Source organism: Coleofasciculus sp. H7-1, assembly GCF_057473865.1.
This window is the reverse complement of record NZ_JBYCCT010000003.1, coordinates 1-43,632: the sequence shown is the minus strand read 5'-3', so window position 1 is coordinate 43,632 and position 43,632 is coordinate 1. Positions and strand designations below refer to the sequence as shown.

General features: G+C 45.8%; 34 protein-coding genes and 3 pseudogenes. 13 read left to right on the top strand and 24 right to left on the bottom strand.

All coding sequences use genetic code 11. The features are described from left to right. Positions 1 to 4: 4 nt before the first annotated feature. Positions 5 to 373: pseudogene (locus AC2VDX_RS00545) on the top strand (element excision factor XisI family protein). Between the two features lie 337 nt (positions 374 to 710). On the opposite strand, the gene AC2VDX_RS00540 reads toward AC2VDX_RS00545, so the two are convergent. Next, positions 711 to 4,997 (bottom strand): S8 family serine peptidase, encoded by a 4,287-nt coding sequence (locus AC2VDX_RS00540; protein WP_378172975.1) that lies wholly within the window; start codon positions 4,995 to 4,997, stop codon positions 711 to 713. Between the two features lie 384 nt (positions 4,998 to 5,381). Between AC2VDX_RS00540 and AC2VDX_RS00535 the strand changes: the two genes are divergently transcribed. Then, complete coding sequence (locus tag AC2VDX_RS00535; protein WP_378172978.1) at positions 5,382 to 8,312, top strand: efflux RND transporter periplasmic adaptor subunit; 2,931 nt, start codon at positions 5,382 to 5,384, stop codon at positions 8,310 to 8,312. A gap of 120 nt (positions 8,313 to 8,432) precedes the next feature. On the opposite strand, the gene AC2VDX_RS00530 is transcribed toward AC2VDX_RS00535, so the two are convergent. From AC2VDX_RS00530 to AC2VDX_RS00520, 3 genes are all read right to left on the bottom strand, one after another. Next, positions 8,433 to 8,732: a 2Fe-2S iron-sulfur cluster-binding protein gene (locus AC2VDX_RS00530; RefSeq protein ID WP_190414681.1), complete on the bottom strand. Its 300-nt coding sequence runs from the start codon at positions 8,730 to 8,732 to the stop codon at positions 8,433 to 8,435. 128 nt (positions 8,733 to 8,860) lie between these two features. Next, positions 8,861 to 10,543: a TolC family protein gene (locus AC2VDX_RS00525; protein ID WP_378172982.1), complete on the bottom strand. Its 1,683-nt coding sequence runs from the start codon at positions 10,541 to 10,543 to the stop codon at positions 8,861 to 8,863. Between the two features lie 256 nt (positions 10,544 to 10,799). Continuing rightward, positions 10,800 to 11,366 (bottom strand): PadR family transcriptional regulator, encoded by a 567-nt coding sequence (locus AC2VDX_RS00520; RefSeq protein WP_378172985.1) that lies wholly within the window; start codon positions 11,364 to 11,366, stop codon positions 10,800 to 10,802. Between the two features lie 227 nt (positions 11,367 to 11,593). Between AC2VDX_RS00520 and AC2VDX_RS00515 the strand changes: the two genes are divergently transcribed. Together AC2VDX_RS00515 and AC2VDX_RS00510 are read left to right on the top strand one after the other, a co-directional pair. Beyond that, the gene (locus AC2VDX_RS00515) at positions 11,594 to 12,988 is read left to right on the top strand and encodes an efflux RND transporter periplasmic adaptor subunit (protein WP_378172988.1); all 1,395 of its coding nucleotides are present in this window, start codon (positions 11,594 to 11,596) and stop codon (positions 12,986 to 12,988) included. A 109-nt stretch (positions 12,989 to 13,097) separates the two neighbouring features. Then, the gene (locus AC2VDX_RS00510) at positions 13,098 to 16,289 is read left to right on the top strand and encodes an efflux RND transporter permease subunit (RefSeq protein WP_378172990.1); all 3,192 of its coding nucleotides are present in this window, start codon (positions 13,098 to 13,100) and stop codon (positions 16,287 to 16,289) included. Positions 16,290 to 16,448: 159 nt separating this feature from the next. On the opposite strand, the gene AC2VDX_RS00505 is transcribed toward AC2VDX_RS00510, so the two are convergent. After that, complete coding sequence (locus tag AC2VDX_RS00505; RefSeq protein WP_378172993.1) at positions 16,449 to 18,104, bottom strand: alpha/beta hydrolase; 1,656 nt, start codon at positions 18,102 to 18,104, stop codon at positions 16,449 to 16,451. Positions 18,105 to 18,265: 161 nt separating this feature from the next. Continuing rightward, positions 18,266 to 18,690 (bottom strand): annotated as a pseudogene (locus tag AC2VDX_RS00500) (phytochelatin synthase family protein); the annotation flags it as partial. Positions 18,691 to 18,903: 213 nt separating this feature from the next. Here AC2VDX_RS00500 and AC2VDX_RS00495 point away from each other — a divergent pair. The 3 genes from AC2VDX_RS00495 (at position 18,904) to AC2VDX_RS00485 (ending at position 19,832) form a co-directional block, all read left to right on the top strand. Further along, positions 18,904 to 19,116, top strand: a complete 213-nt coding sequence (locus AC2VDX_RS00495; RefSeq protein ID WP_486928073.1) for a hypothetical protein — start codon at positions 18,904 to 18,906, stop codon at positions 19,114 to 19,116. Beyond that, positions 19,088 to 19,348: an Rpn family recombination-promoting nuclease/putative transposase gene (locus tag AC2VDX_RS00490; RefSeq protein ID WP_486928072.1), complete on the top strand. Its 261-nt coding sequence runs from the start codon at positions 19,088 to 19,090 to the stop codon at positions 19,346 to 19,348. Before AC2VDX_RS00495 ends, AC2VDX_RS00490 begins: the two co-directional genes overlap by 29 nt. A gap of 181 nt (positions 19,349 to 19,529) precedes the next feature. Beyond that, the gene (locus AC2VDX_RS00485; protein WP_378172999.1) at positions 19,530 to 19,832 is read left to right on the top strand and encodes a Dabb family protein; all 303 of its coding nucleotides are present in this window, start codon (positions 19,530 to 19,532) and stop codon (positions 19,830 to 19,832) included. Positions 19,833 to 20,002: 170 nt separating this feature from the next. Here the strand turns inward: AC2VDX_RS00485 and aspS are convergent, their stop codons facing one another. Beyond that, a complete protein-coding gene (gene aspS, locus AC2VDX_RS00480; protein ID WP_378173001.1) occupies positions 20,003 to 21,808 on the bottom strand; it encodes an aspartate--tRNA ligase in 1,806 nt (601 codons plus the stop codon). A 264-nt stretch (positions 21,809 to 22,072) separates the two neighbouring features. After that, positions 22,073 to 22,378 carry a hypothetical protein gene (locus AC2VDX_RS00475; protein WP_378173004.1) on the bottom strand — a complete coding sequence of 102 codons (306 nt, stop codon included), beginning with the start codon at positions 22,376 to 22,378 and terminating at the stop codon, positions 22,073 to 22,075. A 207-nt stretch (positions 22,379 to 22,585) separates the two neighbouring features. On the opposite strand from AC2VDX_RS00475, the gene AC2VDX_RS00470 reads away from it, so the two are divergent. Beyond that, on the top strand, positions 22,586 to 23,107 hold the full coding sequence (locus AC2VDX_RS00470; protein ID WP_378173007.1) for an orange carotenoid protein N-terminal domain-containing protein: 522 nt from the start codon (positions 22,586 to 22,588) through the stop codon (positions 23,105 to 23,107). Between the two features lie 111 nt (positions 23,108 to 23,218). Here AC2VDX_RS00470 and AC2VDX_RS00465 read toward each other — a convergent pair whose 3' ends face one another. From AC2VDX_RS00465 to AC2VDX_RS00455, 3 genes are all read right to left on the bottom strand, one after another. Continuing rightward, on the bottom strand, positions 23,219 to 23,983 hold the full coding sequence (locus AC2VDX_RS00465) for an ABC transporter ATP-binding protein (protein ID WP_378173010.1): 765 nt from the start codon (positions 23,981 to 23,983) through the stop codon (positions 23,219 to 23,221). An 84-nt stretch (positions 23,984 to 24,067) separates the two neighbouring features. After that, on the bottom strand, positions 24,068 to 25,285 hold the full coding sequence (locus tag AC2VDX_RS00460; RefSeq protein ID WP_378173061.1) for an ABC transporter permease: 1,218 nt from the start codon (positions 25,283 to 25,285) through the stop codon (positions 24,068 to 24,070). Positions 25,286 to 25,378: 93 nt separating this feature from the next. Next, on the bottom strand, positions 25,379 to 26,962 hold the full coding sequence (locus tag AC2VDX_RS00455) for an efflux RND transporter periplasmic adaptor subunit (protein WP_378173013.1): 1,584 nt from the start codon (positions 26,960 to 26,962) through the stop codon (positions 25,379 to 25,381). 318 nt (positions 26,963 to 27,280) lie between these two features. Between AC2VDX_RS00455 and AC2VDX_RS00450 the strand changes: the two genes are divergently transcribed. Then, positions 27,281 to 28,165, top strand: coding sequence for a tetratricopeptide repeat protein (locus AC2VDX_RS00450; RefSeq protein WP_378173016.1), 885 nt, complete (start codon positions 27,281 to 27,283; stop codon positions 28,163 to 28,165). 244 nt (positions 28,166 to 28,409) lie between these two features. Here the strand turns inward: AC2VDX_RS00450 and AC2VDX_RS00445 are convergent, their stop codons facing one another. Next, a complete protein-coding gene (locus tag AC2VDX_RS00445) occupies positions 28,410 to 28,643 on the bottom strand; it encodes a Nif11-like leader peptide family natural product precursor (protein ID WP_378173019.1) in 234 nt (77 codons plus the stop codon). 90 nt (positions 28,644 to 28,733) lie between these two features. On the opposite strand from AC2VDX_RS00445, the gene AC2VDX_RS00440 reads away from it, so the two are divergent. Further along, complete coding sequence (locus tag AC2VDX_RS00440) at positions 28,734 to 29,267, top strand: DUF7733 domain-containing protein (RefSeq protein WP_378173021.1); 534 nt, start codon at positions 28,734 to 28,736, stop codon at positions 29,265 to 29,267. Between the two features lie 341 nt (positions 29,268 to 29,608). Here AC2VDX_RS00440 and AC2VDX_RS00435 read toward each other — a convergent pair whose 3' ends face one another. Further along, positions 29,609 to 29,827 carry a hypothetical protein gene (locus tag AC2VDX_RS00435; protein ID WP_378173024.1) on the bottom strand — a complete coding sequence of 73 codons (219 nt, stop codon included), beginning with the start codon at positions 29,825 to 29,827 and terminating at the stop codon, positions 29,609 to 29,611. A 162-nt stretch (positions 29,828 to 29,989) separates the two neighbouring features. Then, positions 29,990 to 30,421 carry a nuclear transport factor 2 family protein gene (locus AC2VDX_RS00430; RefSeq protein ID WP_378173027.1) on the bottom strand — a complete coding sequence of 144 codons (432 nt, stop codon included), beginning with the start codon at positions 30,419 to 30,421 and terminating at the stop codon, positions 29,990 to 29,992. Positions 30,422 to 30,699: 278 nt separating this feature from the next. On the opposite strand from AC2VDX_RS00430, the gene AC2VDX_RS00425 reads away from it, so the two are divergent. Then, entirely contained in the window at positions 30,700 to 31,029 is a 330-nt protein-coding gene (locus AC2VDX_RS00425) for a phosphomannose isomerase type II C-terminal cupin domain (RefSeq protein WP_378173064.1), read from the top strand. A gap of 475 nt (positions 31,030 to 31,504) precedes the next feature. Here the strand turns inward: AC2VDX_RS00425 and AC2VDX_RS00420 are convergent, their stop codons facing one another. Both AC2VDX_RS00420 and AC2VDX_RS00415 read right to left on the bottom strand, forming a co-directional pair. After that, a complete protein-coding gene (locus AC2VDX_RS00420; protein WP_378173029.1) occupies positions 31,505 to 31,993 on the bottom strand; it encodes a hypothetical protein in 489 nt (162 codons plus the stop codon). Between the two features lie 59 nt (positions 31,994 to 32,052). Beyond that, the gene (locus AC2VDX_RS00415) at positions 32,053 to 32,745 is read right to left on the bottom strand and encodes a hypothetical protein (protein ID WP_378173032.1); all 693 of its coding nucleotides are present in this window, start codon (positions 32,743 to 32,745) and stop codon (positions 32,053 to 32,055) included. A gap of 218 nt (positions 32,746 to 32,963) precedes the next feature. Between AC2VDX_RS00415 and AC2VDX_RS00410 the strand changes: the two genes are divergently transcribed. Continuing rightward, on the top strand, positions 32,964 to 34,322 hold the full coding sequence (locus AC2VDX_RS00410) for a helix-turn-helix domain-containing protein (RefSeq protein WP_378173035.1): 1,359 nt from the start codon (positions 32,964 to 32,966) through the stop codon (positions 34,320 to 34,322). A gap of 15 nt (positions 34,323 to 34,337) precedes the next feature. On the opposite strand, the gene AC2VDX_RS00405 is transcribed toward AC2VDX_RS00410, so the two are convergent. The 4 genes from AC2VDX_RS00405 to pirA form a co-directional block, all read right to left on the bottom strand. Next, positions 34,338 to 34,985: a Uma2 family endonuclease gene (locus AC2VDX_RS00405; RefSeq protein WP_378173037.1), complete on the bottom strand. Its 648-nt coding sequence runs from the start codon at positions 34,983 to 34,985 to the stop codon at positions 34,338 to 34,340. Between the two features lie 86 nt (positions 34,986 to 35,071). Then, positions 35,072 to 35,524: a DUF29 domain-containing protein gene (locus AC2VDX_RS00400; protein WP_378173040.1), complete on the bottom strand. Its 453-nt coding sequence runs from the start codon at positions 35,522 to 35,524 to the stop codon at positions 35,072 to 35,074. Positions 35,525 to 35,585: 61 nt separating this feature from the next. Continuing rightward, positions 35,586 to 38,225, bottom strand: a complete 2,640-nt coding sequence (gene acnB / locus AC2VDX_RS00395) for a bifunctional aconitate hydratase 2/2-methylisocitrate dehydratase (RefSeq protein WP_378173043.1) — start codon at positions 38,223 to 38,225, stop codon at positions 35,586 to 35,588. 436 nt (positions 38,226 to 38,661) lie between these two features. Then, complete coding sequence (pirA, locus tag AC2VDX_RS00390; protein ID WP_378173045.1) at positions 38,662 to 39,090, bottom strand: arginine synthesis PII-interacting regulator PirA; 429 nt, start codon at positions 39,088 to 39,090, stop codon at positions 38,662 to 38,664. 433 nt (positions 39,091 to 39,523) lie between these two features. On the opposite strand from pirA, the gene AC2VDX_RS00385 reads away from it, so the two are divergent. After that, a complete protein-coding gene (locus AC2VDX_RS00385; protein WP_378173048.1) occupies positions 39,524 to 40,168 on the top strand; it encodes a hypothetical protein in 645 nt (214 codons plus the stop codon). A 6-nt stretch (positions 40,169 to 40,174) separates the two neighbouring features. Here the strand turns inward: AC2VDX_RS00385 and AC2VDX_RS00380 are convergent, their stop codons facing one another. The 4 genes and pseudogenes from AC2VDX_RS00380 to AC2VDX_RS00365 form a co-directional block, all read right to left on the bottom strand. Beyond that, positions 40,175 to 41,635 carry a DUF1802 family protein gene (locus AC2VDX_RS00380; RefSeq protein WP_378173051.1) on the bottom strand — a complete coding sequence of 487 codons (1,461 nt, stop codon included), beginning with the start codon at positions 41,633 to 41,635 and terminating at the stop codon, positions 40,175 to 40,177. 8 nt (positions 41,636 to 41,643) lie between these two features. Beyond that, positions 41,644 to 42,288 carry a Uma2 family endonuclease gene (locus AC2VDX_RS00375; protein ID WP_378173053.1) on the bottom strand — a complete coding sequence of 215 codons (645 nt, stop codon included), beginning with the start codon at positions 42,286 to 42,288 and terminating at the stop codon, positions 41,644 to 41,646. Between the two features lie 29 nt (positions 42,289 to 42,317). Continuing rightward, positions 42,318 to 43,460: a hypothetical protein gene (locus AC2VDX_RS00370; protein WP_486928071.1), complete on the bottom strand. Its 1,143-nt coding sequence runs from the start codon at positions 43,458 to 43,460 to the stop codon at positions 42,318 to 42,320. Between the two features lie 79 nt (positions 43,461 to 43,539). Beyond that, positions 43,540 to 43,632: pseudogene (locus AC2VDX_RS00365) on the bottom strand (IS5/IS1182 family transposase); the annotation flags it as partial.

The following is a 43,632-nucleotide window of genomic DNA, read 5'->3' as shown; positions in this document are numbered from 1 at the left end:
TCCAATGGCAACCGCAAATCAACCTATAGACCAATGGCGTGAGACTTTGGAGAAAATTCTCCAATATTATGCGGATCTGCCTTACCGTTATGGGGATGTGATCGCTTATGTGGTGGTTAGCCGCGATTCCTTCGGAAAGCTTCGCTAACGCAATCATTTTATGCTGATGCACGAAGGTTGGGAGAATGACCGCCGAGTGCATGGCTGTATGGTTCATGCCCAAATCCGCAATGACAAAATCTGGATTCACTATGATGGCATTGAGGATGGCATCACGGGTGAACTGGTGGCGGCTGGAGTGCCTAAAGGTCATATTGTGCTGGCGTTCCATCCGCCCCAAGTGCGAGAGCATACAGGATACGCGATCGCGTAGCATCTGCAAAGCAAACTGCGAACTGACTTTTTCCGCGCAACGCTTTCGCATAGCCCAGTTGGGCGATCGCCTATTTCTATAACAGGAAAAAAGGCGATTGCGCGTTCTTTCGGAAGGGGAAAAGGAGGAGCGATCACATTTGGGGAAATAGAGAGTGCAATCGCTTCTGTGACATCTACATCAATTTATTAAAGGTTGAACCTGTGTTTTTGCCAGCGATAAACCCCATTCAATTTCCTCAATACTGTTCAGGCATGGAGAAGGATAAAAGACATTCTCTGGGGGAGGAAAAGGGATTGCTGGAAATACAAGAAATCGCCTTCTGATATAAGCACAATTAACCCCAGTTGATACTAGAACTACGATTAACGCTGTAGCCCAACCATTCTAGCCGTTTATACATACCTTCAGTGATGTTTGGATCTAGACCTTTTAAATCCATGACACTGTTCATTCCCAAAGTTGCGTCAAATTGAGCTTCATCTAAACCTAGTGCATGACCAATTTCGTGCATAGTCAGACGAACTAATGAATTGCTGGACAATGTATTTATTATCTGGCTATTGAAATGAATACGCCCCTCTCCTAAGTAGTCACGAGTTAAGTCTAACCGAGATTTTTGCTGATTTTCCATAAAAGTGGTTTCAGCCCAGTGACCCCAAGTACCACCATTCATAGTTTTTGAACCTTGAGTTATTGCAATTCTGAGAACTCCACTAGATACCTTATCTCTCGTGATGATGTTTTCCCAATTTATGACGGCTTGTTGAATTAAGTTTCTTTGCAATAAAGTAAAATTTCCATAGAAATCAACTTGGATATCAATATCGGGATTACCAACTGGACGTCTCCAAGAAGGTTGTTCACCCCAATGAATCGCTTCAGTACGTCCATCATTGCGGTTGTAAGCAATGCGACCTCCTTGGAAGTCAGCGAAAATCGTGTCACCGTCAATGTACTCTCGACGAGTTGGCATTCCCAACCAGTGATAGGTTCCGCCCAAATTGGTGTAGAGAGAACCAATGCTTCCCCAAGTAGCGACTGAGCCAATCCCATCTAGGTAATGAATACGAGCTTTACCGTCGTTACCAGAAAAAGCTTGCCAGACCGCCCATTTGCCATCAGAACGAGAAATTTGATTTTCGTTAGAGCGAGGGTAGCCCAATTGTACCCACCGACCCTCTAAGTTCCGACCAACTGGACCACCCACAAATTCATATTCAGCTAGATTGCCGCCCTGCATCCAGTAAGCTGTATTGGCACCATCCTCCAACATCAGCTTTGTGCGGTTACCACTGCCGTCCCTGAACTCTTGTGTCCAGCCATTGCCCCAACGCTGTAAGGAACCAACAATCTGCGTACCTACATTGCGACGATCCCAGTAAGCATTTTTGAGCGCAATGATTTGATTTCTGGTAAGCCCTGCATGCACTGCATTCCAGAACAAGTCCCAACTCTTCGTGTTATTGTACTCTTCCCAAGAAAAGGCAAAGGCTCCTAGTCCAGGTGTGCGTATTATATAGCCGTTTGTAGTATTAATGATTTCCCAGTTACGGCCTTGTCCATCCCTCCAGAAGAACCGGGGCTGCAAGCTTGTAATACTCCCTATCCAGTTCTGGGTGCGGTCATACTCTGTCCTCCAGTCTGAGCCCATAGCGCTGGCTTTGCTTTGAGATGCTGCATCGGTTTCGCGTTCCACATTTACTGGTAGACGGTTGGGGTCAACTTGACCCTCCGGCAGAACTGTAGGTAATTCACCCGTTACAATCCCGGCACTGCTAGGATTATCAGCTGCACCCCAAATCTGACCTTGGCTGGAAACCGTACCCTGAAGAGTTGCCACACCCGTGCGTGGATTAATCGCTAGTTTCTGACCCTCGGCGGTCAAGGCTGTCAGCGCTCCATTCAGAAGTGCTAAACCATAAATATTAGAGAAGCCTAAATCACCAATCATCTTGGCATTGCCAGTGGTCACGTCTACAGCAACCAGGCGATCGCTCGTAGAACCCTTGACCGTTGCCAAAATCTGATTACGACCATTGAAAATGATATCTCCGCTACTTGGCCCACCTAAAGAACCCATTTCAACAGCTTGGGCAGTTTGAGGAGAAATTAGGAATAGCTTACCTGTCTCGCTGTCTGCTCCATAAAGCTTGCCATCAGGAGAGAATGTCAGGGCATTGATGCTTAGCCTTGAAGCAAATTGCCCAATGAAAGTCTCTTCTCCAGTAGCTGAGTTAATTTCAAACAAACCATTGAAAGTGGAGCCATAAAGCTTGCCGCTTGGAGCAACCGCAAGATCCGTAAATGCTCGACCTTGGAATACCTGACTTTGCTCACCCGTTTCTGTGTTGATCCGCAGAATTTGACCAAAACTGGTAGACACGTAGACAACGCCATTCTCTGCTTGAGTTGACCCCAGAACGGGTGTTTTGAGATCGGGCAGATTTATGGTTGAAGACTGTGTTAGTTTGGGTTTTGGTGTTGTGGATGCTGCCAGTTGAACCGCCAGATTCATATTTAGCAATCCAGCTCCTGTTCCTGCATCCCATCCAATTTGAGCAAGATCCGTTGCTGTTGCCTTGAGGATGTCTTTGATCTGGTGATAGCTGAGATCCGGGTTGGCAGCCCAGACTTGAGACGCAGCCCCAGTCACTCTTGCAGTAGCCACAGAAGTACCAAATCCCGTTCCAATGCCATCAGCCTTTGTTGAGACAATAGGATTGTCAGCATCACCGCCAAGAGCCATAACGTCTAGCCCAGCCCCAAAGCTGGAATAATCAGCATGGGCAGAAGAGTCTGAACCTACAGCACCAACTGCGATCACATTGTCGAATTCCAAAGAAGCTGTCCCTAAAGCCGACATCTCGCCGCCCTGGTTCCCAGCTGAGACAACGACTAAAACATTGTTATGACGAGCATATTCCAAGGCCCCACGTTCTGCTGCTGTCAGTTCTGTCCGAGTGGTGATACTGCCATCAGGATTAATTTGAGTCAGGTCAAAGCTGAGATTAACAACTGCATTTGGTTGCTGTGACTCCTTGGCAGCATCTACAAATTCAATTAGAGATTGTGACCATTGCCCAGAACCAGTTGCACGGCCTACCCAAATTGGTGCCTCATCATTGACGCCATTAATGCCAATACCATTGTCTTGAGTTGCCCCAATAATACCTAAAACGTGGGTTCCATGTTCGTTGCCTTCACCTGCTGACAGCAACGGGTTAGCATCCCCAGCCACTCTGTCTTGCCCCAAAATAATCCGGCTATAGTCAATATCGGGATTATTGGCACTGAAACCTGTATCAATCACGCCCACCAAAGGCTGATTCGCTTTGGCAAACTCAAACCGCTGCGGCTGAACCATGTTGGTTACGGGTACTTCTCCGACATGGGTATGTTCTTCTACAACTTCTGTATCATTAGCTGGATTTTCAGCAATGTCTTCAAAATCAGGAATTGTGTCAACAGCGATCGCTCCCCCATCATCCCCTGTGTCTTCTAAGTCGAGAATAGGATCGACAGCGATCGCTCCCCCATCATCCCCTGAGTCTTCTAAATCGGGAATTGTGTCAACAGCGATCGCTCCCCCATCATCAGCATCGGGTGTAACGTAGGGTTCGGCATAAGCGATTAATGCCTGACCCATATCTGTACTGCGCCAATCTTTACCGGAGTCAATTACATCATCCAGATGCACTGCTTCGGCTGTTGCACCCCGCACTTGGAAAACAACGTCGTTATAGTCTTTGTCTGTCCAGCCATCAACCCGCATATCTTCCATCACGAAAGTATTGCCATCGCCGGTGACATCGGCAATCTGTCCCATGTGGAAGGCATCATTCGGGTTGCTTGTCGTCATTGAGAACAGCGGACGCGCATAACCCTCAGCCGCGGGGTTGTCAAATAGCTGCTGTACAGTACCATGAGGCACTAGCATGACGCCAAAGGTGTCGCCGGGACGCATTGAGAAGGTTTTGACGCCTTGGTATTCGCCAGTGTTAAAGTTGCTTTCGTGGGGCAGTGCGCCATTAAATTTGGCTCCTTCAGCGGTGTCAGAAAGCGCTACATGACCTAACTCAGAATTACTCAAAGCGCGAGAAGCCGCTTCTTGGATAAACTCTTGCGAACCAGGCTCAAATTCATCCATTCCATCCAGGCTAAAAACGGCTAGTTCTCCCTGATACTGACCGCCGTCAAATAGGAAATCAATGCTAACTTCGCCGGTTTCGCCTACAGTGAAGACGCCAGATTCAAAGATGGGGCTGGGGTCTGAAATAGCCCCCAGTGGGTCATCTGCATCGCCGTAGAAGAAGTCAACGGGTTCGATGTCGTCATCTGGAATGTCAATGTCAGCGATCGCATCCATCCCATCCGTGTCCGGGATATCTGCATCAGCGATCGCATCCATCCCATCTGTGTCCGGGATATCTGCATCAGCGATCGCATCCGTACCCCAATCCATCACCATTGGATCGGGCGCACTATCTCCGCCGTCTAACAAACCACTCGGCGTCAGAATCGGTTCTAAAATGAACGTCTGCAACGGTGGCAACTGAGGGGATTCCTGAGGCTGGAATCTTTGAGCCGCAGCCTTTTTCGAGAAAAACTTGAACCGATTCATTCCCTGTACCCTGGTAGTTTAAAATACTTGGCGCAGCACCAGCTATCTTCAGTGATATTTCTCTGGCTTGAGTAAAATTTACACGACTTTTTTTCCAGATAAGGGGAGAGATATTACTGAACTTTTTAGTTTAGTTTGTGAATTTATGGTGAATTTTATCTAGATTTTTCGCGTCTTTTTATAGAGTTGTGATGAAGAAGTGGCGTAAACCTTTACAGAAAAACAATATTTAATATCCGTAGATATACATATATTTTTATAGTTTTAATTCATAATCAAATGGTTTTTAGATATTCGTCTAAATTTCTTTGTTTTTGTTCCTAAAACTGAAAATTTAAGATTATGCTGTTAGGGATGAATCTACTGTAAGTAGGACTTTCGCTAATGAATCTTGAGGGTGGATTCGCTGAGAACGAAAGTAGTAACTGGATCTGTCCCGACCTAACTGCTTATTGGAAACTGGGCAAGGTGCGGAATTCATCTGAATTCCTCTTGCAAGCGCTACAAGACAATCGACGCATCCGGTTTTCTGCCATAGAAGGCTATGCTCTAACATTTTTTACCGGGCGTTTTACCATCAGACAAGTCCAAAAGCGCTGTCAGCAAAAGTTGGGTGAAGCGATTTATTCCGATTTTGTATCTCAGCTACTACAGAAATTAATTGAATTAGAAATTCTGGCACTACCGGAAGACAGCAATATAGGGGAAGTATCGAGTGATAAAGCCCCGGAAAAATCGACAAATTTAGAACCAAATACTTCGTCTCTTCTGAAGTCTTGCGTACAGTGGATTCAGCACCCAGATGGATACTGGATATTACGAAATCCAGAGGATGTAACGTTTCTTCAGGTGGATGAGCGCAGTAAAGCAGCGATCGCGGATTTAGGACGGATGACACTAGGGGCGATCGCTCAAAAACACCACCTCACCCCCGACGAACTGCGGCAACTTCTGCAACTACTGGCGGCGACTGCCATGCTGGAAGGCACTAAACCGTCAAAACCACCTAAAGGCAAATTCACCCCCCTACAACTACTGTTTTTCAAAATTTCCCTGTTCAATCCCGATAAGTGGTTGACGCGGAATATTAACCCGTTGCGCTGGATTTGGACGCAGCAATTCGGTTTTTTTGTGTGTTTCCTTCTCGCTTGGTCTGGCGCTTTTGCTCTTTCCCAACAAGCTAAAATTTTCTTCACCGGACACCAACTGGTAGCCACTCAGGGAGCCGCCTTAGTGCTACCATTTGCCCTGCTATCCATGCTGGTTGTCACCCTCCACGAACTCGGTCATGCCTTCACGCTGAAATACTACGGCGGCATTGTCCCGGACGTGGGGCTAATGTTCATGTTTTTTATCCCCGCTGCCTATACCAACACCACTGATGCTTATTGCTTAGTGAAGCGTCGGCAAAGAGTCTTAGTTGTGGCAGCGGGAGTGGTTTGTCAACTGATAATTGCCGCAGGTGCTTTCTGGTTATGGCAGTCATCCGCCTCGTGGCTGCACACCACCAGCTACTTACTAATGGCAGCAGCTTTATTTACTGTCGCCTTGAATCTTAATCCCTTAAGCAAGTTTGATGGCTATTACCTGGCAGTCGCCCTGAGTGGCATCAACAACCTGCGTAGCCGCTCCTTCGGATTTTATGCCAACTTGCTGCAAGGACGCGCCAGCCGAGAAGAACCAAGCGACCAGAGGATTTTAGCTGCCTATGCCCCCTGTAGTCTTGCCTACACTCTACTTGTCTTTGGCAGCCTCTTGGGTTTTGTCACCAGTTGGACGCTCACCCATATCCCCATTACTGCCCTCACCCTGCTAGCACTTTGGGCGATTTATTTCTACTTTCCCGCCGATACCAGTAGTTCTACCCCCAAACCGCAACGTCCCCACCCCACTCCTGCATCTGCCACCATGCTTACCCCTAATTCTGCAAATCCTGCCAATAATTCCAGCCCCTCTCCCCAGCTAAAAGTGGTGCCACCCCCTACAACAGGGAAAAATGTGACACCGCAACCAACAGCGCCACACGCCGACGTACCCAATAAGACCCCCACTTCAGCCAAATCAACCAGCAAATGGCTAATACTCAGTGGTATTACCGTTGGTTTAGTCGGTATTGGATTCATCCCGATTGCAAACTCCGTCACGGGTAAAGCCACCATCGAACCAACCCCAGGCTCCAGAAAAGTTGTTACTATGACCGAGCCAGCCGTAGTGGAAAAAATCTACGTGCGTCCCAATAGTAAGATAGTTGCCGGACAACGCATTGCCCAACTTTCGAGTAATGAACTCGATGACAAGCTTGCCGACATCGATCAAAAATTCCAGGAAGCTTCATCAGCCCAGAAGTCAGCATCAGAACAGCAATCAACCGCCTCATCCAGACTGCAACACGTCCGTTTTTTAGCACAAACAGCGGCTCAAAGAGCTAACGAACTCCAGCAAGAGTTTGACCAAATGCTTAAAGGAAATCCGCCACCTCACGTCCTTGTTTTAGAAAGAACTAAGGAAGAACGTCACAAAGAACTGGATGGTTTGCAAAAGAGTTTAAGTTTGCTTCAGACTGAAATTCTCAGGGATGAGAAATTAGTTCAACAGGGCGTCTTGCCTAGCGTCAAGCTGGATGAACCCAAAAGAGCAAGAGCCGTTTTAGAGGGAGAAATCGCCGCCAAAACCCAGCAAATTACTACCACAGAAGCTCAAATTGATGCCGCTAAGAAGGAAATACGTCTAGAGTTGAACCGGCGCAAAGATGAAGCTGGGGAAAAGAATATGGCAGTGCAGTCTGCCGAACAAGAAGTGAAAGTTGCCGCCGCCGAAGTGCAAAAGTGGGAGAAACAAATTCTCCTGTTGCAAGCAGAACAAGAAAAATTGCAGGACAGAAGCAACCAGCTAACTGTATTAGCAACGATGTCAGGAACGGTAATTACTCAGGATATAGACCAATGGGAAGGTCAAAAACTCCCAGAAGGCAAAGAACTTTTACAAATCGTTGACTTGAGTCAGCTCACGGCTGTTGTGGAGATTCAGCAAGAAGATGCTGAGTTAATTAAACAGGGAATGTCTGTGAGATTTCGCCCACCGGGAATCGATTTCCGCGCTTACGACGCGAAGGTAGAAGAAATTTTACCAGTAGCGCCATCCGAGCCATCTCAACAAAAGCCAATAGTAAAGGTGCGGATCTCGTTTGAAAATCCAGATGTTCCCTTATTTTTAGGCACAACTGGGTATGCTCACATCCAACCGGGAAAGATTCCAATTTATCAAAAGATCAAGCAAGAATTTCTCAAGCTAGTGCCGCTGGGAGGATGGTTCTAGGCAGTAGAGCCATGAAAATTTAAACGCAAAGGAAGCGCAGAGTAACGCAGAGAATTTATCATCCCTTGGCGTAACTTGGCGAAATCCTTTGCGAGCTTTGCGTTAAAAACCTTTAATTTTCTATCGCGGCTTTGTTTTCACACTTGTCGGGCCATTTACAAGAGTTTGACAAGCTAAGCGATAGGTTTCTGGCTTTTTCTTCAGTTTGCGATTTTCCACCTCAGTGCGAGGCGAAAGATTTTCCATACCTTCGACAATTTCCACAATGCAGGTGCCGCATTGACCATATCCCCCGCAGTTCATCATCTTTCCCCTAAAGGTATAGATATCAATGCCATTCTGTAGGGCTTTTTCTCTTAAGTTAGCCCCATCTGCTGCGATCGCTTCTTGATTTTCGTTGACAAATGTAATATTAGCCATCCGCCTTTTTAACTCACCTCGCTTCTATTAAGAAATCTTAAAAAATTATCCAAATTTAGCAAAGCCGATCTTTACTGAAACGCCAGTGGTGTTTTGAGACACCGTAGGATCGATTCGCTTCCATCGCCCTATTGGGGTTGATCGGAAAGTTGACTATCCGGGAGATTGCTAATCGCCCGTTCGAGAGCTGCCAGGGAGCGATTGTAGTCGAGAACAGCTGTAAGACGGTTGACTCTAGCACGAGTTAGCTCGGTTTGAGCGCTAATTACATCTGTCTGAGTGCCGACGCCGGATCTAAATCGTAACTCTGCCAGACGCAAGCTTTCTTCTGCCTGGGTGACGGCAAAAAAGGCAGTTTGAATGTTCTCGGCATTCGACCTTAAGTTGTAATAAGCTTGTTCCACCTCCAAGCGGATTTGGTTGCGCTGATCGGCAAATTGAGTTTCAGCGATCGCTATATTGGTTTTCTCCTGATTTGCTCTGGCTCTGGCGGCTCCCCCATCGTAAAAATCCCATCGGAATTGCGCCCCCAAGGTTAAACCATCGGCTGGCCCCACATCATCATTTAATACCCCTAAAACGCTGTAGTTGGCAACTAGGTTGATTTGCGGTCTGGTTGCCGCCAGGGCAATACGCCTTTGCTGTTCGCTGATGTTCCGTCGAGCCAAAAGCTGTTCTAGCTCGGCTCGGTTCTTCACGGCGAGAATAATACTCTGTTCTAGTGTTAGATTCCAGTCACCGGCAACCTCAATTTCGTCTGCTGCCGCCACTTCAACGGTTTGCCCTAGACTTAACAGCCGCGTTAATTGCCTGCGGGCAATGCTCTGCTGACTTCGGCTGCGAGTTAGATCCTGAACGGCATTTGCCAGCTGTACCTGCGCCCGGAGTACGTCAAATCGCGTCCCAAGTCCAGCCTGTTCTAGCAACTGAGCATCCCGGAGACTCCTCGCGGCATCTGTCACTGCTGCTTGGGAAATCTCAGTTTGGGAATCGGCTTCTTGCAGATCGTAGTAGGCATTGCTGACATCCAGGCGGAGTTGCTCGGACTGGCGTTCTACCTCTAACTGATCGAATCGCAACTGTTCTTCTGCCGCCCGGATACGTGCCCCGCGCCGCCCGGAGGTGTAGAGTTCGTAACTCACTTGCAGGCTGGTGTCAAAGGATGTCGAGACGGTATTATCGTCGTCATTCCCGAATAATGAGTTTAAGGAGGATGACTGTTGCTGATTTAGCTCAGCATTCGGAGAATCTGACCTGGAAAAATTTGATTCTACGCCGATTGATGGAAACTCAGCCGCCTGAAATTCTCGCACGGATGCCCGCGATCGCTCCAGGGTGAGAATTGCCACTTGTAAATCCCGATTGTTGCGCCGTGCCAGCTCCAGAGCTTGTTGTAGGGTAATCCGTTGGAAGGTTTGAATCTGCACTTCCTCAGATTTGGTGGGAAATTGGAGGGGATTGGCGCTGGGGTTGAGGTATTCAAGGGGTAGGCTTTCCAGAGAGGCGGGTGCCTGTGGCGGTTGTGGTGGAGCCGACTGGGAAACACCTGTCTTTCCTCCCGTTGAGTCGGGAGGGCTAGCTCCATCTCGGCTGACGGCTTCCTTTAGCGTCTGGGAAGATATTGCGGGAAGCGCTGGCGTAGGGGCAACCGACTGGGTTCCCTGACTTTCAAAAGCACTATTTGGCTGAGTAAGAGGAGGCGTTTCTTGTGCAACACTCAGTTTTGCACAGCTCATGGCGATCGCTGCACTCGCACCCACAGCCATGAGACCAGTTCTTACCCAGTGAAACGGATGACTAGAATTTGGCATAAGTTTTTGAATTTGGTCTGCGCTGTTAGAAAAACTTCTTTTCTTTAGCTCAAGCACCTTAAGAAGGATACTGGGTTGCTAATGTGCTTGGCAAACGAATTTTTGTGAATTGCGCCAAGAACCTGAAAATGCAGACCCCTAAGCTTGATATTGGTGCATTCTGCTAGAAATAATTGACTACTTTAGCCCTACAGATAGTCCTTGTATTTCTCTTGACATGGCGTTGCCATTGTTCGGTTGCAGGATTCGATGTCTCTCAAGTGGCGACGATTCTCGTCTCTACCTCGCTTTGCCCCGAACTTCCCAAAGAGGGTTCTGTTCGCTCAGATGCCAGTTGTTCGGTCAACCATTCGATTTCGCTTCGAATCACTACCATACATCTGCGCCAAACTTCTGCCTGGTAGGGATCTGCTGGCAGCGGTTCCCTTTCTTGGAGATCCTGGCGCAGCCGACAAACCATCAGGCGATGCTCCAGTAACTTAATCCGTTTTGCGGGTTCTAAGTTACCAAAAAAGAAAAACTTGATCGTGAAGCGAGAGCGAGCATTCACCCAGCTTTCATGGGGATATTCCATCATCTTGTGCATCCATCGCTCGCGCCCTCGATCCGTAATGCTGTAACTCTTGCGGAGCGAACCCGCTTCGCCTTCCTCCTCTACCAACACTGATATTGCACCCCGTTCTTCCAGGCGCTTCAAGAGCGGATAAATAGCTCCATAGTTGACGCTGATACAACCACTCATGAACAGCTCTAGTTGCTGTTTTAAGCGGTAGCCATGTAGCGGTTCGCGTTGTAGTAGACCTAAAGTAGCTAATTCCAGCATTTATATCAATCTGATACAATTAATTGTTGCATTTGATTTTAATATATGTAGATGTTATCTGCTGTCTCTCTGGCTCAATCATCGGACTGAGGTGGGGTGGCAATGACCGCAAGCCCATTAAGAAAACTATATAAGCCAATAGCGACGCTGTTGAAAGTCGTTTAATAAGTACCGCTGTTTAAGACTAAAGCGTGCTATCAAGCTAAGTAAAAGGAGAGGAAACGACAATGCCCGATCCTGAGTCCCCATCCCCAGTTTCAGTTGACAAAGAACAGATGGCGATCGCAGACGATCGTCAGGCTCTAGAATACGATGAGTATGAGGCAAATGAGCGGTATCAACCCCGGAAAAGACAGCGTTGGTCTGTGGCGCTGGGAATTATCCTTTTAATCGTCGGTGCAGGTTTTGGTTGGCGGTGGTGGCATAGCCGTGCCAGTGAAGCACCGAATGCGACTGCGGCGGCGGTGGGTAAACCTCAAGGAATTCCCGTCAAGCTAGCAACGATAGAGATAGGGACGATTCTGGAAAGTTCCGAGTTTGTCGGCGCTTTAGAAGCGCAACGTTCGGTGGTACTCAAGCCTGAAATTGACGGGCGAGTCAGTCAGATTTTTGTTGCTGAAGGCGATCGCGTTCCCGCTGGTAAGCCCTTAGCCCAGCTCAGCCGCGAAAAGAGACAAGCCGAATTAGCCAGCGTCCTCCAGGCTGTTAACGCCGCCCGCGCCACCCGTGCCAATGCCGTCTCGCAAATTAAAGCCTTACAAGCAGAACGGGTTTCTCGTGTCGCTGAAGTAGAACTACAAAAGGAAAACTTCCGCCGTACTTCCACCCTCGTACAGCAAGGCGCGTTGCCAAGAGCAGAACTAGACCAAGTTACCCGCGATATCCGCGCCGCCCAAGCCGCCTTAAATGCTAGCAGCGAAGGCATTCAGGCAGCTCAAGCCAGCCTTTCCGAAGCGCAAGCCGGGGTAAGGCAAGCTGAAGCCAACGCCAATCTTTCCAACGAACAACTGAAAGATGCCACAATTGTCGCCCCCATCGCTGGCGTTGTCGGACTTATTCCAGTCAAGTTAGGGGACTACGTTAAGAGTGGCGATACAATTGCCACGGTTACTCAAAACCAAGCGCTAGACCTGCGGTTATCTATCCCGCTAGAACGGGGGCCAGATTTACGCTTGGGGCAGAGAGTTGAAGGGAAGGATTCTCAAGGAAAATTGCTAGGTACAGGTCAAATTAGTTTCATTTCTCCTAGAGTAACTAGCAATTCTCAAAGCATTCAAGCAAAAGCTAGCTTTGACAATTCCCAAGGACAACTGCGGGATGGACAATTTATCAAAGCCAATCTGATTTGGCAAGAACGTCCGGGAGTTTTAATCCCAACTAGCGCTATTTCTCGCTTGGGTGGATCAACTTTTGTTTTTGTGGCGCAATCTCAACAATCTCAACCAGGACAAGCGCAACCAGGACAAGCCAAGCTTGTAGCTAAGCAAAAGCCAGTGAAGTTGGGCGATATCCAGAAAAATAATTATCAAGTGCTAGAAGGATTACAACCAGGCGAAAAAGTTATCGTCTCAGGTATTCAGAATTTATCTGATGGCGCTCCCATCATTCCTGAGTCTAAGTAATCAGTAATGGGTAATAGGTAATGAGTAAGGTAATGGAGAATTTTCTTCACCAATCCCTAATATCTAATACTTAATACCCACCAATTACCAATTACCAATTACCAAAACTATGTTTGTTGATTTCTTCATTAAGCGACCTGTATTCGCTACAGTCTGCTCTTTGGTAATCCTGCTAGTGGGAGCAATTAGCATTCCCACGCTACCAATTGCCCAGTACCCGGAAATCAGCCCAACCCAAATCACTGTTACTGCTAACTACAGCGGGGCTAGTGCTGAAGTTGTGGAAAGCGCGGTCACGACTATTTTAGAAAGGCAAATTAACGGGGTTGAGGGGCTAAGATACCTGACTTCGAGTAGCAGTAACGATGGCACCAGTCAGATTACAGCTACCTTTGACTCGTCGCGGAACAAAGATATTGCCGCTGTAGACGTACAAAATCGAGTTTCTGTCGCCCAACCACAGTTGCCTCAAGCGGTGCAGCGGACTGGCATCAGGGTGAATAAGCAGTCTACAAGCTTGCTTTTGGCAGTCGGTTTGTACGCCCAAAACAAAGAGTACGACAACATATTTTTAAGTAACTACGCTGACCTCTATTTGACCGATGCTCTGAAAAGATTAAAGGGCGTTGGTGATGTGCAAATTTTTGGCGAACGCCGATATTCTATGCGCGTATGGCTAGACCCTAATCGGCTTGCCAGTCGCGGTTTAGTCGATCGAGATGTTGTTAATGCGCTCAACGAACAGAACTTACAAGTTGGTGCTGGGCGAATTGGTCAGGAACCATCGCCGGAAGGGCAAATGTATCAAATTGACCTGCGGGCTGTTAGCAGACTGACAGAAACCTCTGAATTTGAAGACATTGTCTTGAAAACAGATACGGATGGGACGCTGGTTAAGCTGAAAGATGTGGGTCGGGTTGAACTTGGAGCAGAAAATTACACTTCGTTTCTGCGATTTCGAGGCAACGAAGCTGTCGGTTTAGGGATTTATCAACTTCCTGGCAGTAATGCATTGGATGTTGCCAAGGAAGTCAAAGCAGAAATGCAAAAGCTGCAAAAGATTTTTCCCCCTGGACTGAAATATCAGGTGGCGTTTGATACGACCCTGTTTGTGGAACAGTCGCTTTCGGAAGTACTCAAGACTCTCTTTGAAGCGATCGCGTTGGTTGTTTTGGTCATCTTTGTTTTCTTGCAGGACTGGCGAACCACGATCATTCCCACGATTACGATTCCGATCTCCTTAATTGGTACTTTTGCCTTTATCAAGATTTTTGGGTTTTCGATCAATAGTCTGACCTTGTTTGGTCTGACTTTGGCGACTGGATTGGTGGTTGATGACGCGATTATCGTGGTTGAGGATATCAGCCGCTTTATTCAGGAAAAGGGAATGAATCCCCGTCAGGCGGCTTCTGAGGCAATGGCAGAACTGTTCGGGGCAGTGATTGCAACTTCACTGGTGCTGATGGCTGTGTTTATCCCCGTGGCGTTCTTTCCCGGAACGACTGGGATACTTTACAAGCAATTTGCACTGACGATCGCGTTCTCAATTGCACTCTCTACTTTTAGCGCGCTGACCTTAACACCTGCTCTCTCAGCGTTGTTGCTGCGTCAGGGACAAAGACCTCCCAGATGGCTTGGTTGGTTTTTCGATCGGTTTAATGCCGGATTTGACTGGACGCGCCGGAAATACCAGCGATCGCTCACCGTCCTTTCCCGCTTCAAAGGAGTTGTCATCGGGCTATTTATCGTCTCTTTGGGACTGACTGCTTGGCTTTACCTGAAGGTGCCTACAGCATTTCTTCCTGAAGAAGATCAAGGCTATTTCATCACCGTCATCCAAGGACCAGAAGGGGTGTCGCTGAACTATACCAGCGAAGTGATGGCAAAGGTAGAAAAAGAAATTCTCAAAAATCCCTTAGTTGTGGGAACTTTTGCGGTAGGGGGCTTTGGTTTTAGCGGCAATACTGCCAACAACGGTCTCATTTTTACCACCCTCAAACCTTGGGAGGAACGCCACGGTGAGGGTGAGTCAGTGCAGGCAATTCTTGGCAAACTGCGCGGAACGCTTTCACAAATTACAGAAGCGAGAATTTTACCAGTGAATCCTCCGGCAATTCAGGGATTGGGCAGTTTTGGTGGCTTCCAGTTTGAGCTGCAAGACCAACGCGGTAATAATAACTTGGATTCTCTGGTTCAGACGATGGGACAGATGCTCGGTCGTGCCAATCAAACACCAGGATTACAAGCTGTTTTTAGCACATTTGCTGCGAACTCGCCTCAGCTACTGGTCGAAGTCAACCGCAATCGAGCGAAAGCGCTGCAAGTCTCGATAGACGATATTTTCAATACCCTGCAAACTTCCTTAGGGTCGCAATATGTAAACGACTTCAATCTACAGCAGCGAAATTATCGGGTGTACGTCCAAGCAGACAAACAATTTCGCTCTAACCCACAAGATATCGGTCAACTGTACGTGCGTTCCCAACAAAATCAAATGATTCCTCTGAGTAATCTAGTCACGATTACTCCCACAACAGGAGCGCCAACAATTAACCATTACAATCTGTTCCGTTCAGTGGAAATTACTGGATCTCCGGCTCCTGGTTCTAGTTCTGGAGATGCTATTAAAGCAATGGAAAAAATTGCTCAGCAGGTTTTGCCCACTGGTTTTAGTTATGAATGGTCGGGGACTTCACGAGAAGAAATCGAATCTGGAGGTTTAGCACCAATTATCTTTGGTTTAGGGCTGGTTTTCGTATTTTTGGTACTAGCTGCCCAGTACGAAAATTACATTGACCCTCTGATTATTTTGCTCTCTGTTCCTCTAGCTATTTTGGGGGCACTTTCGGCTCAGTCACTGCGCGGTTTATCCAATGATGTTTATTGCCAGATTGGTTTAGTGATGTTGATTGGTTTGGCAAGTAAAAATGCGATTCTAATTGTGGAATTTGCCAACCAACTGCGGGATAAAGGTCTTTCGATTACTAGAGCGGTAATTGAAGCGTCGCAGGAGCGTTTGCGACCGATTCTAATGACTGCTTTCTCGTTTATTTTAGGTATTGTACCGCTAGTAACAGCGGAAGGAGCAGGTGCAGGTAGCCGTCAATCTCTAGGAACGGCGGTGTTTGGCGGAATGCTCGTGGCTACTTTGTTGAGTTTGTTTGTGGTGCCAATTCTGTATATCGTGATTGGGACGCTGCGCGATCGCTTTAAATCTGGTGGGAAAAAATCCCGTAGCAAGTCTAAACAGACTAAAAAACTAGAACCGAGTCGAGAAGCTGATATCTTGCACCATCACTGAGCGCACAAATTTATAAGTCACTTGTGTGTACACGGTAGCCTTTTTAAGGGGGGAAAATCTTCTTGCGTCCCCCAATTTATCGGGGGATGCAAGGGGGATCTCTAACCCATAGCGTTTGAAAAAGCACTTTTCAAACATCCTCTAATGACCAAGGACTAATTACCTTTTTGATTGATTCTGAAGAAAATCGTCAACTACTGCTTGTGCTTTCGGCGGAATCTCAGTGACGAGGCGAATCGGGAAAGCATCTGTTGATGCCAACTGGGCATATTCTGGGGTGAGGAAAATCGCGGACTTGGCAGCATCATCTGTGAGTTGTGCTGCCATTGCCAGCGCGATCGCTTTCATGTAGCTGCGGATGGCAACCGCTTGTTCGCCGACGACTTCACCGCCCGTGTAAAGTGTATTCGGTTGTCTAGCTTGATCTTGGGTAGTGCTGGGATCTTTGACACTCAAATGGGTGCCTCCCACCACACCCACCAACCATTTTGGGGCGGGTATTTGAGAAAAGCCGATAATTTGTTCGGTTAAAGCCGGAGTTGTCTTATCGGCGGAAGCGGCTTCAATTAAAGTGGGGACTTGCACGGCGCTCAAACCCGTTTCGCCAAAGAGTAAAGAGGTGGTGGGATTGAAAGCGATCGCTGCTTTGACTCTGGGATCTCGCAGTTGATAGCGGTCTTCCGGAAGTCCGCTGGCAAAACACTGGGAAGCTTCCCCAAGATTAAAGGAAATCACGTTACCTTTACAGCGCTCTTTTAAAGACGCTAATTGCAACTCGGCACCAGCAATAGATAAAGCTGTACTACCGCCCAAAGAATACCCGATTACCATGACGCGATCGGGTGCCAGTTTACCCTGAAGTTCCCCTGCCTTTTGGTTCAGCTTTTCTAGTTCGTCGATAACAAAACTGATATCCTTAGGACGATCCAAAAACTCCTGAGCATCCAACAGAGGAGCCTTGCCTCTGACTACCTGCTTCACATGACTTTCGTTACTCCCAGGATGTTCTAAGGCTGCCACCACATAGCCATAGGATGCCAAATGCTCTGCCAAGTAGCGCATATCGGTGCGAACCGAACCTAACCCATGCGATAGAACAATAATAGGTTTAGCCGGAGAAGCTGCTTCCGACCAGTAAACATCAACGGGAATTTCACGGCGGCGCTGGGTATCATTTAGTTTCAAGTTCAGCACCTGCACGGATGCAGTTCCTGGTAGCGTCGGATCAAAGGGTAAATTAAGTTGGGGGCGCTTGACAGTCAGTTGGGGGGCAATCTCCGCCATAAACCACTGAGTTTGCCAAAAAGCGCTGTTAAAATTTTCGACGACTTTAAACGCCCGATTTAAGTCTATATAAAGCGTTTGACGGGGATAAGCTTCGATAAAGCTGAGCAAAGAGAGTCCTTCTGGTGCCCTAGCCCCCAATACCAGTCCCGATCGCACATCTAGCACCCCGACGTTATCCTGACGCGATGTTGTGCTAGCCAAAGCAGATGCGATCGCGCTGCCAATCTCAGTATCAAGTAAGCGACTCACTTGCAGAACATCAATATCAAATTTTGCCCTCAGTGCTGATAAAATTTGGCTTCGTTGTTGAGAAGACAGGTTTCTTGCGAAACTTCTCAGAGACGATGGGGCAGTTCCCGTTTCCGCAAGCTGGCGGAGATCCGCGATCTCAATGGATTCAGTAGAGAAGCCTTTCCGAACCACGATGGTTTGAGCGGCTTGTACAGAAGGGGTCGCGCCGCTGATGCTGTAGGCGCAACCACCGATGAAGCTGATAACTGACAACAGCCATCTCAAACGCGATCGCATGAATATATCTCCTTTTTTATGCTTTTTCGCTATCTGCTTGCAATTATTGTAGGGGCGCACGGCTCTACGCCCCTACAGATATATACCGTGCAATTTATTCTCCACAGGCACAAAGCGTATGACGTTAGGCTATAGCCTTTGTCTGTGTAGCGGCGACTTTTTCACTTCCGCATCTCTGACGAAGAATCGGCGCGGGATTGACGCGATACCAACACAAACCCCCGCGTCTTACCGGAATCAGGATCTAGTGTCGCCATTGCCTTCCAGAGGTCTTCTGCTTTCACCCAGACTGGGGGATACAGCACTTTTGAAGCTAGTGAGGTACGAGGATCGCCTAAAACCTTTGATTTTGGAAGCTTGACTGTACCTCATCCAGAAAGAAAACGCTGTATTTGTAGCGGGAGACATCTAAAATCAAAAAGCGATCTGTCTTTTCGTTGTAAGCAGCAACTGGGGAGATATGTCCTCCCTTTTCCTGACCGATTGCTTTAAGCAAGTAGTTGACTAAGACAAAATTTCCGGGTTCTTGCAAATTCTTAACTACCAGGCTGCGAAAAGCGTCTGCGCCAGCAGTCCCCCACTTGTAAGGCAAAGCCATAAAATAAAACCTCTTAAAGGTACACCGATAACTTTGAGTAAACTATTTCGATACGTGCTGGAGTTCATGGCTTTTTCTGCAAGCTTTCCTGAGGTAGCCGCCTAGGTTTTTCTAACCTTAGACAGATGTTTGTCAATTATATAAGAAGCTCATCCCGATGAATTAGGAATAGCCGCCGCCGAATCTATTGGCATCGGCATTGTGCAATTAGTCGTGGAGAGAAGAGCGAGAACTCTTAACAAAGCTAGGCGGTTACTTGAGCAAGCGAGACAAGGAATTGAAGATGAAGAAACTAGGCAAAAGTTTAGAATAAAAGCGAAGCATCCTCTGGCCCCCCTTCTTCCGAAGGGGGGTTGGGGGGTTGGCATTGATAGAGACGATCCTGTTGTACAAGTTTACCCAATTGAGTCGTGAGGAATTAGCACAAATGTTGGGAATCGACGATGAATTTAGACAGACAAGGATGTATCAATCTATTAAGCAGGAAGGCAAGTTAGAGGGCAAGTTAGAGGGCAAGTTAGAGGGCAAGTTAGAATCAGTGCCTCAATTGTTGGCAATGGGATTGAGTATAGAACAGGTAGCACAGGGATTGGGATTAACCATAGAGCAAGTGCAGCAAGCAGCTCAAAAGCAGCAGGACAATTGAGAACAATTTGGTCTTGCCAGTGTAATTTGTTTAAGACAGCAAGCACCAACAGAAGCAGGGTTGAGGAGCGATCGCTTGTGACTGAAAAGAAAAGTTTTATTGAGAGCGATCGCGTCTGGCTTTGTGTTCTTTCTGTTCCCAGCTAAGCTTTTAGATACTCTGCCATCAATAACCCAAGCAAATGCCTCAGATTCAACACATGGTTCTGCTCAAATTTAAACCAGAAATAACGCCGGAAAAGATTGCAGATTTGTTAAGCCAACTGGGTGAACTTCAGCAATTAATTCCAGGCATTACCTACTATGCTGGGGGAGCCTATTCTAGCCACGAGGGGTTGAACCAGGGCTACAACCACGGATTTTTGATGACATTTGAGAGCGCAGACGCCCGCGATGCCTATTTGCCGCATCCCGAACACGAACGAGTTAAGTCGGCGATATTGGAATGCTTAGACGATGCGATCATCTTTGATTTTGAAGCTTAATGGTCTTTTGTAAGATTGGGAAGATAGGAGAGCGATCGCGCGATTATTTCCTCCCGCCTCTGTTTCACTTTCCGACGCCCGTAACTGAGCCGCAATTCTTGTAATACCCAAAAATTTTGAAGGCGCACAATTCCTTGTGCGCCTCTAGCGCTAGAGAGCGATCGCGCGAGTTACTGCTTGTCTTTATCGCTGGATTTCGGCTTGTATGTCGAAGCGACGTGCAATTCCTTCAACTGCTTGGCATCGACACCAGAGGGGGCATCGGTCAATAAACAACGAGCCTGCTGCGTCTTCGGGAAGGCAATCACATCCCGAATCGATTCTTCACCCGCTAAGAGCATCACCAAGCGGTCTAAGCCGTAGGCAATCCCCCCGTGCGGCGGCGTGCCATATTCAAACGCCTCTAGCAAAAATCCAAACTTGCTATAAGCTTCCTCTTTAGACAAGCCAATGGCTTCAAACACCTGCTCTTGAACCTCGCGCTGGTAAATCCGCCGACTTCCACCGCCAACTTCCACGCCATTGAGAATGAGGTCATAAGCTTGCGCCCGTGCCGTCTTCAGGTCGTGCAAATCATCGGGATGGGGGGCAGTAAACGGATGATGCAGCGCCTCTAAGCGCTTCTCATCAGCATTCCACTCAAACATGGGAAAGTCTGTCACCCAAAGCAAGTTGTTTTTGTCAGGATCGATGAGTCCCAGTTCGCCACCAATCACCTGGCGCAATCTGTCTAGGGTTTTATTAACCGTATTCGTATCGCCAGCACCAAATAGCAAAAGATGACCGGCTTTTGCACCTGTGCGACTCAGCAATTCTTGCTTTTGCGCTTCGGTGAGGTTGTCTTTGATCGCGCCAATGGTATCGAGTTCGCCGTCATCTCGCACGCGAATATAGGCAAGACCCTTAGCACCGGCAACGCTAGCTTCTTTAAACAGGTCGCCGCCTTGTTTGATCCGCACGTTGGATAAGGCGTCGTTTCCGCCGGGAATGGGCAATACTTTGACGATGCCGCCAGAGGCTACAGCGCCGGAAAATACCTTAAACCCAGAATCTTTGAGCAAATCGGAAACGTTGACAAGTTCTAAGCCAAAGCGGGTGTCTGGTTTATCGCACCCGTAGCGATCCATCGCTTCTGCATAAGTCAGGCGCGGGAAGGGACGGGGTAGGTCGATGTCTTTTACGGTTTTGAAGATATGGCAAACTAAACTTTCGTTGAGCTGGAGAATCTCTTCAACAGACATGAAGCTCATCTCCATGTCTAACTGAGTAAATTCTGGCTGTCTGTCGGCGCGTAAATCTTCATCCCGGAAGCAACGAGCAATCTGGTAATAGCGGTCATAGCCGGATACCATCAGCAGTTGCTTAAATAACTGCGGCGACTGAGGTAGAGCATACCACTCGCTGGGATTGACGCGGCTGGGTACGAGGTAATCCCGTGCGCCTTCGGGAGTGGATTTGGTGAGAATCGGCGTTTCTATTTCGATGAAGTTTTCGATATCTTCTAGGTAGCGACGGATGGCTTTGACGACTTGGTGACGCAACTGGAGGTTGCGAGTCATGCGATCGCGTCTTAAGTCTAAATAGCGATACTTCAGCCGCAAGTCTTCGCGCAGGGATTCTGTGTCTCCCGCCCCTACTTGGAAGGGCAGCTGCTTGTATACCTGATTGAGCAGTTCAATTTTATCTGCGTAAATTTCAATCTCGCCCGTCGGTAGGCGGGGATTGAGTGAGTCTTCGGGACGTTTGCTGACTCGACCTGTAATTCTGAGGACGTATTCGTGGCGCTGGGAAGCCGCCTCTTCGTAAGATTCAGGCGTGCGTACAGGGTCGCTGACAATTTGAACGATGCCGGTGCGATCGCGCAAATCTAAGAATATGACACCCCCGTGGTCGCGGCGACGGTCTACCCATCCACACAAGGTGACAGTTTGTTCAATATGTTCGCTTCTAACTTCGCCGCAGTAATGGGTTCGCATGGTTGCCGATCGAATGCTTGCTGAAAGATTGGGATTTAAAGGTAACAAAATGTGAAAGCTTTGCCCATTATCCTGCATTCTTTGTAATTCTGTTCAAACTGCCAGAAGCTGAACCTACCAAACCCCTAACGATTCCTGACATTGGCACCAAAATAACTAAAGCTCAACCAACAGTCGGTTGAGCCATATTTTTGCATTTTTAGCTTGGTTTTTGCGGAAGCCCCGCGCTATATCCTTTTATCGCTATTATCGGCTGCTTTTTCCTTATGCTCTAGGATTGACATCCTTTGCCATTTCCCGAAAGTCGTCTGGATTGCTATGGGCTTCTGGTGAGGATTTCATCTCTGTTGGCTGGGGCATTTTCTTGGCAGCACCTGTTGCGGCTTCAGCAGCTTGGGCACCAGCACCACTCCGGTCAACTTCACTCACGCTAAGCTCTTTTGATGCTGCGTAGTCAGCGTCGAAATCGACACTTTGCGTTGCTTCTTCACCCGCAACCATGCGTTCGGCTGCTAGTTGGGCATCTTGGGTTGTCGCTTGTTGCGGATCGGGTTTCACTTCTTCAGTCATAAGTAACTCCTATTTATTTAGACTTTTTTATCGGCAATTTAGATTTTAAGGGAGCGATCCCCGTTCCTTTGACCCTCTTGAGATAGATCCTCACCCAACTCTCAGTCTGCGAAACCGAGTTAGTCAAACTCTCTCTCTTGGAGGGCGATTTTAACCCGCAAAGTTTGTAACTTTTGGAAATATGAACCTCACTGTTGGATAAAATTTATGACTGCAAACCAAAAATCTCAAGCTCTTTCCAATGAAACTCAAAAAGTGGTTGAGGCTTTTGAAGCGTTGAACACGGATGACAAACTGGCATGGTTTTATTATGTTTATGAAAAGATGGGAGACTCGATTACTCCCGCTGCCCCAACTGCAACCGATCCAGAACTGGCTCCGAAGCTGTTAGGAGAATTCTTTGATTTGGATGACGATCGCCAGTTGGCAATTATGCGAGAAATTGTCAACCGCGAAAATACAGAATATTCCCATGCCTATGGGTCGCTGAAAGAGAATAATCAGTTAATGGTTTGGTACGCCTGGGCGCAGGGTATGGGTGATACGGTAGTAGACGTGCCCTCAGACTACCAAGCAAATAACCCAGTTAACGACCTGATGAGCCAAATTGAAGGTCTTGACTTTGAGGGACAAATTTCTATGTTCCGGACAATCGTTAGCAACATGGGCTATACGGACGTAAAGCCAATTCCCTCTCAAGCTGAAACTGGTAAGACTGCCAGTCTCTAAATCATTCCATTTTGCTATCGCAGGGGCGCATAGAATAAAGCGCCCCGCGATTTGAGCCGAAATGCCATTAAAAAAAGAGCGTTCTTGGGATTGAACGCTCTTTTTTTGAAATTAAGAAACGGCAACTTTACCAATATCTCCTGGGGTGAGATGGGAATGCAGCACTTGTCCATCGCGGAACCAGACGATGCGTTGGGTGAGACGAGCGACTTCGGGTTCGTGAGTTACCATGACAACGGTGATGCCACTGGTGTTCAGTTCTGTGAAGATATCCATCACTTCTTGGGTCGTTTTGGAATCCAGTGCGCCGGTGGGTTCGTCGGCAAGCAGTAAGACGGGTTTGTTGACAATGGCACGAGCGATCGCTACCCGCTGCTGTTGTCCCCCAGACAGTTGATTTGGTCGGTTATTCAGTCGATGCTCTAAACCGACGCGAGTCAGAGCAACTGTTGCTCGCTGGCGTCTTTCAGCACTAGGAATACCCGCATAAACCATCGGTAGCATGACATTTTCTAGCGCTGTTAGTTGTGGCAAGAGATGGAATTGTTGAAACACAAAACCAATCTTACGATTGCGAATTCCCGCTAAGTCAGCGTCTTCTAGAGAGGACACATCCACGTTATCTAGGTAATATCTTCCGTCGGTGGGTCGGTCGAGACAACCGATAATATTCATCGCAGTAGATTTGCCCGATCCAGACGCCCCCATAATCGCGCAATATTCGCCTTCCTCTACAATTAAGCTCACACCAGCAAGGGCGCGAACTTCTGTATCGCCAATCCCATAAACCTTGGTGACATCCTCCATGCGAATGACGACAGGTTTTTGAACAGGACTGAAGATTGAGGACTGAGGACTGAGTTGTTGATTGCTCATTGGTAATTGAAGGATTGAAGGATTGTTCAAAAGCTCTTAGCTATGAACGATGAACCATGAACCATGAACATTGCGAAGTGCATTTTAAGCGCTCCGCAAAGCTACAATTGGGTCGAGTTTAGCGGCTCGTCGCGCCGGGACGACGCCAAAGAATAGCCCAATACCGCCGGAAACACTGACGGCTAGGATAATTGCCGCTGGAGAAATGCCAGCTTTCAGAGGGGTGACGGCGCTGATGAGCGAGATTCCGCCGACGCCAATCAGAGTCCCTAGTAAGCCACCCGCCGCTGAGAGAAACACCGCTTCGATGATGAATTGAATCAGGATATCTTGCTCTCGTGCGCCAATCGCCTTGCGGAGTCCGATTTCTTGGGTGCGTTCGGTGACGGAGACGAGCATAATGTTCATCACGCCAATGCCGCCGACAAATAGGGAAATCGCCGCGATCGCCGCTAACATGAATGTCAAGCCGCTGGTGATCGTGTTAACAATGGTCAAAAGGTCTTTTTGACTGCGAACCGTAAAGTCATCCTCACCGTTGATTTTGTGCCGCAACCGCAGCAGATTTGCCACTTGAAACTGAGCGGCTCCAATGCTAGCTTCATCTTTGGCGGAGATAGAAATGGCTGTCACCTCAAGACCATAGGGAGACGTATTTCCCACAATCCGATTAGCTAGGGTGGTGATGGGTACATAAGCAGCTTCATCCGGATTGTCTCCCAGGGCCGAACCTTTGGGTTTCATCACGCCAACCACTTGAAAGCTGATATTTTTAATTCGTAGTTGTTGTCCGATGGGATCTTGATTGTCAAACAATTTATCTGCCAACTCTGATCCCAGGATGACAATTTGGTTACTCCGCTTAATATCGAGATCGGTAATAAATCGTCCTCGCTCCACATCAAAACTTCTAGCTGAGAGATACTCTGGCGTTGTACCGAGAATTGAGGTAGTAGTATTTTTACTGCGATAGGTGACTAATTGTCTGGAGTTGATTTGGGGAGCGACATCTTGGACGGAAGGCACCTGAGTTGCGATCGCTCTCGCATCTTCCAGAACCAGCGTTTTCGGCACCTCAAATGTCGTATTGCGAGTTTTCTGAGAACCGGGAACCACAAATAGCACATTTGGTCCCAGCGACTCAAACTGCTCCGCTGCTAGCCTTTGCGCTCCCTGTCCGATGCCCACCATCGCAATCACCGAGGCATTGCCAATCATAATGCCCAGCATGGTGAGACTGCTACGCAGTTTGTTTGCCACCAGGGTAGTGGCAGCCATTTTGACGCTTTCTACAATATCCATATTCGGTAATGGGTAATCGGGAATGGGTAATGGGTAATCGGGAATGGGTAATGAGAAGCGTGACCAATGACAATTACCCATTACCAACTGTCTTTACTCCTCTTGCTTGGGTTTGCGATCTTTGGGTAAATCAATGAATACGCGATCGCCTTCTTTGATGCCATCTAAAATCTGTGTTTGGTTTTCAATCGATGGGCCAATGGTCACAGGTTTAAACTGGGGTTTATTCTCCTCATCAGGCACTAACACACCCGTCTTTCCTTTCTCCGTGACAATTGCCACCGTGGGAACGACCAAGGCATTATTCGCAGGTTTACCCAAAAAAATCAGGTCAACATTCATTCCCGATCGCAGTTGCTCCTTGCCAGTTTCTAGGACTACCCGCACCTGAAAAGACGTGACATTTTGCTCAATGACCGCTTCCGGCGCAATCAGCTTCACCTTGCCTTTAAACACCTGGTCAGGATAGGCATCTGCCACAATCTCAACCGGCTGTCCCTGGGTAATCTGTCCAATATCAACCTCTGGGACTTTCGCCAGAATTTCTAAATCTCTGGCAATCGCAACAATCGATGTTGAGGTGGCGGAAGCCGTACTGGAAGCAGAAGTCGTGGGAGTGACGAAAGCGCCTTCTGTGGCGTATTTCTGCGTCACAATCCCAGAAAACGGAGCGACGATTACCGTGTCAGAGAGCTGGACTTGCACCGCCTGCATAGAAGCTCTGGCGGCGTCAGCTGCTGCTTTTAGCTGGGCAATCTCCTCTTGGCGCGTCCCATTTTCTAACTGTCGCAGAGCAGCCTGCGCTTCTGCAACATCCGCTTCGCGCTGGGAAATTTCCTCGCTTCGACCGCCCTTTTGGCTTTGCTGCAAGGCAGATCGCGCTTCTGCTACCGCCGCTTGACGCTGCTGAATTTCTTGGCGGGTGCTGTTTTTGAGTTGCTCTAGCCGTCGTTGGGCTTCTCTAAGGTTGGCGCTGGCATTGCGGTACTCTGTCAGCACCTCATCCAACTGGTCTTTAGAAATGGCTCCTTGAGAAGCCAGCTGTTGATTGCGATTGGCTCGTTTTTGCGCTAAATCCACCCGCGCTTCGGCGGCAGAGATTTGAGCTTCGGTCTGGGCAATTTCTTCGGGACGACCAATTTGCACCGATGCTAAATTCGCTTCGGCTTGATCCAGACGGGCTTTGAATTGGGCGATTTCTTCGGGACGACCCACCCGCGCCGCTGCTAAACGGGCTTTAGCTTGCTCTAGACGGGCTTTTGACTGATTGATTTCTTCGGGACGGCTCCCGGCTTGAGCTTGTTGCAGTTTGGCTTGAGCTTGCGCCAGATTGGCTTTGGCTTGAAAGAATTGAGCCTGAAGTTGGGAATTCTCCATTTGGGCGATTTTTTGCCCTTGCTGCACTCGGTCTCCCTGCTCGACGTATAATTTTGCCAAACGCCCAGATGTTGGAGGGCTGAGATTGACGCTTTGAACTGGCACGACAGTACCGCTAGCGGTAATCCGTACTTTCAAGGTTTGCGATTTAACGGGTACGGTCAGATTCTCGATGTCTAGTTTGGGTGTTGCCCGACCGATGATGAAATAAGTCGTACCAACTACCAAGATGCTAGATGCTATCAGCCCAATGACCCAGCGAGAAGGGTTCTTGACTTTGCTTATTAGTGGAAGTTGCATTCGTGTAGTCTTCAAGTCCGGTAGTACGAATCAACAGGCTGCTTGCGGGAGGGTGATTTTAATGACGATGGGATTCAGCTTTAGCACCAAGGAGTCACACTCAACTGTATCTATCTACAGCAAGTTGCTTATTCTTTCCCTATGTTAACGAGTTTGAACTTGCTGACGGATTGAACCATACAGAAAGTGTTTCCCGCCAATCCGTTACAGCGATCCCCAAATTGACGTGTGGCTTTGCTCTCGATTTCTGCTAGGGTCAGTTAAATTATTGGTAAGGTTGCTGAACATTCCTTCGCATTATTTCTTTGAGGCTGCACCGTGCCTAAGCGTCTTTCTATATTCCCGCTTCTCGTTTTCCTTGGTTTAGGGAGCGTTGCTCTCCCCGCCTCTGGGCAGGCACTTGTGCCCTATACGCTACAAATGGATTCAAAAGAGCTAGAGCAGCAGGGCTTGAACCTGGCACAAGATGCGGCTCAGCTAGCGCGATTCCAACAATACGATCTGGCACTGCCTAGAGCGCGACTGGCGACTCAGCTGGCTCCTAACAGTTATCAAACCTGGTTTTTACTGGGGAGTTTGTTTTTGCAAGCGCAGGAGGTAAATAAGGCGATTGATGCCTTGCAACGAGCTAGAACCCTTCAACCTAATGAGCCGGGGATTCTATTTGCTCTGGGAAGTGGGCATTTTCAGCAGGAAAAGTATCAGGAAGCTGTTAGTGCTTTGCAAGCTGGGTTAAAGATCAAACCCGATGTCCCGGAAGCTTTGTTTGATTTAGGCAATGCTTACTACAAACTGAAACGGTTTCCAGATGCGATCGCTCAGTACCAAAAGGCGGTCGCTAAGGAAAAGAAATTCTGGCCTGCGATTAATAATATTGGGCTAGTTAAGTACGAAATGGGCGATGTGGATGGAGCGCTCGGTCAGTGGCGTTCCGCTAGCTCTTTCGATAAGGAGGCGGCAGAACCCCGGTTGGCGATGGCGGTGGCGCTGTATGCGAAGGGCGATCGCGAACAGGGTTTGTCTTTGGGAGAGGCAGCGATTCGGTTAGACAGTCGCTACGCCGATGTAAAATTTCTCCAAGAAAATCTTTGGGGCGATCGCTTGCTCGCAGAAACGAAAAAGTTCCTGCAAATTCCCAGAATTCAGGAAACAATTGCCCAAAATGAAAACGAACCTCCACAACAGCAAAACGCCCCTGAGTGAAGCATGAATAATAAAGGATGAAGGATAAAATTTTATCCTTTATTCTTTATTTTTTTGCGGGTAGTTTTAAAAGTAAGGGCATACAAGCTCAGGACAAACCCACAGACACTAGATAGGGTGTAGGGTCTACGCCAGATGCGATGCTCAACGGCTGAGTTTTAATGTTCGATCGCTGTTTTACTTCCACAGTGCGATCGCTCCAGCAGCGCGATCGCTCCCAGGCGCGATCGCTTTAGCCTATGCACTAAATCCAGTTAACCTTCCGCAGCCAGGGCCAAACGCCCGTCTGCCTTCTCAAAATGACACCTTCACTATGTTCTTTAACAACATCCTTCAATTCTTCAGTGGTCAAGGCGTAGCCTAATTCACGAGCAACTTTTACAAATTCCTCTGGACTGGCTACTTCTTGGAACTTTTCGCGTAAAGCTGGATCGTAGGTAGCAGCTTCCAAAAATTGACACGCACTTTCTTTAGACATCTTGACAATTCCCCTACTGTAATATGTCTTTTTTAGCTCATGCACTACAGCAATTTCAAGCGTTATACTGCTGAAATTCTTTTTTATCCTATGTTACACATGACCGCATCTACCAACCTGAATATTTTTTTAGAAAACCTCCTATTCCTGGTAATTGTTACGTCTTTTCTTGTGTTTGCGGGTTGGCTTTGGAGACATTCACCTCCTTTCTCGATTCCTCAACCACTTCCGCCTTGGTTTAAAGCGTGGTTATTTGTTGTACTGCTAGTGGGAGTGGCGCTTCCCCTGGTAGCAATGGTTCTGTGGGGCGTATGGTGGAATCATCCCAGCGTGTTGCAGTCACTGGTGCCGTACTTTGTCATTTTGGGGTTACAAATCTTATCCGAAATCGTGACAGGGAGAAGGTTTCAATCCTGCACGTTCGTGATGGTTCCTTGCTTATACCTTCCTTATCGCGTTTGGCAATTGTATGGTGGATTGACGCTTCTGAATTTTGAGAGTGGGACAATATGGGTACAGAGATTATTACTGCTAGAAATTGTTCTTTGGATTTTTAATTACGGCGTACACTTGTCGCAAATTCCACGGCTTCTTAGTTGGGAAGTAAAACCTCAAAGCGATTGAATTTTAGCGGCGGTTGTTGGAAGATAAAAGGATGCGAATAGCTGAATCATCCCAGTATATAACAATCCTATTTGAGTTGTGAGCCAGCGTCTCAGCTCCACGACTTCGTAAGAGTTGCCCTAGGATCTCGCCTTCACGAATCATTTAGGACTGCTATAGACAATCTCAAAATATCAACTTATCATTTTTATACTAGAGATTTTTAAGTAAGAAAAATATATTCTAAAATTTTATAAAATTCTCCGAATATTTCAGAATTGTATATTTTTAGAATAAAAGCGCAGGGAAATAATAAAAGAAGCAATAATCAAGTAATAGAAATTCTCAATCAGCGGCGCTGTTTACATTAGGGCAGAAATTTCATCTACAACCTTCAGCCGGTTCTTGCGGACAGCGTAAAGTAGTCGGTCGATTGCTCGCTGGTCTTCTTCGTTGATTGAATCTTGCAACAGTGCAGCCATCAGTCCATATCGGTCAGCGAGAGTAATGCTACCAGAGTGAGTAGCTTGAGCAAAGAGTTCAGCGATCGCAGATTCGAGAGGGCAGATTTGAACAGGCATCGTTACGGGTATTAACTCGATACTTCTAATATCCAGCTTTTGTCCGTCTTACTGAGTGATTAAACACTTAGAAAAATGTGACAATACCCTGAACAATCGTGCGATCGCAGGTTTAGGTAAAGGTGATGAGCGCCCGATCGCTGAGTGATATAAATCACACGACTAGCCAATCGGCTGAGACGGCTCTGGATGCGATTCTACCTTGGGCTGAACCACAACCGAAAGATACTCGCGGTAACGACAAATCTTGTCGCCGCGAACATCGAAAGAGATTGCCCCTCGGTTCTGATAAGGCTTCCCCCGCAGATGCCCCTGAGAGCGAATCTCAAATACAACTGTCGTCTCGTTACTGGTGACGCCATCTAGCGTCACCGCCAGCTCATTGTTGAAAGCTTCAGACGCATACTCAAAGAAAGCAGCTGCCCGTGCTTTACCGACATTCTCCCCCTGGTATTGCCCCACTGGAAACCAGAAGCTAAAGTCTTCCGCAAGCATCTCCAGGAACGGTTCCCACTCGCCGGTTCCCATACCATGAATAAAGTGCCCAAATGCACGCTGGGCAGTTTCCATCGTGCTTTGTTGTGTTTGTGCCATGTTTGTAAGCTGCTGCAACTAAATCAATTGTGGCAAACACAAGGGCAGATAAGCAGTAGAAATCTCATAGGAACCGCCGGATGCGCTGCTTGCACGCTTCGGATGCTGCTACCAGCTACTAGCACCCTCGGCGTATTGTCCAACCGATAATTAGTGCTGAGGAACTTTCAAAAATGCGGCAAAATTAAGATGCGAATCTTCGGAGACAAGCAGCGATGAATGGCAACCAAAATGAGGGGCAGGCTTCGATTCTGCCTTTGCCTGAAGATAGTGACACGATGCGGATACGACCTTGGGGCACAGTCACCGTCTTAGAAGAAGGGCAACGCTACCGGATTAATCGCATTGAACTCAACCCAGGTCATCACATTAGTACCCAAATGCACTATCACCGCAGCGAACACTGGATCGTTGTATCTGGCACCGCCAAAGTGATTTGTGATGGTATAGAGACAACCTTAATTCAAAAACAGTCAACCTACGTGCCGATGTCTACACCTCACCGAGTTGAAAATCCAGGGTGTATTCCTCTAGTGATGATTGAAGTCCAAAATGGAGAATACCTTGGAGAGGATGACATTATCCGTTTCGACGACGCGGAAACCTAACATCTCAAAATCAAAGGATATAGTGGTTCTCAGTTGACTCAAATACAAGATCGAACCCCTAGCCCATTCCTTTGTAGAGAATGGGATAGGGGTTTTATACAAAAGCGGAAAAATGAAAATAATTCTTGAAGATCATCAAAATTGACGAAGAATTCGGATAAATATCAGCCTTGCAATTGTAGTTTCTCCCAAACTATCGCCACTTTGTATGAAGACACCCTGCTTTCCTGCAAGGGAAGGCGGTTGGGGGTTAGGTTTTTTGGCGATAGGCGGAGGATGCGATCGCACCCGAAAAACGCAGATTATACGAAAAGGCGATCGCTCCCATCGCACCTCATCCAACCTCTACCAAAAATTGCTATACTCAACCATAGTCTGTAGAGTGCGTCAGATAGTCAAATTAATTATCTCATCGATAACTTTTTGGGGTTGATGAAAACTATGAGATAAGCGATCGCACTATTTATTTTTTTCTTTATGGTATTTGTCTTGGTCTTTTTTCCCCTTCGTTTAAGGATATTTGAGTCCAGCTACCATCATTTTTATTTAAAACATAAGCAGCTAAATTCTGATTGTTATTGTCACGAACCACCATCTTTACTTTCCCATTTTCTTCGATCACATGATGATGTACATTTTTAATATTTCCAGATAATGGTGTTACGATAACTCCCTCTTTGTGGTCTTCTATCTTCACAGAAATTTGCTCGCCAGTAGGCATTGTATATCCAACTATGGTTTCCTTAATTTTCTGACCAGTGTTACTATTCATCCACTGTATAGCATCACTTACTGAAGTCATGGGGATTGGTGGCAGTTCCCGACCAGAAGCTGTCTCTCTGATAAGCAGTAGTCCCCTATGTGTGTCCCACATAAAATCATACGTTCCCGGCTTACATCCAGGTATTTTCTGAAGAATTGGACTATTTGCGGTAATATTACGAGTAATCCAACGATCTTTCATGGTTTTTGTGATAAATAAAGTAGATATTTTACACTTGAGATCAAATCTAAAAGTCAAGATTAGCCCTCAAGAAGCAATTCAAGAAGCATAATAGCTAACTCTTCCATTTCTTCTTCTGTTAGTATATTTTCTAGCAATGTTCCTGGATTTTCTCTTAATTTCAGAAGAATCCGATCGCGGATGGATAAAGATTCAAGACGTTCTCTTTTTTCTTGTTCTGCAAGTTGCTCTCGTTGAATGCTATTTAATTCTTCTCGCTGTTGCTGAATAAGTCGTTTTTCGTACTCATCTAGGAATTTTTTGGACTGCTGCCGCTTAACCTCTCGCCGAATTTTATCTTTAGCTTCTTTTGGATTTATTTTTCTATGTCTGTATTGATGAGAGTTTTTTATTTCTGGTAGTCTAACTCCTCCAATTCCTAGAACAAAGCCGACGACCAAAAAAGCAAACCCGAAACCTATAACTAAATAAGTTAAAATTGGAAATAACAACCAGTACCAACCCGGATATTCAGTATTACGTCCCCGAATAGAATCTAGTCCTAGACCGAACAGACCAGATAAACAAACCACAATGGGCATTGCTATTAATGCTCCAACTTCTATGGTTTGTCCTAAACTTAAAGCTATGATAGTTCCGACTAATGCTAAAATTAACCCCAAGCTAATCCAACTGTAAAATACTCTTGCTCCAAAACTGAACCTTTCAGTCATGGGACCTGGAGTCACAAAAGTAAGAATTTTGTCAAACATAAATAATCATGCTGTCTTTTAATTGACTGTCGAAAATGAAATACTTTTACTTTATTCTTATAAGAGTTTAAATCGTCTTGTCTGATTACTGCCACCTGAAAATACTTGATTTTCTTCCCTTTTTTGTTTCAAAATATAACATAAACCCTTTATAACCCTTGATAATCTTGTCTGAGACTAAGCTATAATGGCTAAAAGTCATACTAAGTCTAGTTCCTATGACTGTAACAGAAGTTTTACAATTGGTGGATCAGCTGGTCTTCAAGCACACAGGAAACCACCTCAATAACTTACAAAAGAATGTAGTTGAAGGAATTTGGCAAGGTAAAACTTACGGCGAAATTGCAAAAGAGTTTGGTTATAATAATGAAAATCATATCGGCAATGTTAGCCGTGAGTTATATAAAATTTTATCTGAACAGTCAGGAGAAGATGTTAATAAGTCTAATTTTTGTTGGACACTAGAAAGATTAGCTAATTCTTTTAATCCATCTAATTCATCACAACAGCAAGTAGGTTTAATTAATAGCCATATTAATCTTTGTTCCAATAGTCATAAACATGATTCTAAAAATACTGAATCAAGTTATTCCAAAAAATCTTATCAAGATTTAACCCTAGCCCCAAAAATCACTTATTTTTGCGATCGCATAACCGAACTTCAAACCTTGTCTCATTGGTTAACTCATCAAAACACTCGATTAATCTCAGTTTTAGGATTAAGTGGAATTGGTAAAACAACCCTAGTTAAACAGTTTATTGATCTAAATTTACAACAATTTGATGTAATCATCTGGAAAAGCATCAAATTATCTCCTTTAGATGGCATTATTACTGAAATTTTAACAGTTGTTAATACCGATACTATTGAGTCAAACAATAAATTAACTCAAGTTTTCCATCTTTTACGTCAGAAAAGATGTTTAATTATCTTTGATGATCTGCAAGAATTATTTACCAGTGGACAATTTGCAGGACAGTACAAAACTGAATACAAAGACTATAAGAATTTTTTCACAATGATGACAGAAATTGAGCATCAAAGTAGTTTGATTTTAATTAGCCAAGAACAATGCCAAGAAATGATCTGCTTAGATGAAGAATTGTATCCTGTTAAATGCTTAGAGGTACAGGGTTTAGATAATACCGAAATCCTTAAAAAGCTGGGATTAAAAGATGAGGAAAGCTGGTTAACACTGATTAATTTATATGAAGGAAATCCAGTTTATTTAAAAGATATCGCTAGTTTAATAAAAAATATTTTTTTGGGTAAAGTGTCTGAGTTTTTAAGTGAAAATACCTTGCTTTTGACGGAAGATATTAAATTTCGGTTCAATGAATTATTCGACCAATTATCAGCAATAGAGCAACAAATTGTTTTAAACTTAAGTAAATCTAATCAACCTATGTCCAGAGAAGATTTAAGACAAGGTTTATCATTATCGTCAATGGATTTGATTAATGGATTACAATCTTTGAAAAAACGCTATTTACTCAGAACAACAGAGGAAGAGAAAATTTTGTTTAATTTATCTCCCATTTTTCGAGAATATATTAATACTTTAAGTATTGGATAAGAATCGGCTGAAATTTTACGATTCTGTAATTTGTTCTCGTACCCAAGTTCTAAAAGCTCTCATTGTCTTATTCCTACCAACAGTCTTTACCTGACTTAAATATTGAGGAATCACCTCAATAAGTGGTAAATTAGGAAAATTTAGACTAAAGGCTGACTTGATATACTTTCTATCTTGTAATACATTAATTTGTAACTTCCCTTTTTCAAATCGCCAAAGCTCAGGCACTCCTAAAGCTTCATAAATCATTGGATGAGTGCGAGAAGTTATATCTATCTCTAAGACTAAATCTGGAGGTGGATCGATGGATAAGTCTAATCTTTCTTTTCCTCTTACTGCTGCTTCATTTTGAATATAGAAACAGTTATCAGGTTCTATCCCTTTCAGCATATCCTGGTTTTTAAAAGTAGTAGAACCAAGAGGATAAAAATCAATATCTAGTTCTTCTAGAAGAATTTCCACAAAATTGGTGATAAACAGTTTGCTGATTTCATGCTCTGGCAAGGGTGTCATGATTTCTAATATTCCATTGTCATAAGCTACTCTTGAGGCACGATGTTCTCCTAACTCTTCTAAAATGGTTTCAAATTCTTGCCAGGTTATATCCTCTAGAAAAACTTTATGACCAGGCGGGATATTAAATCGCTTTAATTCCAACAGCATCTTTAAACCTCATTTTCATTGTCAGAAATTTCAGGCACCATCACAGTTTTGCCTCTCCATTGTAGGGTAATGTCCATTTGAATTTATCAATCTAAAAAACTATATTTCAAAGTTTCTTCGGGAGTAAAAGGTGATTCTTTAGGTAAATAATTTAATTTAATCCCTGTTTCATCGGATGCTTTCAGACGAGCTTTTTGATAACAATCATCAAACACTTCTGAAATTAGAGGTTGCAAACTGGGACTGTCTTCTAGTAATCCTTCAATACAAATACGCTGTTCGGTGATGGTGCTGCGCCAACTTTCGCTCCGTTTCTCAGGCTGATATTGCCATTTAAGCAGGTGCATTAAAAGAACAATTAAACAATTTTTTAACTCTCTTTTTTCACTTCTGCCTATACTTTCAATTTCTTCAATTAAACTAATAATATCTATATCCTTGATTTTACCTTCTTTTAACTGTTGAGCAGTGGTTTTTATCCACAGATAAAAGTCTTGTTCGTAGAGACTATTTGAGGTGGAAAGCGATGGGCTTATCATAACCTAATCTCCTTTTATTCATTAGTTGATTAAGGTGGGCAAAGCCCACCCTACAGTTATTCTACCGTAATGCACCTGATGGAATACCCAAAATATCCTCAATATTGGGCATATCTTCCAAGGAAATCACGCGACCTTCATCCTCAAAATTAGCGATTTGATCGAAGTTGAGATAGCGATATAAATCACTAGCAAAAGGATGAATCTTCTTCGCCACAATGTCCATGTATTCTTGCACTGTGGGAATGCGACCTAACATCGCACAAACTGCTGCTAATTCAGCAGAACCGAGATAAACTCGCGCATCTTTGCCCATGCGATTATTGAAGTTGCGAGTGGAAGTAGAAAACACGGTTGTACCGTCATCCACACGCGCCTGATTTCCCATACAGAGACTGCATCCCGGCATTTCTGTTCTGGCACCTGCTGCATCAAATACACCATAAACACCTTCTTCTTTTAGTTGGTGTTCATCCATCCGGGTTGGGGGACAAATCCAGAGGCGGGTTTTAACTGCTGCTTCGCCTTCCAGCACCTTCGCGGTGGCGCGATAATGACCAATATTCGTCATACAAGAACCGACGAATACTTCCTGCACCGGATCGTTAGCAACTTCAGACAGCAACTTAACATTATCTGGGTCATTGGGTGCGGCGACGATTGGTTCCTTGATTTCGTTCAAGTCAATCTCAATAATTTCCGCATACTCTGCATCTGAATCGGCTTCCATTAATACGGGATTTGCCAACCATTCTTCCATTTTTGCCACGCGACGCATGATGGTACGGGCATCTTGATAACCCCGCGCTACCAGATTTTTCAATAGCGCTACGTTGGAACGCAGATATTCGGAAACTGTGTCGATACTTAACTTAATTGTGCAGCCTGCACAAGAACGTTCGGCGCTGGCATCGGTGAGTTCAAAAGCTTGCTCAACTTTTAAATTTGGCAAGCCTTCAATTTCCATGATTCGCCCGGAGAAGATGTTTTTCTTGTTCTGCTTCTCTGCTGTTAGCAGACCTTTTTGAATGGCAATATATGGAATCGCGTTCACGATATCCCGCAGCGTCACACCGGGTTGCAACTCGCCTTTGAACCGCACTAAGACCGACTCTGGCATATCCAAAGGCATCACGCCCAAAGCTGCTGCAAAGGCAACTAAGCCGGAACCTGCGGGGAAGGAAATTCCCAAGGGGAAGCGGGTGTGGGAGTCGCCACCAGTTCCCACGGTATCGGGTAGCAGCATCCGGTTCAGCCAAGAATGGATAATGCCATCGCCGGGACGCAAGGCGACGCCGCTGCGAGAGGCAAAGAAATCGGGCAGTTCGTGGTGGGTTTTGATGTCAACTGGCTTCGGATAAGCGGCGGTGTGGCAGAAACTCTGCATCACCAAATCTGCACTAAAGCCGAGACAGGCGAGTTCTTTCAACTCGTCGCGGGTCATGGGGCCGGTGGTATCTTGAGAACCAACAGTTGTCATCATCGGTTCGCAGGAAGTGCCGGGACGCACACCATTTAGTCCGCAGGCTTTGCCTACCATCTTCTGCGCTAGGGTAAATCCTTTGCCGGTATCAATGGGGGGTCGAGGACGGATGAAGATTGGACTTGGTTCGACTAATCCGAGTGCAATTCTGGTTTTATCGGTGAGGGTGCGTCCAATCAGGAGGGGAATGCGTCCGCCTGCGCGGACTTCGTCGGTGATGGTGTCGGGTTTGAGGCTGAAGGTGGATATTACCTCGCCAGTTTCGTTGGTAATTTCACCTTTGTAAGGATAAATGGTAATTACCATGCCGGTTTCCATCTGGGTGACATCGCACTGGATGGGTAATGCACCGGCATCTTCAGCGGTGTTGAAGAAAATCGGCGCGATCGCATTCCCTAATATATATCCCCCAGCCCGTTTATTCGGTACGAAGGGTATATCGTGCCCAATGTGCCACAACACGGAGTTTATCGCCGATTTCCGGGAAGAACCCGTTCCCACGACATCCCCTACATACGCCACGGGATGTCCTTTTTTCTTTAACTCGACAATCGTTTCCAAACTTCCCGGTTGCCGAGATTCCAGCATCGCCAAGGCGTGCAAGGGAATATCCGGGCGGGTTGTGGCGTGCTGTGCAGGGGATAAATCGTCGGTGTTTGTCTCTCCGGGCACCTTGAAAACGGTGACGGTAATGGCTTCTGGCAGGGTGGGGCGACTGGTAAACCACTCCGCCGCCGCCCAAGCGTCAATGACTTGCTTGGCGTAGGAATTAGTCTGGGATAATTCCAAGACATCGTGGAAGGCATCATACACCAGCATGATTTTGCTGAGGGCAGTTGCTGCTGAGGCAGCCAATTTTTCATCGTCAGATTTGAGCAAATCTATCAACGATTGCACGTTGTAACCACCTACCATTGTTCCCAGCAGTTCTACTGCATAGATGGGGGTAACTAGAGGGCTAATGGTGTCGCCTTTGGCTACAGCGGTGAGAAAGCCAGCTTTGACGTAAGCAGCCGGATCGACGCCTGGGGGAATGCGATGCGCTAAGAGCGCTACCGCTTCGCTACCGCGCAGCAATTCCAACAACGTCTCTTCTTCACCCGCTGGAGGATTTTTCAGCAATTCGCACAATTGAGAAGTCTGTTGGGCATCCAACGGCAGTGGCCCAATTCCGAGTGCCGCCCTTTCAGCGACGTGTTGACGATAAGATTCAAGCATTTTCAAGTCTCCTAATCTCAGCAAAATTTGGCGGCGGTAGCGCTTTTGTGTTCTCAATCGGGAGGATGCGATTCACACGCTTTTTGCCCTCGATAGTTAAAAGTCAACACAAGGCATGGCGCTACTGCTTAAGTCGCAGAGCCACTTTATTAATTATTGTGAAAAAATGGAATAAAATTTGTAGGATTCGCTGCAACTACCCTTACCTGTAACGGTTTATCTGGCTGAATACATTGCCATAAAAAAAAGGGCGATCGCTCTCTATCGCCCACGTAGCTTTATAAACCAGGAATCCGTCGTCTTCAGCTATGAAGATTTCGTGCTTAGATAAAATTTTACACCTTAAGGGGGATGAGTGCGATCTTTGACGCTTTGCGGATTCTGGCTGCAATTACTCCTGGCTCAAACGCTAGCGCCACCAGACTTACGGAAACTCCTAGAGGCACAATGTCAGTTGCTTCGACTCTGCTTCCAGAAGGCGAATTAGATTTTCGTCACCTTTAGCTTTAGCGACCTGTAGCCGATGTTCCAGGCTGCGGTGGATATTGGCTAGGTGACTTTTAGCCGCGTTATCCAACACTTTTTGACGATTTGTATCGGTTGGCAATTTCCGATCGCTTAGAGGTGCCATCCCTTCAGATAAGAAATTTTGCCTCTGTAGAGCATCCCTAGTGGTTCCGGTTTTGCCGATGAAGTAGGGGACTCCCCGATAGTTCAAGTTAACAATCGCATCGGGAACTACAATATGTCTGGGATATGCAATGTTGTAAGTCTGTCCCCGATACTTACCCACAATCTCGCTTTCGGTTACTTCCAGCGTGGGTGAAGTTTTTTCGTAGCTGACGCCGCGATAAGAGAGTTTCATAAGTTTCGCCTCCGATTGAGTTTCCTGAGTATTTGTTACTAAGCAAGGCACGTTCCTTTGGGATCGCGCTCTACTTCTATTCCCCAGAGCCACTGACGGCTATGAATACTCAGTCAGTGGTGAACAAGTTAAATTATTTCTGTATCTATTTTTACATTTTTCTCTTTAAAGTGTCAATTTTTAAGAGATTTTAAGAAAATCTTTTGAGCGATCGCGGGGAAATCGTCCAACTTCCTCCACAGGCTGCTGATGCCAATTGCTTTGCCTGATTCAGTTGCCGGGAGAAGCGACAAGCGGCTATAAAAATAAGGAAACAATCAATGGATATTTAACGACACTAAAAACAGTCAATAACCCTCTATCGGAAGTATTAAACCTCGTCTACTTCCTAAGAAGGATAAACAACTCGGTTTTAGTGGTGCCAGGAAAAATTATGAAACCCAAAAGCTTTTCTGTGTTACAAATTGTAATCAAAAGAACCGCCATGCTGCTAATTGCGGCTTTCGTACTGGTTGTGGTTTTTGTGAATCGGGCGAATGCAAACGGGGCAGAGTTTCTGGTAAGTAACGGCAATAATTTTGATGTCAATGCAATTCAATTTAAGCGGGTTGAATATGTTGGGCAATGTCCGGGAACCGCGATGAATCCGGGCACAAGAAAAGCTCAGTTTGTTTCCAAATCAACTCCACCCGCACCTAAAAGGAAAGTGACAATTCGCAATGTGACTCAGGGTATGAAGAGTAATCCTTATCCATACACAACCAGAGGTTACAGTGAAGGGCAATATTCTCAAGGCGTTGATTTAAGCTTGGGAAATAGCCATGAAACTCGAACTTTTGCAGTTTTAGAAGGCGAAAATAAGTTTGAGTATGAAATTAAAGAAGGAGAAAATATGCTCGAACAAGGCACTTTTACTGCGGAAGTTTCTGTAAAAGATGTCGGAGTTTTTCCCCGCGATACCATTTGTGAGGAAAAATTAGAATGTCGCAATGATGGAGACTGTTACGACAGAAATGGAAAGAAGAGAGGAAGTCGCCAAAGATGCTATACAACTAATACCTGCCATTGTCCTGGCTGATGAGACTTATGCAGCTGGCAAGTCACGGAGGAAATAGAAGCGATCGCTTCCCCAATCCTTCCCCTTAATTCGCCCCAAATATCCCGTCAATGGTGAGGAAAGCTCAATCAAAATATCGTGCATTTCCTCAGTTTTTAATGGCTGAGGCGGATTAGAACTAAAATATGCGCCATGTAAAGCTTCGACTCCAGCATTATCTAAACCTGTGTTTTGCAGGTAATTTTTTACAAGCTGGACTAGATGCGATCGCAATCTAATCTCTTTTTCAACTTGAGCAATGTATTTCTCAACTTCATCATCAGATTGTCCCGGCTTCAGATAATCTTTCAGCTTAAACAAGTCTACTGAGTTACGATGCTTACTTTGCAGTTTTACCAGTTTCTCAAGTGTTTCAGGGTTAATAATCGCCATACCTTGTATTATTGCGGCATCATTGAGTTGGGTAGTTGGTTCGCCGGGACCAATGATTAATTTAGCAGCTTGCTGAAATAGTTCTTTGCTTTGCAGGCGTAGCATTCCCAAATTCAACAGTTGCACTGCGGTTGGGTTGGGAATCTTTCTCCCGGCTTTACATTCCCCAACCAAAGGATAGGGTTGCGAACAGAAGACATCTACACCACCAGCGCCGCCTTTGTGGAAATAGTCAACTGTAAAGCCTAAAAATTCAAGGCTGTTACGGACTACAATCTCAAAATCAGTTCCAGCTTGATAGTTACTTGTGCCTTCATTTTCTTTACTACGATTGCCTAAGTCAGCAATTGTGTTTATCCAATCTAAATCGGGATCGGATTGTCGTAGGTGTAAGGATTCAGTCCAACCCAGAAAAATTTTGATGTCTCGATCTAGTTCTTTACCGGTTAGGTTGTTGATAGATAACTGCGCGATCGCATTCTGCAACTCTTCCAATTCGGGATGCGGTGGCGGTAGTCGATGTTCTAGCTGGTGGCGTTGTTGAGTGAAGACGCGATCGCTCAAAACTGGTTTATCTTCAAAAACAGCTTGTAAAGGTGAAAAATGTACAAACTGCCCTTTAGAATCTACTGGAGCTTCAATCGGCTGAGTTAGAGGATAAACGCGCAAATAAGTCAGAAAAATATAAGGACGTTTCGAGAGAATTTGCTGCAATGCTTCTGTTGTCCAAATTGTCAACTGCGACAAAGCTCCTAACGCTTCAGAATTATCTATAATTTGGCACAATTCGCACTTAGCCCAAGCTTTAATTGTGACTGTTTCAGAATTTAACTGAGCAAATGCAGTTTGAGCAATAGACAAAAAATTGGAGCGATAATATTGCTCAGTTGGTAGCAAGTTAATCGAAGCATCCGTAGGATAAAGAGCAAATTTTCGCCCCGGATCAATGAATGTCCGAGGCATCGCTGCGATCGCTCTTCCTTGAATTAATGCTTCAATGTCTGGCGCAGGTAGTTTTAGGGCAGTATCAAGATTGACAGAATTGGCTAGCAGCATACTTCATCTTACGGTTGAAATTGAGTTAATAACCAAGCCACAACTTGAGAATGTGCCATTTGACGACTGCGCCGCAAAGTCTCTTCTAATACTGCCATCTCTAACCCTGGTAATATTTGAGATTGAGTAATTCTTCTACTACCACCACTAGAGATTATTTCAAAAGCGATTATTTCGGCTTGTTGCACATCAACTATCCAGTATTCCGCTACTTTTATATCTTCATAAAGCAAGCGTTTTTCGCCTTTGTCATCAGCTAGGGTACTATCAGAAATTTCAATAGCTATATCTGGCGGTGGAGTAATGTCAAGATTAGCGATCGCTGTTCCTGTTGGTACCATTTGCGCCCGTTCTCCGATGTAGTAAGATACATCGGGTTGGCACTCTCGAACACCTGTTTTGCGGTAGCTACAGTTATCCAAGCAATTCAGTGGGATGCCTTTGAGAGCGGCGAATAAGGTGACAGCAATAGCAATAATCCCATTATCTTTTGCATGATCGGGACCTACTGACATAGTTTCAATCCTCATTCGTCCATTGTAGTAGTAGCCTTTAGCTTTTTGATAAGCTGGGTCTTCAATGGTTTGGATAAATTCATCCCATGTAGCTACAACCCAAGTATCAGTCGGTAGTTTTGTCCGTATGGTACTCATAGATTTGTCCGCAGCGATATTGTGTGGATTTATGCAACACTATCTTCATCAACTAAGCCACTAGGAACTTCACCAGAAGGATCGCTTAAAATCTCATTAACAAGGTAATTCTCAGATGCTAATTTTTTATGGACAATGAAGTCAAAAATTTGCTCTTCTGTCAGTTCGTAATCGTCACGACCCTCATAGACAAATAGAATAGCTAAAAGAGGCTTGATATTGTCACCTGTAAGCTTCACCCATTCGCCGCCTAACATCGGAGATAGAAGTTGGCTCAAATATTCTTGAGCTTTAGTTGCAGTGGAGCTAATTTCTTTAGCTCGAACCAGGCAACCACGAGTCAGGTTGAACTTTTTGTACTCGATTAGACGCTTCAATCCTGCTTGTACTCCAATACCGCTAGCTTGCTGAATAACTCCCACCCCAATTTTGACCGTTTTTCCGTTTTCATTACCTATGATTTTGAAGTCAATGTAACCTCTGTCTGCGCCTTTAGCTTCAACTTCTACAATGTCCTCAACTTTGACTTTCTCTATAGTCTGTCCAATCACGGTGTCGAAGCCCAACCGCAGAGCCTTAGCAAGTGTAGTCTTATCTTCCAGTAAGGCTGCTATACACCCATCTAGCGCTGCAAGCTCTTTATTAAAGGCAGCTTCAACCGGATGAGTCGGAGGTGTTTCTATGCCTGTAGATCCATTTTTCTCATTTACCTCAAAATGCCCTGCACACCATTGGAGAACTTTCCGAACAGGCGGCTTTTCTTTACTTAATTCTCTCAGTTGGCTTTCGACAAATGGATAGACAGGATGCGGGGGGACTAAATTTATCGATTCATAAAACTCTTTGAGCCATAGGGTTACTAGCTCAACAATAGAATCACTATCCATAGGTTGTAACTCGATTGGCTCTTTCGTCGTTGTTGAAACCCGATAAGGTATGCCACCCGGAAGCGGCTTAATTTTTATTTTCCAGATATCGGGAATCATAACGGTTAGAATAACAACTCCCCGGCTACCACTGGCTAAATTAAGACTTTCAAACAAATTGCTAACTAATTCAGATGCAACTACTTGTGCTTTTGTATAACCCCCTTCGTTGAATTCAACTCCCTCTAGCTGGTCAAAACAAATGGTCAGCGCACTATAATCGCTGATCAAACTTAAGATTTGCAATACGGTATCAAAGGCATTGGCTTCTCGATCTTCTTTATCAATGTTAGAGGATGTTTTAAAAGTCAGAGAGAGCTAAAAATTATGCAAGCCGTCGAATCATGATCCGAATCATGGCAACATAGATGAATGTTTCTGAAGTTTCGGGTAGTCGTTCATAATCCTTACTTAAACG

Bases quoted from the DNA above. Each gene is read 5' to 3' on its own strand.
- AC2VDX_RS00540 (WP_378172975.1), bottom strand. From the start codon at position 4,997: ATGAATCGGTTCAAGTTTTTCTCGAAAAAGGCTGCGGCTCAAAGATTC.
- AC2VDX_RS00535 (WP_378172978.1), top strand. From the start codon at position 5,382: ATGAATCTTGAGGGTGGATTCGCTGAGAACGAAAGTAGTAACTGGATC.
- AC2VDX_RS00530 (WP_190414681.1), bottom strand. From the start codon at position 8,732: ATGGCTAATATTACATTTGTCAACGAAAATCAAGAAGCGATCGCAGCA.
- AC2VDX_RS00525 (WP_378172982.1), bottom strand. From the start codon at position 10,543: ATGCCAAATTCTAGTCATCCGTTTCACTGGGTAAGAACTGGTCTCATG.
- AC2VDX_RS00520 (WP_378172985.1), bottom strand. From the start codon at position 11,366: ATGCTGGAATTAGCTACTTTAGGTCTACTACAACGCGAACCGCTACAT.
- AC2VDX_RS00515 (WP_378172988.1), top strand. From the start codon at position 11,594: ATGCCCGATCCTGAGTCCCCATCCCCAGTTTCAGTTGACAAAGAACAG.
- AC2VDX_RS00510 (WP_378172990.1), top strand. From the start codon at position 13,098: ATGTTTGTTGATTTCTTCATTAAGCGACCTGTATTCGCTACAGTCTGC.
- AC2VDX_RS00505 (WP_378172993.1), bottom strand. From the start codon at position 18,104: ATGCGATCGCGTTTGAGATGGCTGTTGTCAGTTATCAGCTTCATCGGT.
- AC2VDX_RS00485 (WP_378172999.1), top strand. From the start codon at position 19,530: ATGCCTCAGATTCAACACATGGTTCTGCTCAAATTTAAACCAGAAATA.
- aspS (WP_378173001.1), bottom strand. From the start codon at position 21,808: ATGCGAACCCATTACTGCGGCGAAGTTAGAAGCGAACATATTGAACAA.
- AC2VDX_RS00475 (WP_378173004.1), bottom strand. From the start codon at position 22,378: ATGACTGAAGAAGTGAAACCCGATCCGCAACAAGCGACAACCCAAGAT.
- AC2VDX_RS00470 (WP_378173007.1), top strand. From the start codon at position 22,586: ATGACTGCAAACCAAAAATCTCAAGCTCTTTCCAATGAAACTCAAAAA.
- AC2VDX_RS00465 (WP_378173010.1), bottom strand. From the start codon at position 23,983: ATGAGCAATCAACAACTCAGTCCTCAGTCCTCAATCTTCAGTCCTGTT.
- AC2VDX_RS00460 (WP_378173061.1), bottom strand. From the start codon at position 25,285: ATGGATATTGTAGAAAGCGTCAAAATGGCTGCCACTACCCTGGTGGCA.
- AC2VDX_RS00455 (WP_378173013.1), bottom strand. From the start codon at position 26,962: ATGCAACTTCCACTAATAAGCAAAGTCAAGAACCCTTCTCGCTGGGTC.
- AC2VDX_RS00445 (WP_378173019.1), bottom strand. From the start codon at position 28,643: ATGTCTAAAGAAAGTGCGTGTCAATTTTTGGAAGCTGCTACCTACGAT.
- AC2VDX_RS00440 (WP_378173021.1), top strand. From the start codon at position 28,734: ATGTTACACATGACCGCATCTACCAACCTGAATATTTTTTTAGAAAAC.
- AC2VDX_RS00435 (WP_378173024.1), bottom strand. From the start codon at position 29,827: ATGCCTGTTCAAATCTGCCCTCTCGAATCTGCGATCGCTGAACTCTTT.
- AC2VDX_RS00430 (WP_378173027.1), bottom strand. From the start codon at position 30,421: ATGGCACAAACACAACAAAGCACGATGGAAACTGCCCAGCGTGCATTT.
- AC2VDX_RS00425 (WP_378173064.1), top strand. From the start codon at position 30,700: ATGCGGATACGACCTTGGGGCACAGTCACCGTCTTAGAAGAAGGGCAA.
- AC2VDX_RS00420 (WP_378173029.1), bottom strand. From the start codon at position 31,993: ATGAAAGATCGTTGGATTACTCGTAATATTACCGCAAATAGTCCAATT.
- AC2VDX_RS00415 (WP_378173032.1), bottom strand. From the start codon at position 32,745: ATGTTTGACAAAATTCTTACTTTTGTGACTCCAGGTCCCATGACTGAA.
- AC2VDX_RS00410 (WP_378173035.1), top strand. From the start codon at position 32,964: ATGACTGTAACAGAAGTTTTACAATTGGTGGATCAGCTGGTCTTCAAG.
- AC2VDX_RS00405 (WP_378173037.1), bottom strand. From the start codon at position 34,985: ATGCTGTTGGAATTAAAGCGATTTAATATCCCGCCTGGTCATAAAGTT.
- AC2VDX_RS00400 (WP_378173040.1), bottom strand. From the start codon at position 35,524: ATGATAAGCCCATCGCTTTCCACCTCAAATAGTCTCTACGAACAAGAC.
- acnB (WP_378173043.1), bottom strand. From the start codon at position 38,225: ATGCTTGAATCTTATCGTCAACACGTCGCTGAAAGGGCGGCACTCGGA.
- pirA (WP_378173045.1), bottom strand. From the start codon at position 39,090: ATGAAACTCTCTTATCGCGGCGTCAGCTACGAAAAAACTTCACCCACG.
- AC2VDX_RS00385 (WP_378173048.1), top strand. From the start codon at position 39,524: ATGAAACCCAAAAGCTTTTCTGTGTTACAAATTGTAATCAAAAGAACC.
- AC2VDX_RS00380 (WP_378173051.1), bottom strand. From the start codon at position 41,635: ATGCTGCTAGCCAATTCTGTCAATCTTGATACTGCCCTAAAACTACCT.
- AC2VDX_RS00375 (WP_378173053.1), bottom strand. From the start codon at position 42,288: ATGAGTACCATACGGACAAAACTACCGACTGATACTTGGGTTGTAGCT.